42 protein-coding genes (1 of these 42 cut by a window edge) are annotated in these 57671 nt (G+C 49.4%); 18 read left to right on the top strand and 24 right to left on the bottom strand.

Features of this window, described 5'->3' with window-relative positions; genetic code table 11:
- On the bottom strand, nt 1-239 hold the 5' end (the start) of the coding sequence (pbpC, locus tag GWG06_RS23010) for a penicillin-binding protein 1C (protein WP_160716275.1). It extends 2167 nt beyond the left edge of the window; 239 of the gene's 2406 nt are visible here — the first part of the coding sequence; it begins with the start codon at nt 237-239; the stop codon falls past the left edge of the window.
- Between the two features lie 126 nt (nt 240-365).
- Here pbpC and GWG06_RS23015 point away from each other — a divergent pair, with 126 nt between their 5' ends.
- On the top strand, nt 366-1193 hold the full coding sequence (locus GWG06_RS23015; RefSeq protein WP_160716277.1) for a hypothetical protein: 828 nt from the start codon (nt 366-368) through the stop codon (nt 1191-1193).
- 133 nt (nt 1194-1326) lie between these two features.
- Here GWG06_RS23015 and GWG06_RS23020 read toward each other — a convergent pair whose 3' ends face one another.
- Nucleotides 1327-6900 (bottom strand): alpha-2-macroglobulin family protein, encoded by a 5574-nt coding sequence (locus GWG06_RS23020; RefSeq protein WP_160716279.1) that lies wholly within the window; start codon nt 6898-6900, stop codon nt 1327-1329.
- Between the two features lie 169 nt (nt 6901-7069).
- A complete protein-coding gene (locus GWG06_RS23025) occupies nt 7070-8560 on the bottom strand; it encodes an ATP-binding cassette domain-containing protein (RefSeq protein WP_160716281.1) in 1491 nt (496 codons plus the stop codon).
- Between the two features lie 93 nt (nt 8561-8653).
- Between GWG06_RS23025 and GWG06_RS23030 the strand changes: the two genes are divergently transcribed.
- A complete protein-coding gene (locus tag GWG06_RS23030) occupies nt 8654-9097 on the top strand; it encodes a GNAT family N-acetyltransferase (RefSeq protein WP_160716283.1) in 444 nt (147 codons plus the stop codon).
- A 117-nt stretch (nt 9098-9214) separates the two neighbouring features.
- On the opposite strand, the gene GWG06_RS23035 is transcribed toward GWG06_RS23030, so the two are convergent.
- The 5 genes from GWG06_RS23035 to GWG06_RS23055 all read right to left on the bottom strand — a co-directional run bounded on the left by GWG06_RS23035 (nt 9215) and on the right by GWG06_RS23055 (nt 16181).
- Entirely contained in the window at nt 9215-10033 is an 819-nt protein-coding gene (locus tag GWG06_RS23035) for a DUF6048 family protein (RefSeq protein WP_160716285.1), read from the bottom strand.
- Nucleotides 9999-10490 carry a DUF6452 family protein gene (locus GWG06_RS23040; protein WP_127041143.1) on the bottom strand — a complete coding sequence of 164 codons (492 nt, stop codon included), beginning with the start codon at nt 10488-10490 and terminating at the stop codon, nt 9999-10001. Before GWG06_RS23040 ends, GWG06_RS23035 begins: the two co-directional genes overlap by 35 nt.
- Nucleotides 10491-10515: 25 nt before the next feature.
- Nucleotides 10516-13386 carry an excinuclease ABC subunit UvrA gene (uvrA, locus tag GWG06_RS23045; RefSeq protein ID WP_160716287.1) on the bottom strand — a complete coding sequence of 957 codons (2871 nt, stop codon included), beginning with the start codon at nt 13384-13386 and terminating at the stop codon, nt 10516-10518.
- A gap of 233 nt (nt 13387-13619) precedes the next feature.
- The gene (gene fabF / locus GWG06_RS23050; protein WP_160716289.1) at nt 13620-14879 is read right to left on the bottom strand and encodes a beta-ketoacyl-ACP synthase II; all 1260 of its coding nucleotides are present in this window, start codon (nt 14877-14879) and stop codon (nt 13620-13622) included.
- Between the two features lie 231 nt (nt 14880-15110).
- Nucleotides 15111-16181 (bottom strand): fatty acid desaturase family protein, encoded by a 1071-nt coding sequence (locus GWG06_RS23055; RefSeq protein WP_127037984.1) that lies wholly within the window; start codon nt 16179-16181, stop codon nt 15111-15113.
- A gap of 261 nt (nt 16182-16442) precedes the next feature.
- Between GWG06_RS23055 and GWG06_RS23060 the strand changes: the two genes are divergently transcribed.
- The 3 genes from GWG06_RS23060 to GWG06_RS23070 all read left to right on the top strand — a co-directional run bounded on the left by GWG06_RS23060 (nt 16443) and on the right by GWG06_RS23070 (nt 22383).
- Nucleotides 16443-17462, top strand: coding sequence for a LacI family DNA-binding transcriptional regulator (locus tag GWG06_RS23060; protein WP_127037982.1), 1020 nt, complete (start codon nt 16443-16445; stop codon nt 17460-17462).
- Between the two features lie 254 nt (nt 17463-17716).
- Complete coding sequence (locus GWG06_RS23065; protein ID WP_160716291.1) at nt 17717-20005, top strand: GH92 family glycosyl hydrolase; 2289 nt, start codon at nt 17717-17719, stop codon at nt 20003-20005.
- Between the two features lie 89 nt (nt 20006-20094).
- On the top strand, nt 20095-22383 hold the full coding sequence (locus GWG06_RS23070) for a GH92 family glycosyl hydrolase (protein WP_160716293.1): 2289 nt from the start codon (nt 20095-20097) through the stop codon (nt 22381-22383).
- Nucleotides 22384-22551: 168 nt separating this feature from the next.
- Here GWG06_RS23070 and GWG06_RS23075 read toward each other — a convergent pair whose 3' ends face one another.
- The 7 genes from GWG06_RS23075 to GWG06_RS30715 form a co-directional block, all read right to left on the bottom strand.
- Entirely contained in the window at nt 22552-25956 is a 3405-nt protein-coding gene (locus GWG06_RS23075) for a ThuA domain-containing protein (RefSeq protein WP_160716295.1), read from the bottom strand.
- Nucleotides 25957-25966: 10 nt separating this feature from the next.
- Complete coding sequence (locus tag GWG06_RS23080; protein ID WP_160716297.1) at nt 25967-26701, bottom strand: ThuA domain-containing protein; 735 nt, start codon at nt 26699-26701, stop codon at nt 25967-25969.
- 144 nt (nt 26702-26845) lie between these two features.
- Nucleotides 26846-27568: a 3-keto-disaccharide hydrolase gene (locus tag GWG06_RS23085; protein WP_160716299.1), complete on the bottom strand. Its 723-nt coding sequence runs from the start codon at nt 27566-27568 to the stop codon at nt 26846-26848.
- 25 nt (nt 27569-27593) lie between these two features.
- Nucleotides 27594-27998: a c-type cytochrome gene (locus GWG06_RS23090; RefSeq protein ID WP_127037968.1), complete on the bottom strand. Its 405-nt coding sequence runs from the start codon at nt 27996-27998 to the stop codon at nt 27594-27596.
- Between the two features lie 183 nt (nt 27999-28181).
- Complete coding sequence (locus tag GWG06_RS23095; protein WP_127037966.1) at nt 28182-29237, bottom strand: sugar phosphate isomerase/epimerase family protein; 1056 nt, start codon at nt 29235-29237, stop codon at nt 28182-28184.
- 13 nt (nt 29238-29250) lie between these two features.
- On the bottom strand, nt 29251-30414 hold the full coding sequence (locus tag GWG06_RS23100; protein ID WP_127037964.1) for a Gfo/Idh/MocA family protein: 1164 nt from the start codon (nt 30412-30414) through the stop codon (nt 29251-29253).
- A 215-nt stretch (nt 30415-30629) separates the two neighbouring features.
- Entirely contained in the window at nt 30630-30752 is a 123-nt protein-coding gene (locus GWG06_RS30715; protein ID WP_262888718.1) for a hypothetical protein, read from the bottom strand.
- A gap of 175 nt (nt 30753-30927) precedes the next feature.
- On the opposite strand from GWG06_RS30715, the gene GWG06_RS23105 reads away from it, so the two are divergent.
- From GWG06_RS23105 to GWG06_RS23155, 11 genes are all read left to right on the top strand, one after another.
- Nucleotides 30928-31521 carry an RNA polymerase sigma-70 factor gene (locus GWG06_RS23105; RefSeq protein ID WP_160716301.1) on the top strand — a complete coding sequence of 198 codons (594 nt, stop codon included), beginning with the start codon at nt 30928-30930 and terminating at the stop codon, nt 31519-31521.
- Between the two features lie 77 nt (nt 31522-31598).
- Nucleotides 31599-32579 carry a FecR family protein gene (locus GWG06_RS23110; RefSeq protein ID WP_160716303.1) on the top strand — a complete coding sequence of 327 codons (981 nt, stop codon included), beginning with the start codon at nt 31599-31601 and terminating at the stop codon, nt 32577-32579.
- Between the two features lie 90 nt (nt 32580-32669).
- Nucleotides 32670-36074, top strand: a complete 3405-nt coding sequence (locus GWG06_RS23115) for a SusC/RagA family TonB-linked outer membrane protein (protein WP_160716305.1) — start codon at nt 32670-32672, stop codon at nt 36072-36074.
- Between the two features lie 19 nt (nt 36075-36093).
- Nucleotides 36094-37506, top strand: coding sequence for a RagB/SusD family nutrient uptake outer membrane protein (locus tag GWG06_RS23120; RefSeq protein WP_127037956.1), 1413 nt, complete (start codon nt 36094-36096; stop codon nt 37504-37506).
- Nucleotides 37507-37529: 23 nt separating this feature from the next.
- Nucleotides 37530-38288, top strand: a complete 759-nt coding sequence (locus GWG06_RS23125; protein ID WP_127037954.1) for a DUF4843 domain-containing protein — start codon at nt 37530-37532, stop codon at nt 38286-38288.
- Between the two features lie 22 nt (nt 38289-38310).
- The gene (locus GWG06_RS23130) at nt 38311-39828 is read left to right on the top strand and encodes a PKD-like family lipoprotein (RefSeq protein WP_127037952.1); all 1518 of its coding nucleotides are present in this window, start codon (nt 38311-38313) and stop codon (nt 39826-39828) included.
- Nucleotides 39829-40173: 345 nt separating this feature from the next.
- A complete protein-coding gene (gene secA / locus GWG06_RS23135; RefSeq protein WP_127037950.1) occupies nt 40174-43488 on the top strand; it encodes a preprotein translocase subunit SecA in 3315 nt (1104 codons plus the stop codon).
- A 183-nt stretch (nt 43489-43671) separates the two neighbouring features.
- Complete coding sequence (locus GWG06_RS23140) at nt 43672-44028, top strand: four helix bundle protein (RefSeq protein WP_127037948.1); 357 nt, start codon at nt 43672-43674, stop codon at nt 44026-44028.
- 86 nt (nt 44029-44114) lie between these two features.
- Entirely contained in the window at nt 44115-44816 is a 702-nt protein-coding gene (gene deoC, locus GWG06_RS23145) for a deoxyribose-phosphate aldolase (RefSeq protein WP_160716307.1), read from the top strand.
- A gap of 20 nt (nt 44817-44836) precedes the next feature.
- Complete coding sequence (locus GWG06_RS23150) at nt 44837-45277, top strand: SPOR domain-containing protein (protein ID WP_127037944.1); 441 nt, start codon at nt 44837-44839, stop codon at nt 45275-45277.
- Nucleotides 45261-46445, top strand: coding sequence for a M20 metallopeptidase family protein (locus GWG06_RS23155; RefSeq protein ID WP_127037942.1), 1185 nt, complete (start codon nt 45261-45263; stop codon nt 46443-46445). The genes GWG06_RS23150 and GWG06_RS23155 overlap by 17 nt, the downstream gene beginning before the upstream one ends.
- Nucleotides 46446-46571: 126 nt before the next feature.
- On the opposite strand, the gene GWG06_RS23160 is transcribed toward GWG06_RS23155, so the two are convergent.
- The 5 genes from GWG06_RS23160 to GWG06_RS23180 all read right to left on the bottom strand — a co-directional run bounded on the left by GWG06_RS23160 (nt 46572) and on the right by GWG06_RS23180 (nt 50858).
- Nucleotides 46572-47240 (bottom strand): hypothetical protein, encoded by a 669-nt coding sequence (locus tag GWG06_RS23160; protein WP_127037940.1) that lies wholly within the window; start codon nt 47238-47240, stop codon nt 46572-46574.
- Between the two features lies 1 nt (nt 47241).
- Nucleotides 47242-47613 (bottom strand): GntR family transcriptional regulator, encoded by a 372-nt coding sequence (locus tag GWG06_RS23165; protein WP_160716309.1) that lies wholly within the window; start codon nt 47611-47613, stop codon nt 47242-47244.
- An 11-nt stretch (nt 47614-47624) separates the two neighbouring features.
- Nucleotides 47625-48425: a hypothetical protein gene (locus tag GWG06_RS23170; RefSeq protein ID WP_127037936.1), complete on the bottom strand. Its 801-nt coding sequence runs from the start codon at nt 48423-48425 to the stop codon at nt 47625-47627.
- A gap of 7 nt (nt 48426-48432) precedes the next feature.
- On the bottom strand, nt 48433-49266 hold the full coding sequence (locus GWG06_RS23175) for an ABC transporter ATP-binding protein (protein ID WP_127037934.1): 834 nt from the start codon (nt 49264-49266) through the stop codon (nt 48433-48435).
- Nucleotides 49267-49580: 314 nt separating this feature from the next.
- Nucleotides 49581-50858 carry a serine hydroxymethyltransferase gene (locus GWG06_RS23180; RefSeq protein WP_127044567.1) on the bottom strand — a complete coding sequence of 426 codons (1278 nt, stop codon included), beginning with the start codon at nt 50856-50858 and terminating at the stop codon, nt 49581-49583.
- Nucleotides 50859-51028: 170 nt separating this feature from the next.
- Between GWG06_RS23180 and GWG06_RS23185 the strand changes: the two genes are divergently transcribed.
- Together GWG06_RS23185 and GWG06_RS23190 are read left to right on the top strand one after the other, a co-directional pair.
- Complete coding sequence (locus GWG06_RS23185) at nt 51029-52021, top strand: sugar phosphate nucleotidyltransferase (protein WP_160716311.1); 993 nt, start codon at nt 51029-51031, stop codon at nt 52019-52021.
- Between the two features lie 157 nt (nt 52022-52178).
- A complete protein-coding gene (locus GWG06_RS23190) occupies nt 52179-53114 on the top strand; it encodes an NAD(P)H-dependent flavin oxidoreductase (protein WP_160716313.1) in 936 nt (311 codons plus the stop codon).
- Between the two features lie 123 nt (nt 53115-53237).
- Here GWG06_RS23190 and GWG06_RS23195 read toward each other — a convergent pair whose 3' ends face one another.
- From GWG06_RS23195 to GWG06_RS23210, 4 genes are all read right to left on the bottom strand, one after another.
- Nucleotides 53238-54542 carry an ABC transporter permease gene (locus GWG06_RS23195; RefSeq protein ID WP_160716315.1) on the bottom strand — a complete coding sequence of 435 codons (1305 nt, stop codon included), beginning with the start codon at nt 54540-54542 and terminating at the stop codon, nt 53238-53240.
- A gap of 14 nt (nt 54543-54556) precedes the next feature.
- Entirely contained in the window at nt 54557-55495 is a 939-nt protein-coding gene (locus GWG06_RS23200; RefSeq protein WP_160716317.1) for an ABC transporter ATP-binding protein, read from the bottom strand.
- 55 nt (nt 55496-55550) lie between these two features.
- A complete protein-coding gene (locus GWG06_RS23205) occupies nt 55551-57113 on the bottom strand; it encodes an NAD(P)/FAD-dependent oxidoreductase (RefSeq protein WP_160716319.1) in 1563 nt (520 codons plus the stop codon).
- A gap of 154 nt (nt 57114-57267) precedes the next feature.
- On the bottom strand, nt 57268-57654 hold the full coding sequence (locus GWG06_RS23210; RefSeq protein WP_160716321.1) for a DUF3127 domain-containing protein: 387 nt from the start codon (nt 57652-57654) through the stop codon (nt 57268-57270).
- Nucleotides 57655-57671: the final 17 nt, after the last annotated feature.

The following is a 57671-nucleotide window of genomic DNA, read 5'->3' on the forward strand; positions in this document are numbered from 1 at the left end:
CATTGCCTGAACTTTTCAGGTACATGTTCATTATAAGGGAAACGCCACTGGCCATCGGACGCTATGCTGGCATTCAGCAGATCGCCGCCTGCATCTTCCAGTACAAAGGAAGTAGGGCTGGTAAATAACTGCCGGGGCAAACAAAAATAATAGGCAGTCAGCACAATCACAGCAGCTGTTAACCACCATTTTTTCCTGATGCACCACTGACGGATTTTCTGTCGGTCAATTCTAAACATATCGTGTAAAGCTCTGCAATTTATGTCAATACAAAAATAGCAATGATTAAGGTATGCTATTTGCATAAGACAGATTATTCTTATACTAATTTACCGTCTCCCGTAAAAACAAAAAACAATCATCAGATGAAAAAGCTCATCCCTTCTGCGTTGGCTGTACTGGTTAGCTGCCTGTACTTTGTTATGCCCGCTGCTGCGCAGCAAAAAACAGCTCCTGCCCGTGAAGATATTGTAGTAATGCAAAATGGTGAAGAAAAACATGGAAAGATTACTGAAGTGGATACCGACATTGTAAAGTTTATGCACAGCGGAGAAACATTGCTGTATACGTTGAAAAAATCGGATATCAGCAAGATCACTTTCGCCAGTGGCAGAATTGAAATGATCTCACATCCGCCGAAGGAAAGTGCTGCAGATCAGCCGCCTTATCCTGTCATGACTCCCAACCTGGTAGCCATCCTGCCTTTCAAGTACCGTCAGGTAAACGGTTATCCTGAGCCTGTCGCCGAAACAAAAGAGAAGCTGCAGGATGATACCTACGCGTATCTGAGCAAACGTGCCGCCACCTACAGGTTCCAGGACCCGCAAACCACCAATGCACTGCTGTTTCGCAGAGGGATCGATGAAAACACTATCAGGGGCTATACCTATGCAGAACTATGCAGCGTCCTTGGCGTGGAATACATCATACACGGTTCCCTCTCCCGCAGCTCCCGCGAAACGGTAGACACCTACGAAGGCAAAGAAATCAGGAAAGAAGACAACAAACTGAATCAGACCAAAGTAGCCAATACTACCGTTGACAAACAATACAACAACGAAGTCAGCATCATGATCTACAACTCCCGCAACGACCGGATATATAGTAATCAGCGCACGGCTTTAATGATGGAAGAGAATTCATATTGGTATGCGTTGGCGTTTATGCTGAAACGCTGCCCATTGTACAGATAATATAATTACGAATTACGAATTGCGAATTACGAATGTAAAAGCGAAGAGCTAAACGTAGATTAAAGGTGATATACAATAGTTATCTCTTTTAATCTACGTTTAGCTCTTCGCTTTTACATTCGTAATTCGCAATTTACCTCGTTACTTCTACCCATTTCCCCGGCAGGAACGCATGTATTGTATTGTCATACATGGCTTCGCAGGAGGTAGCGGGCAGGTAGTAGCGGCCCAGGTAAGAGGCGTTAAGTAATACGGTGTAGACGCGTGTTTTGTTTTCTTCGATATTGAAATAGGTGTACACCCTGTCATCGCGTATATCCTTATAGGTGGCAGGCGATGAGCGGAAGGAGCTGTCGTTGTCCATCAGGCGGGTGTTCAGTATTTCCCATCCGGAAGGGAATATCTGGGACAGCGCCATCTGTTCGTAATAACCGCGTTTACCAGGGTTTTTGATGGTAACGGTGGCCATGAAATCGCTGCCCTGACGCAGGGTAGAGATATCCAGCGGATGTCCTTCACGGGTGCTGTATTGTACCTGCATACTGAGTATGTCAGGGTTGTTGGTAGCTACCGGTTCCTGGCCGGCATCCGGCTGGCCGCGCAGGATCAGGCGCGCATACAGGACGTTCTGGCCATTGTTCTGCAGCGTGATGTTACCCTGAGCACTGTTGAAGGTAACAGGGATCTGCGTGACAAAGGATTGTCCGTTAACAGTGCCTTTTGCGCCGTTGAGTGTATAGCTGACATTGATTTTACTGTTGCCTTTGTTGGCGCCGCAGAATTTGGCTACTGCCAGCAGGGCGTAGGCGGTGGTTTGTGTGCTGTACCACTGGTTATCCTGTGAAAGCTGTGCGGCAATCTGTTTTACCAGTTCATTGGCGCGGTTGCGTTGCCCCAGCATGGTCAACGTTTCCAGGATCATAGCTTTATCGCGCAGGTCGGAGCCGAAGGTGCCGCCCAGCTGCGTATAGGGTTTCACCTCAGTAGGGAGGCTTTGTACCAGTGCATTGGCAACCTCTGGTTGTCCGGCAAGCCTGTAAGCTGCTGCCAGCCTCCATTTGGCAGGAGTGGAAATATATTTGAATTCCTTCAGCCTGTTCATGGCGCCCAGCTCCGGTACTTTGGCGAGTGCCAGCAGGTATACGCGGTATGCCTGAATGAGGTCGCCGCCATAGAAGTTCTGTGTATTCGGTGACCAGGTGGCAGCTTTGTTGCGCTGGTATTTTTTCCACTGATCCAGCAGGCCGGCAGGGAGCGTATAGCCCTTGGCCTGAGCTTCCAGGAGGAAGTGACCGGCATAGTTGGTGCCCCATTCGTCTGCATCTGCCATCCCCGGCCAGTAGCTCATACCACCGTCGGAGGTCTGGAAACCTTTCAGCCTGTTGATACCTGCTTTTATGTTACGGTCTATTTCTGCCAGCTGGCTTTCTTTCAGATCCATCAGCTGGTTCAGTGCAAGCTGCGGGAATACGCCGGAGGTAGTTTGCTCGATACAGCCGTGCGGGTACTCTATGAGGAACTGCAGGCGCTTGCCGAGGTTGAGCGACGGTATAGTGGATATTTCCAGCACGCCGGAGTTGGTGCCCGACATACCTACAGGGCTGTAGGCTGTACTCCAGTTCCTGCCGCTTTCCAGCGTATAGTCGATGACGTTGGTTATCACCGGATTCGGGTTACGTACGTCCAGTTCTACATTTTCTTCTGCGCGCTCACTGCCGCTGGTGGCTACAGCCTTGATTTTGCCTATGCCTGTCTGCGGTCTTACTTTCACATCGAAGTATACGATCTGTTCTCCCGGCTGATTGAAGGTAACCGTTTTGGTTTGCTCGCCTACTACTTCCAGCAGGGCATTGGTGCTGAGGGTAACGTTGGCGGAGCGGATGTTGGGTTCCAGTCCGAATACCGTTACAGGCAGCTGGATGGTTTCTGACGGACCAAGTACCCGCGGAGCGCTGGTAAGCAGCATGAGCGGTTTTTTCACGGCCACCGCTTTTTCAGCGAAACCGTATGCACCGTCCTGGCCCGCTACCACCATAGCTTTAACAGAGCCTATATAGGGTGGCAGTTTGAATTTATGCGTTTGTTTCTGACCGCTCTTCAGGTAGAAAGGTCCCATATATTTCACTACCGGCTTGAAGCGGTTGGCTTTTGCTGCGCCGGCATTTTTATTCAGCCCTTCGTCGCCGCCAATGCTGAGGATACGTTCCATATCTGCACCCCATGCGCCGATCACGAAATCGAAGAGATCCCAGGTTTTAACGCCCAGGGCCTCCCTTGCATAGAAGGAGCTGTGCGGGTCCGGTGTTTTGAACCGGGTAAGATCGAGCAGCCCCTCATCTACGATGGCGATGGTATATGTCATGGATTTGCCGTTGCTTTCGCTCACGGTGATGGTAGCGTCGGATTCCGGTTTCAGCTTGTCAGGCATACTGATGACCGGTTTCAGGATGGTGCCCGGATCTTCTATTGAAACAGGAATGGTACCATACATCCTGATAGGCAGGTCATTGACAGTCTGGGCATGTGGTTGCAGCAGGGTAACGTTGACGTATATATTAGGCGTCATATTTTTTTCTGCCTTGAAACGGAAGGTGGTCTGCCCCTGCTGGGTATTTACCCAGAATGTTTTCAGCACCTTGCTGCCGGATTCAATGCTGATTAATCCACGTCCGCCTGCGCTACTGGGGATAGTCAGATTGATATCATCACCGGTTTTATACTTTTGTTTGTCAGCAGTAAATACCAGCATAGATGCTTCGGCGGGATTTTCTTTCTGCATTCTTTCTGCCCATCCCGGCCAGTCAATATATACGGATTTGCCGCTGGTATGGCCGCTTTGCAAGTCTTTTACCCTTACCAGGTAACGGCCCCAGTCCGGTGAGTTGACGCGCAGCTCCCATTTACCGCGGCCGTTGTGCAGGGTAATGGTTTCTTTGCTCAGCAGCTGGTTGTAGTTGTCCTGTGTGAAATTGGAGAACTCGTTGGATTCGCTTTCATCCCACCACCATCTCCATCTCACCTTGTAGAGTTCTACCTGTACTTCGCGGCTGCCGCCAATGAGGTTACCTTTATCATCTACATCCACAATGTCTATGCTGTGCGGCTTGTCTGTCAGCAGCATACCGGTGGTGCGGTCGCCTTCGGGCATGCGTAAACCGGCATAGGAGGTGAACGGATTATACGGCATGGAGAAGTGATCGATACTGAAATCACCTCCCGGCTCGAATACTTTTACTTCGAAGTTGGCTTTCAGCTGGCCGGGGGCAATCTTACCGAGCTGCATGTCTGCACTGACAGTAGCGGTGCCGGCATCGCTCAGCGCACCTTCGAAGATGGTTTTATTCTCTGCCTCAAAATGGGTGACAGGGTCATCGAAGGTATAGCCCTCGAAATTTTTGAAGCTGGTAGTTTGTTCTTTGAGAGATACATCCACTTTGGCTTTCAGGTGCTGGGCAGTGGCGCCAAACAGCCACATGGCTGACAGCGAGCCCTGGGAGCCGGTTTTGGATAAGGCCGTGGCGGATCCGAAGTCCATTTTTATTTTCAGCCTGTTAGGCTTCACGGTTTCCACGCGGATGTTTTTGGTAAAGGTGGCGCCGCCGACTTTTACCTTGGCGAGCCAGTTACCGGTTGGATCATCGGGTTGCGTGGAGGTAGAGAAGCTATAGAAGCCATTCAGGCCTTCATGCTGATTGAGGCGTTTATACAATTGTCCTTTAGGGTTGTATAACTCCAGGGATACGGGGTGATCTTTCGGCAGTTTATCATCCTTATCTTCCAGGATAAATGTCAGGTAGATGGAATCGCCCGGCCGCCATACGCCGCGCTCGCCATAGAGGAAGCCTTTGATACCGCTCTGTACTTCTTCGCCTTTTACGTCGAAGCGGCTGAGGGGCAGGGAGCTGCCATCGTCGAGTTTGAGGTAGCCTCTTTCATCGCCTTTTTTGGCGATGAGCAGGTAAGGTTTGCGTTTCAGTTCAAAAGAGGCAAGGCCGTCGCCGTCGCTCTTTGTTTTATAGATCACCTGGTTCTGATAGTCGAGCAGTTCCAGCTCCACGCCTGTCAATGGTTTGGTATCGCGGATATCCGTTACCACCACCAGCATGCTGTTATCATTACCTCTTTTGGCAATAAGGCCTATGTTGGAAGAAACAATGTTCCGGGAAGCCCATTTGTCTTTATTGTAGTAAGAATTGGAGCAGGCATCGTTACGGCGCTCCCAGTCGTACCCGTACGGATAATAGCTATCGTAGCGTACCCAGAAGGCATCATCATCATCTATCTTCTCCCCGTAATAGTTTTCTTCAGATTCTTCTCCCTGTGAGCTTTCTCCTTCTTTCTTCTCTTCTGTACACTGGGTAAGCGCATATGATTTACGGAAGCCGATGGTTACGCGGTAAATAGCGCCCGGCTCTGTACGCAGCAGTTTGTCGAGGTCGAGGAAGAAGCGGTTTTTCTTATGGAGATTAACAGATTTATCACTATCCAGGCGGATCACTTTTTCTACTACGGGTCTGCCTACACGACGCAGCTCCTGGTCGCCGTTCAGGTTGTTGTTCTGCAGGTATTGCGGTACGTTGTTCTCATAAATTTTGATGATGCTTACATCTACGGCATTCAGGTTAACTGCTTCAAACGGCATCACCAGCTTATTGCTTTCGGGCAGAATAACGCCCTTGCCGGGGATTTCCACGGAGGGCAGTGTATTTTCAAAATTGACATTGGCGCTGAAAGTCTTGCCCAGTCTTTGATCGGTGATATTGATAACACCTTCGTTGATGATGGCGTTATAGCTGCCTTCCAGTCTAACGGGGGAGTATACACGTACTTCACTGCCGTCGATGGTATATCTCAGGTCACTCTGCCCGCTGATGCCGACCAGGCCTTCAAGGGTCTGGGCTACGCTGATGGGATCAGAGAACTGTACGAGCAGGTGTTGTTCCGGTTCAGACATGGCTTTTACCTCGAGCACCTTGAAATCTCCTCTGGCCGGAACTTCTACGGTTTTCTTTCCTTCGTTATCCACTTTCAGCGGAGATCCTGACCAGGTCAGTTCCATATTGCGGGCAATGTTTCCGCGTTCGATGCCGGCGATGGTAAAGCGGGAGGTACGTTCGGCGGCATTATGCTGCCAGGTGACCGGCAGTTTTTTACCGGCATATTGTGCGCTGAGGAGCTTTTCTACTACCTGCGGGTCTTCCACATCGGCAGTGAAAACGGCGCCGGTATACGTCATCTTATCAAGAGACGAGTTGGTGCTGGCTTTCAGTCCGGCGAAGTCCAGGGAGAACGAAGGTTTGATGATTTTAAAATCAAAATCGAAGGTTTTGAGATCTTTCGGCACTTCCATCACCTTACCGAGTTTAAAGGTAGCCTGGTAGGTTTTTCCGGGCTGCAGGTTTTCATCCGGCCGGAATTCGATGGTGGTGGCATCTATCCAATAGGACTTGCCCTTGATAGACGGGGAAAACTCGAAGACTTCCTTGTCGAGCACTTCGTTCTGGGTATGGGTGACGTTTACCTGCCCCGCGAGATGCACGCGGATAGGACTCTGTTTGGAGATGACACCCGCTGTGTAAGCCTCGATATACTTGGCAAAAGCGGGGTTCATTTCTTTTTTGGTAGTCCTGCAGCCACTGATCTGTGTCAGCGCAGCCAGGGAAACAATGAATACTGCTACAGCTAAAAGCCGTTTGAATAGGTGCATCAGGAATGGATTATGGTGATTAACTGATTAGATGCGAAGATAGTCCATTTAGTTATTTGGTTATTTGAGATTTGGTTATTTAAAATGCAGCGGAGACATGAGCGAATACTTTCGCAATAATCTCCGCTGCATTTTAAATAACCAAATCTCAAATAACCAAATAACTACATTATATGGTTTTTCCTCCGCTCAGCCGCAGGAACTTATCTACGCATTCCGGGAGTTCTTCTTCGTAGTGGGTGACGTAGATGAGGGTAACGGGCATATGGTGGCAGAGTTGTTCAATTACTTTTTTGAAGTGGCGTTTTTGCTGATCGTCCAGCCCCTGGCAGGGTTCGTCGAAAATGAGGAGTGGCGGGTGTTTTACCAGGGCGCGGGCCAGGAGGGAAAGTCGCTGGGCGCTTTCGGGTACTTGTTTGAAGGGGGTGGCAGCATATGCTCCGATGTCCAGGATATCCAGCCAGGTGCGGGCTGTTGCCTGTTGTTCCGGTGTGGCCGGGCGGGTGCTGCCGATGATATCGGAGAAGCCGGAGCATACTACCTGGAGGCAGTTGTCGCGGGAGCTGAAGTACTGGTGGAGTTCAGGAGAAACGAAGCCGATCTTCTTTTTGATGTCCCAGATACTTTCTCCGGAGCCACGGCGGCGGTCGAACAGCCATAGCTTGTTGGCGTATGCCTGCGGGTTGTCGCCGTTGATGAGACTGAGCAGCGTTGATTTACCGGCGCCGTTGTGGCCCAGCAGTGCCCATTTTTCATTGGTTTTTACGGTCCAGTTAATATCGTCGAGGATGGTATTTTCTCCGTATTTCACCCGGATGTTTTCCATGCGTACGATGTGCTCAAATGTTGTTTCCGTATGATTTTTTACCATTTCTGCGATCCTGTCTGCCTGTGGCAGGGGCAGTATATCTTCTTCAACGGCTGGCAGGGGGAGCTGTACAAATTCACTGCGTGTATACCTGCCCGTTATCTCTCCGTTTTCGAGGGTGAGTACGTGGGTGATATGTTCCGGGATTTCATGCGGTGTAGTTGCCAGCAGTACTGTGGTGCCGTTGCTGATGATTTCATTGATCATCGCGGTAAAGTCCTTGCGGGTCTGTACATCCAGGCCGATGTACGGATTGTCGAGCAGCAGCAGCTGTGGTTGCTGCAGCAGGGCGCGGGCAATCATGATACGGCGGGTTTCCCCGTTTGACAGCTTGATGAGGCGCTTTCCCAGGAGCGGCGCTACCTTCAGCGGCAGCAGCAGTGCCGGCACTTCGGCGATGCCGAGGTATTCGCTGACAACCGGCGAGTTGTCGGCATCCGCACTGTTAAACCGTTGCTGATAGTAGAAGTCGGTGGTGGTATTGGAGAGGTTCCGGAAAGTATGATGATGACCTACCAGCTGCACCAGGTTGCGATAGGTAAAGTACGGATCGGTAATGGTATGCTGTTGTTTCCATGCATCATAAAAATGATGTCTGACGGTCCCATTGATGATATTAAACTTACCAAGAATGGTATGGAACAGGGCGGTCTTACCTGACCCGCTGGGACCTGTCACGGCCCATTGTTCATTTTTATTGACTTCCCAGCTGAGGGAATTGAAGAGTGTTTTGTCGAGATACCTTACGGTAACATGTTCCAGCGAGAGAAAGGGTGTCTTTACTTCTTCCATGGTTTACTTGGTTGGGCTAAAGATTCATTGTCGCCTATAAAAATAATAGTATTATCGGATGGTTCAAGTATTTTTATAGCAAATCATCGTTTTATGAATTGGGATTTCAAGACTTTCGGAGAGCTGACGATCAATGAGCTGTATGATATATTGCGACTACGGAGCGAAGTATTTGTGGTAGAGCAGAACTGTGCCTATCAGGACCTGGATGATTATGACCAGCAGGCATACCACCTGATGGGAAGGGATGCCAACGGGCAGCTGCTGGCCTATACCCGTATTTTTGCTCCCGGCATCAAATACGAAGAATCTTCCATCGGCCGCGTGGTCACTTCACCGAAGGCACGCGGTACCGGCGCCGGCCGTCAGCTCATGGAAAAATCCTTGTCAACACTCGAAAATACCTTCGGAAAGATAGCCGTAAGAATAGGTGCGCAGCAATACCTGGAGCGGTTCTATGCCTCGCTGGGCTTTGTAAGCACAAGTGAACCTTATCTGGAGGATGGGATATGGCATGTGGAAATGGTAAGGAAATAATTACGAATTACGAATTGCGAATTACGAATGAGGAGCGAAGACATAAGCAAAGAAGTAAATTCTTTATCCGCTTACATCTTCGCTCCTCATTCGTAATTCGCAATTCGTAATTCGCAATTATCTTTTCGGTATTTTCTTCTCCTTTTCCTTCTTCTCCTTCACATGTACTTTTATCTTATACAGCGGGAAAACATACGATACGGTGTATTGCATGTCGAAGATGGATTTTTTAGAGCCGCTGCCAAAGCCGGGCATGACGAGCGGGGTGAATTCATCGGTTTTGATGTTGTTGAGGAGGATACGTTCGCGCAGGCTCCAGCCGAGGAAGAAGTTTTTGAGTACTTCAGCTTTCAGGCCCAGTACCAGTTCTACCCAGTGGGCGTTGACATTGGTTTTGGGAACGCTGCCGGTGAGGTTGCCGCCCCAGTAGGGGCTGGTAATTTTATAGGAGGGCACTTCATAGGTAAGGTGTGAGAAACCGTACCGTATACCGCCGTAGAACATATTTTTTTCGGAGGGGTATAGTCTTTTCATGAAGTTGTAATCGACGCCCAGTGTGATAAAGACGCCGCTGCCCTTATAGGTGTAGTTGTCGTCGCTGTAGGGCGTGTTGGTATAGCCGGCTTCTACTGCGCCATACAGGTCGCTTTTGAGGCGCACGTCGGCTACGGCGGTGAATTCCTTGCGGTAGGGATAATAGATGGCCGTAATGATGCGGCTGAGATCCACTCCCACGCGGATACCGCCGGGGAGGAAGTAGGTGCTGTCCTTGGCTTTCACCGCGGCCGTTGCCGTTGTGTCAATTCCCTTTTTGCGGAGGGTATCAGCAGCCGGTTTATGGAGAGTATCTTTTATCACGGCCGGCTTGTTTTGTGCCTGTACTGTGATGCCCGTCAGTATACTACTCAGCAAAGAAAAAAGTAAGATGCGTATCATTACTGTTTATTACTGATTTTGAATTGAATGCAATTGAATCGATCCGGTGTTTGGTGGCCAGCATCGTATCCAGGAAGAAGTAGGTGCCGAATCCGCATCCGGGGGAAATAAAATGTTTACTACGTGTATACCTGAACGTTAGGGTGTCAGGAACTGCGGTAGAATCCACCTGGAGGAAGAAAATGCTGCTGTCAGCCACGGGCGACAGTGGCAGGAATACGCTGCTGAGCGGCGCCTTTTTAAAGATGCTGTCCCGGTTTTTTCCCTGGTCAATAGCGAAGAGCGTTACCTTGGGCAGGACGGTATCCCTGATTCTGTTGAAATTATCCGGCTTTTTTTTGAAAGCGATGCGCAACTCAGTCCGCAAAGTCTGATCGCAGATTTTCGTTTCATTCTCGCAGGCAACGATGCCGGCGAGTAATAAACAGGGGAGTAATATCTGGTATATAGTTTTCATTCTTGTTAAAAACGTTGGCAAGATATTAAATTCCCAGCTCCTTTTTGAGGAAGCGGGCAGTATGGCTGTCTTTACAGGTGCTTACCTGCTCCGGTGTACCGGTGCAGAGGATGGTACCGCCGCCTGCACCGCCTTCGGGGCCGAGGTCTACGATATAATCCGCCATTTTGATCACATCCAGGTTATGTTCTATGACCAGTACCGTATTGCCGCGGTCGACCAGTTTGTCCAGTACTTTCATGAGCAGCTGTATATCCTGGAAATGCAGGCCGGTAGTAGGTTCATCCAGTATGTAAATGGTTTTGCCGGTATCTTTTTTAGACAGTTCCGTTGCCAGTTTAACACGCTGTGCCTCGCCACCGGAGAGGGTTACGGCCGATTGTCCGAGGGTGATGTAACCCAGGCCCACATCCTGCAGGGTTTTGATTTTGCGGTATATCCACGGTACCGGCTGGAAAAATTCTACGGCTTCATCTACAGTCATATCGAGTACGTCGGAGATGGATTTGCCTTTATAGCGGATTTCCAGTGTTTCGCGGTTGTAGCGGCGGCCGTTACATTTTTCGCAATGTACATATACGTCCGGGAGGAAGTTCATTTCGATGACACGCATGCCACCGCCTTCACAAACATCGCAGCGGCCTGTTTTCACATTGAAGGAGAAGCGGCCGGCGTTGTAGCCCCTGATTTTAGCTTCGGGCACCTGTGCAAACAGGGTGCGTATATCCGTGAAGAAGCCGCAGTAGGTAGCCGGATTGCTGCGTGGAGTGCGGCCTATGGGCGACTGGTCAATTTCAATCACCTTGTCGATATGCTCCAGCCCTTTGACGCTTTTATAAGGCATGGGGGCCTGCTTGGAATCGTAGGCGTGCTGAGAAAGAATCGGGTACAGCGTTTCATTGATGAGCGTGGATTTACCGCTGCCGGAAACGCCCGTAACGCAGATGAAAGTGCCCAGGGGCAGTTTCACGCTTACATTCTTCAGGTTGTTGCCGGTAGCGCCTTTCAGCTCCAGGAAGTTGCCGTTGCCCTTGCGGCGCTGCTCCGGTATGTCCATCGCGCGTTTACCGTTGAGGTAGCCCGCTGTGGGGGTGTTCAGTTTTAATATTTGTGCAGGCGTGCCCTGTGCAATGATCTGGCCGCCGTGGATACCGGCGCCGGGACCAATATCTACCAGGTGGTCCGCATGCAGCATAATGTCTTTATCGTGTTCCACTACGATCACGGTATTACCCATTTCACGCAGGTTGCGGAGCGCGTCTATCAGCTGCATGTTATCGCGCTGATGCAGGCCAATACTGGGCTCATCCAGGATATAGGTGATGCCCATGAGCTGGGAGCCTATCTGTGTGGCGAGGCGTATACGCTGTGATTCGCCACCGCTGAGCGTTCTGGTAGCCCTGTTGAGGGTGAGGTAGTTCAATCCTACGTTGAGCAGAAATCCCAGGCGTTCCCTGATTTCTTTCAGGATATCTTTGGCGATGACGTTCTGCTTGTTCTCCAGCCTGGATTCGATGGAGCGGAACCACTCAGACAGCTTGTCCAGGTCCATATTTCCCAGCTCGGAAATATTTTTATCGTCTACCTTAAAAAATAAACTTTCCTTCTTCAGTCTGGTGCCATTACATTCCGGGCAGGTGCTGAGTTCCATGAAGCTCTCGGCCCAGGAGCGCACATGATCGGAAGCGGTATCGTTGAAATAGCGGCGTACCATGTTCACCACCCCTTCGTATTCGGTGGAGTACTGGTCGGTGGCGCCACCTTCCCCGTAGGAGAGGTCCATTTCCAGCTTGCCGTTTTCATCGCCGAAGAGAAGCACGTTGAGCGCTTTCTGCGGGATGGCGGAGATAGGCCCGGTGAGGGAGAACTTATATTTTTTGGCGAGCTGCTGCACCTGTTTGTAGGTGAAGGTATCGCGGGCTTCTCCCAATGGTTTTAAGCCGCCTTCATCAATGGTGGCGTTGTAGTCGGGGATGATCGCGTCCATACTGATCTGATGGATGGAGCCCAGACCTTTACACCGCGGGCATGCGCCGTAGGGGGAGTTAAAGGAGAAGGTGTTGGGAGATGGTTCCTCGTAGGAGAGGCCGGTGTCCTCGCACATCAGTTGTTTGCTGTACTGGCTTACCTTACCGGTGTCATGATCCATGACGAAGAGGAGGCCTTTACCCATGGTGAGGGCTTTCTGTACGCTCTGGCTGATGCGGGTACGGGCATCGTCCTGAACCTGGATACGGTCTATGACCAGCTCAATATCATGGATCTTGTAGCGGTCTACCTGCATTCTTTCCTTCAGGTCCATTATTTCCCCGTCCACCCGTACTTTGACATATCCCTGTTTGCGTACCTGTTCAAAGAGTTCGCGGTAGTGACCTTTACGGCCGCGTACCAGGGGGGCGAGAATAACGAGTTTCTTTTTGCTGTAATTTTTGAAGAGATGTTCCAGTATTTCTTCTTCAGAAAAGCGCGTCATGCGCTTGTTGGTATTGTAGGAATACGCCTGTCCGATGCGGGCATACAGCAAACGCAGAAAATCATAGATCTCTGTGATGGTGCCTACCGTAGAGCGGGGATTCTTATTGGTGGTTTTCTGTTCGATGGAGATAACCGGTGAGAGGCCGGTAATTTTATCCACATCGGGTCTTTCCATATCACCTATAAACTGACGGGCATACGCGGAGAAGCTCTCCATATAGCGCCGTTGTCCTTCTGCATAAATAGTATCAAACGCCAGGGAAGATTTTCCGCTGCCACTGATACCGGTGATCACCACCAGTTTGTTTTTGGGCAGCTGTAAATCCAGGTTTTTCAGGTTATGCTCCCGTGCGCCAAATACTGCTATCTGGTCATCTGATGTTACTTCCGGAACAAGAACGGGTTCTTTTTTCTTCGCCATGGCACTAAGCTACGGAAGAATTACGAATTACGAATTGCGAATTACGAATGAAAAGCGGAGAACTAAGCGGAGGCGTCATTTGAGATTTTTTTATTTGAGATTTTGTTTCAATACAAATGCCCTCCGGATTTCCGGAGGGCATCATTTTTTATATTAATATTCTCAGATTACTGATTCGCTTTGTTCTCCGCGCATCATTCGTAATTCGCAATTCGTAATTCGTAATTGCTAAGCTATTTGTATTTTTTGAATACAACAATCGCATTGTGTCCGCCGAAGCCGAAAGTATTACTCATGGCTACGTTTACGGTGCGTTGCTGTGCCTGGCCCAGTGTCAGGTTCAGGTTGGTCGGGATACCTTCACCCAGCACGGTGGTGTTGATGGTAGGCGGCACGATGTCTTCCTGGGTAGCTTTGATGCAGGCGATGGCTTCGATAGCGCCGGCTGCACCGAGCAGGTGACCTGTCATGGATTTGGTGGCGCTGATATTCAGTTTGGTCACGTGATCGCCGAAGGCGGCCACGATAGCTTTCAGTTCACTGAGGTCGCCTACGGGAGTGGAAGTGGTGTGGGAGTTGATATAGTCCACATCGTTCACGGTGATGCCGGCATCTTCCAGGGCCTGTTCCATACCGAGTCTGGCGCCCATTCCTTCCGGATGGGTGGCAGTGAGGTGGTAGGCATCGCAGGTCATGGCGCCGCCGATCATTTCGCCGTAAATGGTAGCGCCTCTGGCGATAGCGTGTTCATACTCTTCCAGTACGATGGCGCCTGCGCCTTCACCCATTACAAAGCCGTCGCGCTCTGTATCAAACGGGCGGGAAGCATGTTCAGGATCTTCATTGCGGGTAGACAGCGCCTTGAGGGCGTTGAATCCGGCAATACCGGCGCGGGTTACAGGGGCTTCGGAACCGCCTGTTACAATCACGTTGGCTTTACCCAGACGGATATAGTTAAATGCGTCTACCAGTGCGCTGGTGGAAGAAGCGCAGGCAGAAACTGTACAGAAGTTGATACCCATGAAGCCGTATTTCATCGCTATCTGACCGGCAGCAATATCGCAGATCAGTTTAGGGATGAAGAACGGGTTGAATTTAGGTACAAAATTAGCGGCCGCAAATTCTACGATCTGTTCCTCGAACGTGAGCATACCTCCGTTACCGGAAGCCCAGATTACGCCTACTTTGGTTTTGTCGATACCTTCCTTTTCCAGACCGGCATCCAGCACAGCTTCCTGGGCAGCAGCCATTGCGTACTGCGTGAAGTTGTCCATTTTGCGGGCCTCTTTCTTCTCCATGTACTTTTCTACATCAAAATCTTTGACTTCACAGGCAAATTTTGTTTTGAACTCTGTGGTGTCAAATTTGGTGATGGGACCAGCGCCACTGACGCCAGCCTTCATATTGTTCCAAAAAGTATTTACATCATTCCCGATAGGTGTTAGTGCTCCCAAGCCGGTAACCACAACCCTTTTCAGTGTAACAGTACGCATATTTTTTACTTTAATAAAAAAAGTTAGAGCGCAAATTTAGTTACTTATTGTTATAGATAAGCATATTCATTAAGATAATATATTATAACTTTTGCTGTTTGCCGGGAGATGTAATGCTGTAGCGGATTTGGGGCGGGTAAGAAAGATAGGTCGACGGGATTTAACAGTATTTAACGTTGGCTTTCAGCTTTATGCCTTGCAGGAAGCTGAAAGCCAACGGCTAAACGAAGTTTATGCAGCCACCACGGCTGATTCAGGAACAAGCGCTATTCTGAGCGTACGTTTTTTAAGGAAAGAGATCACCTCTGCGTCGGACTGGAAGCGGTCGCCTATATTCACAAAATGCTTCGCCAGTAAATCGTAGCGCTTGCCCATCAGGTAGGCCCATACATGCAGAAAGTGAATACCGTCGAATACGACTGCTTCGTTCACAATATATTGGTCCAGCGTGCTGGTAAAGTATACCGGGTGTTCGGTCCAGTGCATGCTGGGTTTCAGGTGATGGCTGATATGATAGCCGTCGTTCCAGCATTTATGATTGTATTTGGTATTGATACAGGTAATACTGTTGCGGTAAGGATTATCCGGATCGCCGGGGCAGATAAATGCATGCTGCGCCCAGTTACCTACCATCATGATAATGCGGGAGATGATAAAAGGCAGAATAAATACCACAAAGGTGGCCGGGAAGTTAATAAAGGATAAACCCACGCAGGCTGCAATAAATATCAGTTCGCCCCTGACCAGTTTCACCATCAGCTTGTTTCTTTTCTTACGGATATGATACCTGGCAGTATCAAATACACCGAACGTAACAAAGCTGTACAGATAATGCAGGAAACCGCGGAGAGAATCGCGCTGGTAAGGCATGGTGCAGCTGTCATCGTCCGGCATATTGTTTTCCGGGTGATGCATCCCGATGTGATGCGAATAGTAGGACTCCGGCGTTTGTCCGAACAGCGGGCCTATCACCCAGGGGAGATAATTGTTAAGCAGCTGATATTTTTTCTCGAAGAAGGCGCGGTGGCTGGTGCAGTGGAGCATCAGGCCGAAAGGCCCCTTGAAGGTAATATTGTTAAAAAACTGATAGGCAACTGCAGCTACCCACCATACCCAGTTACTGACGCCCGGCCAGTACATGAGTATAGCCAGCGGCCATAGCGTAAAAGTAATTTTCAATGTCAGGTAAACAAAAGGAAGATCGCGTTCATCCCGGATCATCTTTTTAAACAGCCTGTCGAAAACAGACTCCTTTGCCGGCCTGACGTACACAGGATCTGTGAGTTGGGAAAGTTGCTTCATATGCTAGTGTAAAAGTTGGGCTACAGCTACCAGTTGTGAGTTGGCTTATGTACCTGGTTCTAGTTTAATAACGCATGCAGCTGGATAAAATTATTCCGACATGACTGCTTCACCGTAAGATAACCCAAATTATCGGCAGTTTGTATGATTTAACGGTTATTTTGTAATTTCCCGCGTCATGCATTAGTCCGGGAGGCCGGCTTATTATGAAAGTAACAACGGCGATGCACGTAATAAAACCAATCAAATTAATAGAATCCGATGAGAAGACTAACCCTCAAAGATGTTGCTAAAATGGCCGGTGTTGCGCCTTCCACAGTATCTTTTGTATTGAATGGAAAGGCAAAGCAGATGCGTATACGCGATGAAGTTGCCCAGAAAATAATGCAGGTGGCAGAGAAATCAGGTTACGAGCCGCACCGCGTAGCGGTGAATCTGCGCACGGGGCAGTCGAAAACGCTGGGCCTGATCGTGGAAAGCATCTCCGGCAGCTTCTTTGCGAGTCTTGCCAAAACAATTGAAACCGAAGCAGAGCTGATGGGCTACAATGTAGTATACTGCAGTACGGAAAACAACGCCCAGAAAGGCGGAGAGCTCATCCGGATGCTGGGCCGCCAGATGGTAGACGGTTACCTGATTACACCAGCGCCGGGAATGGAAAAGGAAATTCAGCAGCTGGTACAGCACCATAAGCCTGTAGTGCTGATGGACAGCTACTTTCCGGCCATCAAAACACCATATGTGCTGATCGATAATTTCGGAGGCGTGGAACAGGGCATGGAACACCTGATCGGCAAAGGGTTTACTAAAATAGCGTTCGTTACCGTTGATGTAAAGCTGATCCAGCTGCAGGAACGCCTCCGCGGATATATGACTACCATGAAGAAACATGGCATCCCGGTAAAAAAGAAACATATGCTGCACCTGAAGTATAATAAGGTCCGCGAAGAGTCCCTGAAGGAAATGCAGGAGTTTATTGAGGAAAACCCGGAAGTAGACGCTATCTTCTTTGCTACCAACTACCTGGGTATCCTGGGGCTGGAAGCTATAGCCGGACTGGGTTTGCGGATGCCGGACGACTTATCTGTCATCTGTTTCGACGATCATGATATCTTCCGCCTCTATCCGCCGGGAATTTCCGTTATTGAACAACCGATAGAAGGCATTGCCCGCACCGCCATTGCCATGCTGATGCAGCAGCTGGGGAAACGTACCGCCCCCATGCCCAAAAACAGCGGGGTAGAACTGCCCGGCAGGTTCATTCTCCGCGGGTCTGCCTGACAGGTCTTAAATAAATTGCAAAAATCGCCGCTTTAGTTGCAAATGATCCGAAAATATTTATACTTTTAATACCAGCCGGAGATTTTAACAAGAAAAGGATTCTGTGAATCTTTTTTTTCTGAAGATATGCTAAATCGATTTTTCATGACAGGAAACTTAACACCGCAGATGCATTTTCCCCGTTCCTGAAAGGTTATTTTTGCCTTTTTCATCTTCTCCGCACCGGAAAGAAACTTTTATAATTACGCTACATCATGAAAAAAACCGGATTACTGGCAGCTGCCATCTGTTGTATGCTCAGCGCACAGAGCCAGACCGTAAACAAGGTAACTGAACCTGCAGAATGGGTGAACACCCTCATGGGAACAGATTCAAAAGTGAGTTTGTCCAACGGTAACACCTATCCTGCCATCGCCCTGCCATGGGGTATGAACTTCTGGATGCCGCAGACCAACGTCATGGGCAACGGTTGGGCATATCAATATGCTGCAGACAAAATCAGGGGCTTCAAACAAACGCACCAACCCTCCCCCTGGATCAACGACTACGGCCAGTTTGCCATCATGCCGGTAACAGGATCCGTAAAATTTACCCAGGATGCCCGCGCCAGCTGGTTCTCCCATAAAACAGAAGTAGCGCGCCCCTACTACTACAGCGTCTATCTCGCAGATGCAGATGTAACCACAGAAATCACACCTACGGAAAGGGCTGCCCAGCTGAGGTTTACCTATCCCGGCACCGACAGCGCCTATATCGTGGTGGATGCCTTCGACAAAGGTTCCTATATTAAAATATTACCGGAGCAGCAGAAAATAGTTGGCTATACTACCAAAAACAGCGGCGGCGTTCCGGCGAACTTCAAAAATTATTTCGTCATCTACTTTGATAAACCTTTCAGCGTAGCTTCCACCTGGCACGACTCCACCCTTACAAAAGGACAGCTGGAGCTGCAGGCAGACCATACCGGCGCCATCGTGGGCTTTAAAACCAGACGAGGCGAAAAGGTGACGCTGAAAACCGCATCTTCCTTCATCTCTCCTGAACAGGCTGAATTAAACCTGCAGCGCGAAATAGGGAAAGATAACTTTGATGCCACCTGCAAAAAAGCAAAGGATACCTGGAATAAGGAACTGGGCAGGCTGGCGGTTGAAGGCGGATCCTCTGCACAGGTGAGCACCTTCTACTCCTCACTGTACCGCGTAATGCTCTTCCCGCGCAAGTTCTATGAGATCAATGCAAAGAATGAAATTGTACATTACAGTCCTTACAACGGACAGGTGCTGCCAGGCTATATGTTTACCGACAACGGTTTCTGGGATACCTTCCGCGCAGTGCATCCTTTCTTCACGCTCATGTATCCTTCTCTCAGCGCACATATCATGGAAGGGCTGGCTAACGCATACAAGGAAAGCGGCTGGCTGCCTGAGTGGGCAAGCCCCGGTCACCGCGACTGCATGATCGGTTCCAACTCCGCTTCCCTCATCGCGGACGCCTACATAAAAGGTATACGCGGATACGATATCAACACCCTGTATGAAGCCATCATTAAAAATACAGAACACGAAGGTCCGCTGACATCCGTGGGCAGAGCCGGTGTGAAGTATTACAACCAGCTGGGCTATGTGCCCTATGATGTGGACGTAAACGAGAATGCAGCCCGCACGCTGGAATACGCCTACGACGATTTCACCATCTGGCAGCTGGCAAAGGCCCTGAATAAGCCTGCGGCAGAAATAGCACGTTTCGAAAAACGTTCGCAGAACTACCGTAATATCTTCGATCCGGAAACAAAACTCATGCGCGGAAAAAATAAAGACGGCAGATTCCAGGCACCTTTCAATCCTTTCAAATGGGGCGATGCCTTCACGGAAGGAAACAGCTGGCACTACACCTGGTCCGTATTCCATGATGTACAGGGCCTTGCTTCCCTTATGGGTGGCCGAGAACAATTTGCCGCCATGCTGGATTCCGTTTTCAAAATGCCGCCGGTATACGATGAAAGCTACTACGGCACTGTTATCCATGAGATCCGCGAAATGCAGATCATGAACATGGGACAATATGCACACGGCAACCAGCCCATTCAGCACATGATTTATCTGTATAACTACGCAGGCCAGCCGTGGAAAACGCAGTACTGGATCCGTCAGGTGATGGAACGCCTCTACAAGGCTATGCCGGATGGCTACTGCGGTGATGAAGATAACGGCCAGACTTCCGCCTGGTACGTGTTCTCCTCCATGGGCTTCTATCCTGTATGCCCCGGTACACCTGAATATGTGTTCGGTACCCCGCTCTTCTCCAAAATTACCATGACACTGGAAGATGGTAAGAAAATGGAAATTGAAGCACCCGGTAACAGCGATAAAAACCTGTATGTTCAAAGCACGGCATTAAACGGGCAAGCATATACGAAAAACTGGATCAGTCACCAGGACCTCCAAAAGGGCGGTAAGCTGACATTCAGAATGGGCGCCGCTCCTGAAAAAACAAAAGGCACGCAGCCCGCAGCTTTTCCTTACTCTTATTCCACAAAGAAATAAGAGCAAAAATTTTCATTGTTCACTGTATATATTTCATCCCGATTCTTCGGGATGTCCCTTTTTTCATTCCCGTTGTTAAACTGATTTCAATGATACGCAGGATTCTGTTTTTATCCTTACTGGGCGGCACTTCGCTGCTGACGTACGCACAGGAAAATGTACTGCAGTACGTAAAGCCCATTACCGGCACCCGGAAAATGGGACATACCTATCCCGGCGCTACCGTCCCCTTCGGCATGGTGCAGCTTAGTCCGGATACCGATACCATTCCCTATGAAATGAATGGCAGATACAATAAGGATGTGTATAAGTATTGCGCAGGTTATCAGTATGAAGATAAAACCATCACCGGTTTCAGTCATACGCATTTCAGCGGTACCGGCCACTCCGATCTGGGCGATTTTCTCATTATGCCTGCAGTGGGTGAACTGCAGCTGAATCCCGGTACTGCAGACCATCCGGAAAGTGGCTACCGCAGCCGTTTTTCGCACAGCACCGAAATAGCGGAGCCTAATTACTATAAAGTGAAGCTGGAAGATGATAACATCATCGCGGAGCTGACAACAAGTACCCGCGTGGGTTTTCATCAGTATACCTTTCCCGCTTCTTCCCGCTCCCATATCATCCTGGATATGATGGCAGGCATCTACAACTATGAGAATAAAAACGTCTGGACTTTCATCAGGGTAGAAAATGATACGCTGGTAACAGGTTTCCGGCAGACTAACGGTTGGGCACGTACGAGAATAGAGTATTTCGCCATGGCCTTTTCCAAACCATTTAAGGCCTACGGTCATCAGAACTACGCGAAAGATGTATACAAAGGGTTCTGGCGTAAATTTGATCAGACAAAGGATTTCCCGGAGATGGCCGGAAAACAGATCCGCGCCTGGTTCGATTTTAATACCACCGAAGGTGAACAGGTAAAGATAAAATTTGCCCTATCACCCGTCAGCACCCAGGGCGCGCTGAAGAACCTGCGCGCAGAGATCCCCGGCTGGGACTTTGAAGCTGTAAAGCGTGCGGGGCAAGCGCAATGGACCGCTGAACTCAATAAAATACAGATCACTTCCGGGAGCCACGAAGAGAAGGAAAATTTCTATACCGCCATGTATCACGCCTTCATCAATCCTACGGTTTACATGGATACAGACGGCGCCTACCGGGGACTGGATATGAACATACATACCGCAAACGGCTATACGAACTATACGACTTTCTCCCTGTGGGATACCTACCGGGCGCTGCATCCCCTTTTCAATGTGATACAGCCCAAACGTAATGCAGACATGATACAATCCATGCTGCACCACTATGAACAGAGCGTGCAGCATATGCTGCCTGTCTGGTCGCACTACGCCAACGAAAACTGGTGTATGACCGGTTACCACAGCGTTTCCGTCATTGCCGACGCCATCATGAAAGGCAACGCGCCTTTTGATGTGAACAAAGCCCTCGACGCCTGTGTAGCTACTGCCCGCCACCGTACCTATGACGGCCTCGGCTATTATATGGATATGGGCTATGTGCCGGAAGATAAAAACGGCGCCTCCGTATCCAAAACACTGGAATACGCCTATGATGACTGGTGCATCGCACAGGTGGCGCAAAAACTAGGCAGAACAGACCTCTACAACGAATTCATCCGTCGTGCCGCCAACTACAAAAATGTATACGACCGCAGCACCGGATTTATGCGTCCCCGTCTGAGCGACGGTAGCTTCAAAGTCAGCTTTGACCCCCTGCAAACGCACGACCAGGGATTCATTGAAGGAAACGCCTGGAATTACAGCCTGTATGTTCCTCACCATCCGGACTCCATGATAGCCATGATGGGTGGCAAAAAACAATTTACGCAACACCTGGATTCCCTGTTCACCATGGAACTGCCGGATAAATATTTTGCAGAAACAGAAGACATCACCCGAGACGGTATCATCGGCAACTACGTGCATGGTAATGAGCCCTCCCACCATGTGGCCTACCTCTATAACTGGACCGGCCACCCATGGAAAACACAGGAGCGCATCCGCATGATCCTGAAGAAAATGTATCACCCCGGCCCTGACGGTTTAGGCGGCAACGATGATTGCGGGCAGATGAGCGCCTGGTACATCTTCAGCTCGCTGGGCTTCTACCCTGTCTGCCCCGGCAGCAACCAGTATGCACTTGGCAGTCCCGCCATAGATAAAGCCACGCTACAGCTGGAAAACGGCCGCACCTTCACCATAGAAGCCAGAAACCAGGGCGATAAAAATGTATACGTTCAGAAAGTAGTCCTGAATGGTACTCCGCTAAACAGATGGTATATAACGCATGAGGAGATAATGAATGGAGGGAAGGTGGAGTTTTATATGTCTGCAAAGCGAGGGAAATAAATAATTGCGAATTACGAATTGCGAATTACGAATGTAGAAGCGAAGATAAAAGCGAAGAACCCGTTTTGGTATTATTCCAAACGGGTTCTTCGCTTTTATCTTCGTATTTATCTTCGCTTCTACATTCGTAATTCGCAATTCGTAATTCGCAATTATTTATTCCATGCTTTATTTCAGCTGAAACGCCAATATCCCCAACGGTACTTTCGCATTTGCATCTGTTGCTTTTATTTTAAAATACAAATGATGTGGTTTGCCGTCGGTGATGGCGCCAAAGGTGATAGTGGCCTTGTTAGGGGCTTTGGGTATGGCGCCGGGGCCAATGGTAACTGCGCCGAGGCGGGTACCGTTGGCGTTGTCGGTGAATGCTTCTACGATATAGCCTTGCTGTGGTGTTTCCTGCACCATGTAGATAATGTCTATGCCGGTTACGGCGGTGAGGTCCAGGTTGTTGAAAGTGGCCCATCCTTCTGCGGTGGCGGGGATGAGGAATTTCATGTTATCCATCTGGAAGACGGAAACGCCGTCGGCTTTGCTGTAGTTGGCTGCTGCCAGTTTAGGGTTGAGCAGTTGAGCGGTAGCAGTGCCGGTGATAGGTTTGATGCCGGGGCCGCCCTTATCGGTGTAGCTGGCCAGAATTTGCAGCACGCCGTTATCTTTCAGCTCCTGGTTCATGGTAGGGCTGATGCTGCCTTTAACGGGCAGGGAGGTAACTTTGGGGGTATTGCCGCCGAGGGAATAGATGTATTCCACCAGCTGGCGCGCTTCCCCGACGGATATGCCGGGATGTGCAGCCATGGCTGTTTCGCCCCATACGCCACCACCGCCGCTGATAATTTTTTTCGCGAGCATCTCAGGGGCAGCCGGATCGTTTTTATACTTTTCGGCTACCTGTTTAAAGGAGGGTCCGATAGATTTTTCATCTGTTTTATGACAGGTTTTACAGTCGGAAACATCCATGATGTTTTTACCGGCGATAGCGCCGGTGATGACCTGGTGCCCCTGCGGTGCGCTGGCTTTGTCGCGGCCTTCGATGTAATCTGCTTTTACGAATATGTTGGCAGCATCCAGTTTGCCGGAGGCGCTGGAACCATCTTCCCTGTCGTTGATGAATATGTTGTAGCGTACCTGCTGACCGGGGAAGTAGAACATTTTATTGCCTTCGATATTGATTTTTACTTCAGGTGTTTCGTTGCCGGCGTACAGGGTGATTTCGCGGCTTTTCGTTTTCAGTCCTTTGCCGTCAGATACCTCCACGTATACGGTGTATTCGCCGGCGGTGGTGTAGCTGTAATCAACGGAAGGTGCTGTTGTTTCCTTTTTGTTGCCGTTACCGAAATACCAGAGATAGGTGAGTTGGTCGCCATCCGGGTCGGCGGCGCCGTCGGCTGTGAGTTTCACTTTAAACGGCAGTGCGCCGGTGAGGCGGTTCACCTGTATGTCTGCAACTGGCGCGCGGTTGCCACCGTTGTAATCGATGCGGGCGAGGCCGGCGTCGGCGTTTTTGCTGAACCATCCGTTACCGTATTCGAGTACGTATAACCGGCCGTCGGGGCCCATTTCCATGTCTATCGGTGCATTCAGCTTAGTATGCGGCATAAACTTTTCCATTTTGGAAAAGTTGCCGTTGGTGTCCATGGTAACGGCCATGATCCATCCGCGTATCCAGTCATAGATAAAGAGTTTGCCGTTATAGTAGTCCGGGAAACGTGTTTCTTTCGGATAGAATTCGCTGTAGTAAACGGGGCCTGCTTCTGCGTTACGTCCGCCGCTGCCGACTATCGGGAACTCGTCAGATTTACCGTAAGGATACCAGATGAAGGCGGGAACTGCGGGTGGCAGTTCTTTGAGGCCGGTATTGTTACGGGAGTTGTTGATGGGTTTCAGCGGATCGTAGGCGGGGCCAGTTTCCCCGGTTTCGTAGTTGTATGGGTGATATGCTTTGTTGTTGGCGATGAACATCGGATAGCCGTAGTTACCGGGCTTTTTAGCCTGGTTTACTTCATCGTAGCCGCGGGGGCCGCGGTTCGGGTCATCGTTGCTGGCGTCGGGGCCTACTTCTCCCCAGTACAGGTAATTTGTTTTTCTGTCTACGGAAATACGATATGGGTTGCGGGTACCCATGACGTAAATTTCCGGGCGTGTGTTGGGCGTCCCTTTCGGGAACAGGTTACCTTCAGGGATGGTATAGGAGCCGTCGGGTTCTACTTTAATACGCAGGATTTTTCCGCGCAGATCGTTGGTATTGGCGGAAGAGCGGCGTCCGTCGTATTGTTGGTGACCGGGCCGGTCGTCCGTAGGGCCGTAACCGTTACTCACATATTGCTGTCCGGCTTCATCGAATGGCGTGGTATTATCGCCGGTGGAGAGGTAGAGCAGTTTATCCGGGCCGAAGGTGATGGAGCCGCCGGTATGGCAGCAGATATCACGCTGGGAATAGAACTGCAGGATAACTTTTTCGGAAGACATATCCAGTTTGTTGTTTTCAAACTTAAACCGGGAGAGGCGGTTTACGGAAGTATCTGCCGGGGAGTACATGAGGTAGAGGTAGTGGTTGTCTTTGAAGTCGGGGTCTGCGGCGAGGCCGAGGAATCCTTCTTCAGCATTCACATTGGGTACTTCTGTTTTGAAGTAGACCTTCAGGAATCCAACCTGGGTAAGCGTTTTGTCAGCCTGTTTATAGAGCAGCAGTTCGCCGCGGCGCTGAGCCACGAGTATGTCCAGGTTAGGGAGTATGGTCATTTCCGTTGGTTCAAAGAACTGGCCGGAGGTGAGCATCTGTTTGGTAAAGCGGTTTTCGTCGGTTGTGCGGAGTGTTTTGGCGGCGCTGTAGTCCAGCACCTGATTTTTACCGATCGCGTATTGGATACCGCCGAGGATATGTTTCAGGAAGAGGCTGTCGGAGTAGCATTCTTCCGTGTGTCCGAGTGCGGTGTAGAAGGCGCGTCCGCCGTCGTAGTCATGGTACCAGCTCACGGGATGGTCGTTGCCCATGGCGCCGCCCTGGTATGATTGTTCATCTACTTTCATCAGCACGGTGGTGGTGGTATCACGTTGTTTGAAGTTGTACCATTCGTCGGTATGTTCAAACTGGTCCGGGAGTCCGGCGGTGGCGGGGAATGATTTGCTGACTACTTTTACGGTTGCCTTGTGGGTACCAGGCGGGTGGCTGAGGAAGTAGGCGCCTGCGAGGTGGTTGTACCATCCCCAGTCATATTCTGTATCGGTAGCGGCGTGGATGCCCACGTAGCCGCCACCTGCCTGTATATATCTTTCGAAGTCAGCTTCCTGTTCATTGTTCAGTACATCGCCGGTAGTGTTCAGGAATATCACGGCAGCGTATTGCTGCAGGGAATCTTCATTGAATCTTTCTGCATTCTCGGTAGTATCTACGAGGAAGCCGTTTTCCCTGCCCAGATGCTGTACTGCGTTGATACCGGCGGCGATAGAAGCATGGCGGAAGGCGGCTGTTTTGGTAAATACCAGCACCTTCGGTTGTCCGGGGCGTGTTTTCTGACAGCCTGCAATGCTGGCCAGCGCCAGTACTGCAAAGAGTTTGAGTATATGTTTCATAGCGGGATATTTACTTGATTTTAGCGATGCCCATCGTGTATTGAATACCGCCGAGCAGGTGTTTCAGGTACACCGGATCAGCGTAGGATTCTCTGGTGTGGCCCATTTCTGTATAGAATGAGCGGCCGCCTTCGAAGTTATGGTACCAGCACATGGGATGGTTGTCGCCGTTCTTTCCGCCTTCATAGGTGCTTTCATCTATTTTGATGAGCACATGTACATCAGGATTCAGGTCTTTGAAGTTGTACCATTCGTCCTTGCGTATCCATTCATCCGGCAGGTCTTTGGTGGCGGGATGGTTATGGTCTGTCACGCGCAACGTAGCTTGCTGCTGGTGCGGATGACTGAGAAACCAGGCGCCGGCGAGCCTGTTATACCAGGGCCAGTCGTACTCCGTATCTGTAGCCGCATGGATGCCCATCCATCCGCCGCCCTGGTGAATATAGTTTTCAAATGCCTGCTGTTGCTCATTGTTCAGCACATCGCCGGTAGTACAGCTGAAAACTACTGCTGCATATTTTTTCAGATTAGCGGTTGTAAATACGGATGCATCTTCCGTGGTATCAACTTCGAATCCATTCGCTTTTCCCAGCTGCATAATCGCTGCTTTCGCCAGCGGAATACAGTCATGACGGAATCCGGTTGTTTTGGAAAATACCAGTATCTTTTTAGCCTTATGCTTATGCACAGCCAGCACGGAAGTGGTGAGGAGCAGTGCGGTAATAAAAGCGGTGATTGTTTTCATGGTGGAAAATGATGAGAAAGAATTACGAATTACGAATTGCGAATTACGAATGAAGAGCGAAGATGAAAGCGGAAAAAGAATTTACATCTCCGCTTTCATCTTCGTTCTTCATTCGTAATTCGCAATTCGTAATTCGTAATTAAATTAAAGTAATTTGATCTTAACATTCCTGTACCACACCGCATCTCCATGATCCTGCAGTGCAATGCGGCCTTTGGAATATTTACCGAATCCCTGCCAGTCTTTGAATTTGCTGCTGGCAACGAGGGTGTCCCATTCGGGTGTCCCGATGGTGGTTTCAACTGTTTTTACGCCGTTGAGCCAGAGGGTAAGGTGACCATCTTTTTTGATGATGCGGGCGGTATTCCATTCGCCAACGGGTTTAACGGCTTTCTGCGCTGATTTTTTCAGGTCGTAGAGGTCGCCGGCGTTGTGTTTGGTAATTTTTCCGTCCGGGTGTTTATCATCATCGAGGACCTGCATTTCAGGGCCGGTCAGATAGGTAGCTTTAAAGGAAGGATCTTCGTGAACGCTGAAGATGATACCGCTGTTACCGCCGGAAGATATTTTCCAGTCGATGCTTAGTTCATAATTTTCATATTCATCGTTGGTCACGAGGTCGCCGCCGGGGGCGCCGTTCTTTTTGGCCTGCTGGTCCAGTTCCAGCGCGCCGTTAGCCACTCTCCAGGCGGGGCTGGCAGCGTCTTTGAGATAGGTATGCCATCCGTTGGTGGTTTTACCATCGAACAGGAGCTGCCATCCTTCTTTTTTCTCTTTGGCAGAGAGGCTGTTGGCTTTCTGGGCTTTCACTGCAGTAGCGCTGGTGACAGCGCCGAGCAGCAAAGCTCCCATGATTACTTTTTTCATTTACTGCTGGTTGTGAGATGAGGAATTATTTACCGGATAATGATAAGATATAGCTTACCATTTCTTTTGCATCTTCCTGGGAGATGTTCGGGTGCGGGAGCATGGCTACGTCGCCCCAGTTGCCGGAACCGCCTTTGATTACCTTCTGCGCCAGTTTATCGATGTTTTCCGGAGTGTTCGGGTATTTACCGGCGATGTCTTTCAGGGAAGGTCCTACCACTTTCATTTCTTCCTTGTGGCAGGTTTTACAATCGCTTTCGGCCATCAGCGTTTCGCCTTTGCTGGCAGGTTTGCCGGCATTGGGTGATACCATTGAGTTATCTGCAGCTGCACTTTCCTGGCTGCTTTGCTTCGTCTCCGTTTTGTTCTCTCCACCACCGCAGGCTGCAAAAAATAATGCTCCTGCCATAACCAGATACCATTTTTTCATTTTGTTATTTTTTTATTTTGTTATTTCCTTATTTTCTTGTGTTTTATTGATTTGAGCATAGGGAGAGTGGAACAAAAGGCGATCCAAATCTCAAATAATCAAATAATCACATTCTCAACTGCCTGCAACGTAAGCATGGAACAAAAGGTGATCCAAATCTCAAATAATCAAATAATCACATGATTAAATGCCTAGTATGCGTTTGTTGAAAGCTTCGTCGGTAGCGGCTCCTGCGAAGTCGTCGAAGGCTTTTTCGGTGACTCTGATGATATGATCTTTAATGAAGGGGGCGCCTTCCCTTGCGCCGTCTTCGGGATGTTTCATGCAGCATTCCCATTCCATGACGGCCCATCCGGCGAAGTCATATTGGGTGAGTTTACTGAAAACGGATTTGAAGTCTACCTGTCCGTCGCCGAGGGAGCGGAATCTGCCGGGGCGGTCTATCCATGCCTGGTATCCGCCGTATACGCCGGAGCGGCCGGTAGGGTTGAATTCCGCGTCTTTTACGTGGAAGGCCTTTATCCTTTCGTGGTAGATATCGATATACTGGAGATAGTCCAGGCATTGCAGTACGAAGTGGCTGGGATCGTAGAGCAGGCAGGCGCGGGAGTGGTTGCCTGCGGCTTCGAGGAAGCGTTCGTAGCTGGCGCCGTCGTGCAGATCTTCGCCGGGATGTATTTCGTAGCAGAGGTCTATGCCATTGGCGTCGAATTCGTTGAGGATGGGAGTCCAGCGACGGGCCAGTTCAGCGAATCCGGCTTCCACCAGACCTGCGGGGCGTTGCGGCCATGGATACATGGCAGGGGCCCAGAGCAGCGCGCCGCTGAAGGTGGCGCAGGCGTTGAGTCCGAGGTTACGGCTCGCGCGTGCAGCATATTTCAGCTGGCTGACGGCCCACTCCGTACGTGCGTTCAGGTTATTGCGGTATTGTTCCGGTGCAAAGCCGTCGAACATTTCGCTGAAGGCCGGGTTAACGGCTACCAGCTGTCCTTGCAGGTGGGTGCTCAGTTCGGTGATTTCCAGTCCGGCTGCATTCACAATACCTTTGATTTCGTCTGCATAGGTCTGGCTTTCCGCCGCCTGTTGCAGGTTAATCAGGCGGGTTTCCCAGGAGGGAATCTGTACGCCTTTGAAGCCGAGGGATGCGGCCCATTCACAGATGGATTTCAGACTGTTGAAAGGCGCTTCATCTCCCATGAACTGCGCCAGAAATATACCAGGCCCTTTTATAGTTTTCATATAGTCGTTCTTGTTAGATCTCGAAATTCGTCCATTTTACATCACTTTGCGAAGAGCGCACCACATTATCGATGAAGGCCATGCCACGTACGCCTTCAACGACACCGGGGAAGTCCAGTGACTCCGGTGAAGGTTGAACGCCGTCGATTTTAGCGGATAATGTCTGTGCGAAGTTGCGGTACAGGTTACCGAATGCTTCCAGGTAACCTTCCGGATGGCCGCCCGGGGTGCGGGTGTTGTGGGTCATGTAGGAAGACTGGAATGTGTAGCCGGAGCCTGCGCGGTAAATTTCGGTGGGTTTATCCAGCCATTTTACCAGCAGGGTGTTGGGTTCGTGCTGTGCCCATTCCAGGCCGCCTTTTTCACCGTATATTCTGATCTTCAAAGCATTTTCTTCTCCGGCAGCCACCTGTGAGGCCATGAGTACGCCGGCAGCGCCGTTGTCGAAACGGAGCAGTACTGCGCCGTCGTCGTCCAGTGCGCGGCCTGGTACGAGGATGTTGAGGTCGGCGCAGAGTTTTTCAATTTTTGCGCCGCTGATGTATTCGGCCAGGTTGGCGGCATGTGTGCCGATGTCGCCCATCGCGCCGGCTTTACCGGATTTGGTAGGGTCTGTTCTCCAGGCTGCCTGCGCATTGCCTTCTCTTTCACTCAGTTTGCTGAGCCAGCCCTGCGGATATTCCACCCATACCTTGCGGATTTTTCCCAGCGCGCCGTCTTTCACCATCTGGCGTGCCTGTTTTACCATGGGGTAACCGGTGTAGGTATGTGTGAGCAGTAAGGTAAGTCCGGTAGCTTCCACTTTCGCCTGCAGCTGTTTGGCTTCTTCCAGGGAGAAGGTGATCGGCTTTTCGATGACAACGTTGAAACCCAGGTCCAGGGCCATCATGGCAGGTTCAAAGTGAGCGAAGTTAGGAGTCACGATAGTCACGAAGTCCAGGCGTTTATCAGCCGGCATGGCAGCTTCCTGCTGCAGCATCGTTTTGAAATCGGTGTAGGTGCGCGCCGGGTCCAGGAACAGCATCTTTCCGGATTCAATAGCCACTTCATTATTGATGCTGAGTGCACCGGCCACGAGTTCAATAAGCCCGTCCATATTGGCGGCGATACGGTGGATAGCTCCAATGAAGGCGTCTTTTCCGCCTCCGATCATTCCCATTCTTAACTTGCGGTTCATCTTGCTGGTAGTTATTTAAGTTCTCAATATTTTAAATCGCAACTGCTGAATAATTGTCTCCCCGGTAAAACCTGTGCTGCTGCCTGTTCCCGGAGGAATGGAATACAGCCGGATGAAGGTAAGGGGGAGTGAAAACAGATTTGAATGTATGCCTCAACACCTGAAAAAAGGCAAGATAGCAGCAACAGACAATATTTCTGTACCGCCCATAATATTTATCCGGGGCAGTACCTGTGAATGGCCGCCATGTCAGCGCTGACATCCCGTATCAGTCTTGTAGTGATGAACGCCGGACAACTGAAATGAAGCAGCTGTGCCGGCTGATTAGCTATTGTCATAACGTGGAAGTTTATAAATTAAAGATTATGCTGTAATAGCCACTAAATTTATAAAAAGTATTTGCATAATTTCAATTTTTACGGGTAAAACATCATTTTTTTTGAAAATTTCCTTTTCGCGCTGTAATGGGCTATCTTAGCCGGCATATGAACCATAATAAAGCTACATGATTTTATGATCGGGGGCTTGTACAGTGACGAGGTGTTACGTGGCCTGCAGGCCAGGGACCGTGCGGTTTTTGCACGGGTGTACGAGCATTTTTATCCCGTACTTTTCGCTACGGCCTGTAAATACCTGAAAGACAGGGCACAGGCGGAAGAGGTTATCCAGGATGTTTTTCTGAAGCTCTGGGAGAAGGATTTCCGGCTGGAACATGCGGCCGCGCTGAAAAGTTATCTTTTCCGCGCTGTCATCAATCAGTCGCTGAACAGCCTGCAACGCAACCGGAGGACGGAAGACCATCATTCCGCGCTGCAATATTTACAGGAAGAAAGTTATCTCTGTACGTTTATAGAAGAGCAGGAACTGCGCGAACGTATCCACTATGCTGTAGAGAAACTGCCGGAACAATGCCGGCGTATTTTTAAACTGAGCCGGTATGAAGGCTTTAAGAACAATGAAATAGCCCATCAGCTCGACTTATCCGTTAAAACGGTGGAAAATCAGATGACCATTGCACTGAAGCAGCTGCGCGCTGCCCTGCTGGATCATCCGGAAAAACCTATATCTGCCGGCAGCCGGCTACGGTTGCTGGTCTGGCTGGCATAAAAAATATTTTCCGGCGCTTTGGGGGTAAACCTTTGTCGATTTGTCTCAGCAAATGAGCGTTTCCTTTTTTTCGTAAGATGAAAAAACCAACCGACCATTTTTCTTTCATGCTGATGTGCCTGCAGTCTCCGCAGGACGAAACGTTACAGGCACAACTGAAGGAAAGGCTTACTGCAGATGCGGAAGCGCGCCAACTATACGGGGAGCTGAAAAGGCTGTGGGAGCTGGCTCCGGGAGCTGCTTATTTTGAAGAAGCAGATGCTCCCGCCGCCACGCAGCGGTTTCTTGATCAGCTGGCCCTGTTGCCTGCTGCCACGCCTGTCGTAACTATGCCTTCATACCGCCGCCGGCGCTATATTGCCGCCGCTGCCGCAGTGCTGCTGCTGGCGGCAGGCGCCGCCTGGTGGAATATGCAGCACCGGGAAGTACAATGGCTCAGCAAAGCCACCGGCCCCCAGGCCGATTCCCTGCTGCTGCCGGATGGTTCTGCCATCTATCTCAACAAAAATTCGGTTGTTCTATATCCTGCCACCTTCAACATCAACAGGCAGGTACATTTGCAGGCCGGTGAAGCATTTTTCAGCATTGCCGCCGATCCTGTTCATCCCTTTACCGTGGAGAGCGGCCTGGCGCAGATTCATGTGCTGGGCACCTCCTTCAACGTAAAAAATGCCGCAGGAAATGTACACGTCTTTGTACAAAGCGGCAGCATCGCCGTAGCCGGAGAACATGAGCAGGGCAGCCTGCGCCTCCGCGCCGGCCAGGCAGCTACCATCCCTGCGAACGGTGGCGCTGCCATGGCAGACAGCAGCGCATCGCCCAACCAGATGGCCTGGCGTACACACGACCTGCTGTTCGAAGACGCCTCACTGCAGGAAGTATGCGCAGCGCTGTCAGCATATTATCAGACCAATATCATCGCAGGAACACCAACGAATCAACAGCGCAGATTTAACGCACATTTTAACAATATGAAGCTGGACGATGTACTGCAGACATTATCCGCATTATACGATTACAAATTTGAAAAGAGGAACGACACTATTTATGTAAAGTAAGACAACTGAACACTGTAGGCTTTATAGGACCACCACCAACAGACTATTGCCAACCAAAATTGATTAGCCTAATGCTAAACCGCTTTATCCATGACTAAAAATTACGTACAGTTTATTTATCAACGCTGGCGCAATGTATCGGGCACACTCCTGCTGGCAGCCCTGATAGCTGCCGCCAGCCCGGCACAGGCACAGGATGACTCATTCGCGCTCAACAGAAAAGTAACTGTTTCAGCTACCAATCAGCCAATTGCCGTAGTATTGTCAGCAATCGAGAAACAAACCAACCTGAACTTCGTTTACGACGGCAGCCAGATCAGCAGGTCCCAGTCAGTTACCGTACGCGCCAACGGCGCTGCACTGCGGGAAGTACTGCATGACATCTTTCAGGATGATGTAAAATATACCGTGGTCGGCAACCAGGTAATTGTAAAGAATAAATCGCCGAAACCCGCTGCCACAGCACCGGTGAAAACGACGCAACAGGCAGAAATTATTACCGTTACGGGCATCGTTGGTCTGAAAGACAGCAAAGGTCAGGTACAGCACATCCCCGGCGTTACCGTCAGGGTAAAAGGGAAAAGCACTGGTACCCATACCGATGCCGCAGGAAGATTTACCCTTTCCGCCGATGAGAATGCCGTACTGCTGATTAGTTATGTCGGCTACAAATCTGTGGAAATACCGGTATCAAATCGTACAACCATTAACGTTATACTGGAAGAAGATGCTTCCAAAATAAAGGAGGTAGTGGTAACAGGTATCTATGAAAGAACCAGGGAGAGCTTTACGGGATCTGCATCTACCTATACCGCCAGGGAACTGAAACAGGTGGGCAACCAGAACGTAATCCAGAGCCTGCGCTCCCTGGACCCCGCCTTCACCGTATTCGAAAATAACCTGATGGGCTCCAACCCCAACGTGATGCCTAACCTGGAGATACGTGGCAAAACCAGCGTCATAGGGCTGAAAGAGCAATACGGCACCGATCCTAACCAGCCACTCTTCATCCTCGACGGGTTTGAAACCAGCCTGCGTACCATCATAGACCTGGACATCAACCGTGTGGAAAGTGTAACCATCCTCAAAGATGCCGCTTCTACCGCTATCTATGGCTCCAAAGCGGCCAATGGCGTCATTGTTATCGAAACAAAGAAGCCGAAGCCCGGAGAACTGCGGGTATATTATACCAGCGATAACAGCGTTACAGCACCCGACCTGCATGATTACAACCTGATGAATGCTACTGAAAAACTGGAGTTTGAAAGAATTACCGGCAGATTCAGTGTAGGGCCTGGCTTTGAAAATGACCAGCACTCTCAGAAAGTACTGGATGCACTTTACAGTGAAAAGCTGGCATCTGTACTGAGCGGTGTGAATACCTACTGGCTCAGCGAGCCCGTACGCACCGGCTTTTCCACCGGTCATTCCCTTTACATAGAAGGAGGTGATAGCCAGATGCGTTACAGCGCCGGCGCCAATTACAAAAAAATCAACGGAGTAATGAAAGGCTCCGGACGCGACATCGGCGGGGCCAATGTTAAACTCTTCTACCGGAAAAATAAATTCAGCTTCAGTAATAATCTCTCCATCGGATTCTTTACAGGGAAAGAATCTCCCTATGGCTCTTTTGCAGAATTTGCCCTGGCAAATCCATATTACAGGAAAAGAAACGACGACGGTACTGTCCCTATGTTCCTGGATATAGCTTCCAAGCCCAGCGGCCGTTCCAATGATACCGCCTATAATCCGCTGTGGAATGCTTCGCTGAACAACTTCGACGTTTCCCGCAACTTCAATGTCATCAACAACTTCATGGCCGAATGGGATATTACGAGAGATGTCAGGCTGCGCGGCCGTTTGGGTATTACCAAAGAAGACCTGACACAGGAAATCTTCAAGGATGCCCGTCACACCATGTTCAGTAATAAATCTGTTTTTGAAAGAGGACAGTTTACCAACAGACGTACCGCTTCTTTCAACTACGACGGTGAACTGACTGCCACTTACGGTAAACTGATACGCGACCGCCATCAGCTGAATGCCGTAGCCGGCTGGAGATTCCAGCAGAACCGGATGACAGGCGACGGCTATAGTGTAACAGGTCTGCCGCCGGGAATTTCTTCTCCGGCATTTGCCGCCGGTTATCCGCAGGACGGAAAATCAACCTCCACGGAATCCACCACCCGCAGCACCAGCTTTTATTTCAATGCCGGCTATATGCTGGATAACCGTTATATGGCTGACGTGAACTTCCGGATGGATGGTTCTTCCATCTTCGGCGCCAACAACCTGTTTACTACCTCCTGGTCCGTAGGTCTTTCCTGGAACCTGCATAAGGAAGCCATGCTGCAGGATGTCAGCTGGATCAACTTCCTGAAAATACGTGGCTCCGTGGGTACGCCGGGTAATCAGAACTTCTCTACCTATCAGTCTTTCACCACCTATATCTACAACGTTAAAACCATTAATGATTTCGGCCTGGGCGCGGTGATAGACGGATTCGGAAATCCCGACCTGCTGTGGCAGAAAACACTGGATAAGAACATCGGTGCTGATATCATCCTCTTCAACAACCGCCTGAAAATTAATGCAGACGTATATAATCGCGTAACAGACCCGCTGGTGGCGCGTATCAGCGTACCGGTATCTGTTGGTACCGACGCCTACTTCACTAACCTGGGCAAACAGGTCGGCAACGGTTACAACTTCATGGTAAGCGTGTTCCCTGTCAGCAAGCCGGCAGAGCGCATTAACTGGGCTATCAACTTCTCCGCAAAGCATGAGAATGCCCATTATGCAAACATGAACAACAAACTGGAGTCCATGAACAAGGAAAACCGCTCCCGCAACCTGGAACGCTATTACGATGGCGGCAGCCCTACCGCTTTATGGGCTGTGCGTTCTGCAGGTATTGATCCCGGCACCGGCAATGAGGTGCTGATTAAAAAAGATGGTACACTCACCTTCAACTACGATGCGAGAGATGAAGTAGTAGTGGGCGACCAACGCCCTAAACTGGAAGGAATCATGGGTACTACCGTGAACTACAAGGGCCTGTCACTGGGTATTTACCTGCGTTACCGCACCGGCGCCGACGTATTCAATGAAGCCCTGTATAAAAAAGTGGAGAACATCAATTCAACGGATATTAAGTTCAACCAGGACAGGCGCGCACTGTACGACCGCTGGCGCAATCCCGGTGATATTGCCCGTTTCCGCACTATTTCCATGACTGAAAATACCAATGCTATCAGGGCGAATGTACCGCCTATGACATCCCGTTTCGTAGAAAAGGAAAATACGCTGGCCGGCGAATCAATCAATATCGGATATGAATTCGGCCGGGAAGCCGTTAAGCACTGGCGGATGTCCTATCTGCGCCTGAATGCCTATATGAACGATATTTTCCGCATTTCTTCCATCAGGCGTGAACGTGGTATTGAATATCCTTTTGCCAATACAGTTTCCTTTTCTGTCAGCGTAGGTTTTTAATGATAAAATGTAAGTAACCATGAAAAAACATATATACATAGTCGTTATACTGTCACTGCTTGCAGGCGCTACTTCCTGTAAAAAATGGCTGGATGTAAAACCCCGTGATAAAGTAGTGGAGGATGACCTGTTCAGCAGCGAAGCCGGCTTTCTCACGGCATTGAACGGCGTATACCTGAATATGTGTGACAGTACCTCCTATGGCATGGAAATGACCATGCGGTTTACGGAAGTACTGGGACAGCGTTATAAAATTGCCAGCGATCATTACCTGTATCAGGTGAATAATTACCAGTATAAGGAACCGGCAGTACAGCAGCGGATTTCCTCCGTATGGCGCAGCGCCTATGCCAACGTAGCCAACCTCAATGTATTAATTGATAAAGCGAATGCCAGGCGTAATGTTTTATCCGTGAATCATTATAACTGGATAAAAGGAGAAGCCATGGCGCTGCGGGCATTCCTGCAGTTTGATATACTCCGTCTTTTCGGGCCTGTGTACAGCAAGGATTCCAGCCTGCGCTGCATTCCTTACTATACCACTTTCAGTACACAGTACAATCCTTTACTGAAAGGCAGCGAGGCGATGGTGAAAATACTGAACGACCTGGATAGCGCTGCCATCCTGCTGAAGGATGAACCGGTAGTAACAGGTAACACAGATGGCACCGGCTGGGGCAGCCGCCGGTTACGTATGAATTACTATGCGGTAAAAGCGCTTACCGCCAGGGCGTGCCTGTATCGCGGCGATAAAGCCAGCGCGCTGCAGCAGGCTAAAGAAGTAATCCGGCAGGCAGATGTTTTATTCCCCTTTGTGAAACTGAATGCTATTGTGGGAGAAGTAAAGAACCCTGACAGGGTATTTTCTACAGAATTGATTTTCGCGTTAAGGGACCTGCGTCTGAACAGTACCTACAGGCGTCTGTTTGATCCTGCATTGCCGGAGATAACCATATTATATACTGCCCAGAGCCGGCTCACTACCGAGTTTGAAAGCAATACCAACGATTACCGCTATGGTAATATGTGGATGCAGCCCGGCTCCAACCAGAAATCCTACCGTTGCTTTTATAAGTACGCAGATGTGGAAGAGTTTTCGAAGCCTTTCCGCAACCTGATCCCGCTTATCAGGGTGAGTGAAATGTATTTCATTGCGGCGGAATGCGAACCGGATCCGGCTGCCGCACTGGCCTACCTGAATATGGTACGTAAAAACCGTGGTATCAGCGATGCTCCGCCAACGGCTGCTATGAATACAGAGCTGCAGAAAGATTACAGGCGCGAATTCTATGGCGAAGGGCAGATGTTCTTCTGGTATAAGCGCAATGCTACCGGCAGTGTTCCCGCCGGCTCCGGCTCCGGAAATGTGGCGATGACCGCCAGCCAGTACGTAGTGCCTTTGCCGGACAGTGAAACACAGTACAGAGATTGATCAATCAACTAAAATCATTTCTTATGAACAGAATATTATACTGCATAATGCTATTGCTGCTGATGCAGGCGTGTAAGAAATCAGAGATTCCTTTTTATTCAGGAAGCAGTGATATATACTTCTCCGTTATAAATCAGCAGTCGAGGCTGAGTATAGATACTACTGCCATTACCTTCTCCTATAATCCCGAACGGAATGATTCGGTGATACTGCTGCCTGTGCGTATCCTGGGACCTGTATCACCGCAGGAAAGAGCTTTCCGGTGTGTGGTAATAGATACCGCGAAGGCTGCCGCCAAAGCCGGTGTGCATTATGACCTGCCTGCTGCTTTTGTCATCCCTGCCAATGCTGTCAGCACTACTATCCGGATGGTATTGCATAAAACAGCGGATATGCAGCAACAAAACTTCTCGGTAAGGCTGCAGCTGGAAGCCAATGAGCATTTTACCACCAATCTGAAGTATGCGGTAATCGATAGGGTGAACGACAGAAAAGTATTTCTGCAGCAGCATGTGGTTGTCATCAATGATATGCTCAGCAAGCCGCCTGACTGGCTGGATGATTATTACGGCGTATTTACCGCTAAAAAGTTACGGCTGATGTGCAGTATTCTTGAATTGCCGCTGAATAAGTTTGCGGGCCCTGTTAATAGTATTGAAATCAGCTACACCCGGTTTTATGCCAATACGCTGAAGCTGTATCTGAAAGACATGGAGCTGGCCGGTACGCCCGTAATGGAAGAGGATGGCTCTCCCATGAAACTTGGAAAATATATGCAGTAACAGGTCAAAAATTCAAACCGTCATGAAAAGAAATCATCTGAAACTATTGATGGCAGCGTTTTTTGTCTGCCTGCTCCATACCTCCTGCTATAAAGATCTGGGTAACTATGATTACCATGAAATCAACAGCATGGACAGTGTTACGAATATTAAGGGGGAGTACCTGATGCTGTTTAAAGATACGCTGCGTATTAATCCTAAGTTGTTTCCGACAATGGATAAAGACGTAAAGAAACGGTATTCCTTCCGCTGGGAAGCGCTGGTAGACGGCGTTACCAGGATTCCGGGCGACAGCTCCCTGTACCTGGTGGGAACGGGCCGCAACCTGGAATACCCGGTGGCATTGCGTCCTGCGGCATATGATATGTTTTACCGCGTAAAGGATGAAGAAACAGGCGTGGAGTGGTTATACCGGTTTAAGCTGAAGGTGCAGTCCGCCGTATATACCGGCTGGCTGGTATTATGTAATGTCAACGGCATGTCCAGGCTGGATATGATCTCTGTACTCGGAGACAGCAGCCGTGTTATCAACGACGTGCTGTCGTTTACCAATGCCGGTATACCGCCGCAGCCCTCGCCACGCCAGATTGTATTTGCCTACAGATCCAACGGTGATCAGATTTACCTGAATTCCGCTGCCGGTATTAACCGGCTGGATGGAGAAGGGCTTGGATGGAAGAGCACCTACAATATCCGTTACGAGATGCTGGTACCTGTTCCTGTGGAATATAAACCGGATTATTTTTATAATACCCCTAAATATCCGGGTATTGATTACCTGATAGAGGGCGACAGGGTGTATTTTCAGAATATTATGTACGGCATGAAGGGTTTTGGCGTAAGAATCAACCGGGTGGACGAAGAGAAGGATTTCTTTCAGCCGGCGCCTTTTATTGCCGGAGGAAATGATGCTGCCAACCTGTATGTGCTGTATGACAAAACCCAGCGGCGTTTTGTAACACATAATGCCCTCGCCAATAACTGCAGCAGCCTGGCCGATGGTACGCTGTTCAGCTATAAGACTGGCCGGGAGCTGGTATTCATGAGCAATACCAATTATAACGGCGGTGATATTTTTGCTATTATGAAAGATAATGCCGGTAAATACTACACTTACTGTTTCCGGGTTACCCGCAACGGAGTGGCGCAAAGCTATTATACCGAAATGACGGACGCCACGGATATTGGCCAGGCTGCCACATTTGCGGTGAGCAACCAGCTGGGATATATCTTCTATGCCGCTGGCGGGAAGCTGTACGAGTATGATGTGTTTACAAAGAAATCCTTTGTCATGGCTGATTTGGGTGATAAAAAGGTGTCTGTGCTGAAAACCTTTGACTTTGGTTTCGGCCGGTTCAAAGAACCTTATATCACTATTGGCCGGCAGCTGATTGTAGGTGCATATGATCCTTCACAGCCCGATGATGTGAACGGTACGCTGTACCGCTATAATATTCCTGCGCGTAATGAGCCGCTGGTGCTTGACAAATCCTTTACAGGACTGGGCAAGCCGGCAGATATTGCTTACCGCGAAAGATAAAGCCCGGATACCCTTTGCAGCCGCCGGCCAATGTTTTCACCATGAAAGCAGGAAGCCGGCGGTTGTCTGCTATTTAGCCGCAGACCCCAAAAGCTATTTATTATTCCACGGAATTATTACTAATTTTACCCTCCTTGATAAAGCGGCTACAACAAACTGACAGCTTGACAGTTCTGCTTTCCGAGCATAATATTTGAGTAACTTGTGTTCCCGTCTATCCAACTAGCTAAGCCCGCAGCCTTCGTGCCACAGGCTGGTAAGCCGGAATAACCAACTGACACAGATTCAGCAGGGATGGGATACGTTACAGAAATTGAAATCGTAATTCGAAATTAAACATTCAACATGTTAGGTTTTTTAACAAAACTTTTTGGGGGGAATAAGTCCGACAGGGATATTAAATCCATTGCTCCATTGGTGCAGCAGATTAATGAGGAATATGAGAAACTGAAATCCCTGCCTATCGATGACCTGCGTTACAAAACACAGGATTTCCGCCAGCGTATCAGCGCTCACCTTGCCACTATTGACAAGGAAATAACAGAGAAGAAAGAAGCTGCGGAATCAGTTGAGAATATTGAAGAGAAAGAAAATATATACCAGGAAATAGATACACTGAAGAAAGACCGTGACAAACAACTGGAAGTAGTGCTGAAAACATTACTGCCAGAGGCTTTTGCGGTAGTGAAGGAAGCGGCCCGCCGTTTTGCCACCAATCCTGTCATTACGGCCACTGCTACCGATCTGGATCGTCAGCTGGCGGTGAGAAAGGATTATGTGACCATCTCCGGCGACCAGGCCTCCTGGAATAACAGCTGGAAAGCAGCTGGCAGTGAGGTTACCTGGAACATGGTGCATTACGACGTACAGCTGATCGGTGGTGCGGTACTGCATCAGGGTAAGATCTCAGAAATGGCTACCGGTGAGGGTAAAACCCTGGTATCCACCCTGCCTGCGTACCTGAACGCACTGGCTGGCGAAGGCGTACACATCGTAACCGTGAATGATTACCTGGCCCGCCGTGACTCCGAATGGAACGGCCCTCTCTTCGAATTCCTGGGTATCACCGTTGACTGTATCGATAAACACCAGCCTAATACGCCTGAACGCCGGAATGCTTATCTGGCGGACATCACCTACGGTACCAACAACGAATTCGGTTTCGACTACCTCCGTGATAACATGGTACACAGCCCGGATGAAATGGTACAACGTAAACACCACTACGCCATGGTGGATGAGGTGGATAGTGTACTCATTGACGATGCCCGTACCCCGCTCATCATCTCCGGACCTATCCCGCGCGGTGAAGAACAGGAATACCACGCCCTGAAACCGCGTATCCAGTATCTCGTGGATATGCAGAAGAAAGTTGCCAACCAGTATCTCCTGGAAGCTAAAAAACTCATTGCTGAAGGTAAGGACGACGCCAAAACAGGCGGTCTGGCGCTGATGCGCGCCTGGAGAGGTCTGCCGAAAAGCAGCGCCCTGATCAAATACCTCAGCGAACCCGGTATAAAAGTATTATTACAGAAAGCAGAAAACTACTACCTGGCAGATCAGCAACGCGAGATGCCTAAAGTAGACGAAGGCCTGTACTTCGCTATCGAAGAGAAACACAACAGCGTAGACCTCACCGAGAAAGGTATCGGTATGATTACCGGCGCCGGCGAAGATCCGAACTTCTTCGTTATGCCGGATGTAGGCTCCGAACTGGCTGAAATTGAAAAACTGTCAGTTTCCCCGGAAGAAAAACTGCAGCGCAAAGAAGTCATGCTGCAGGATTATGCCCTGAAGTCAGACCGTATCCACTCCGTACAGCAATTACTGAAAGCCTACACCTTATTCGATAAGGATGTGGAATACGTAGTAATGGACGGTAAAGTGAAAATCGTAGATGAGCAGACAGGCCGTATCCTGGATGGCCGCCGCTATTCCGACGGTTTACACCAGGCGATCGAAGCCAAGGAAAATGTGAAAGTGGAAGCCGCTACCCAGACATTTGCCACCATCACCCTGCAGAACTACTTCCGTATGTATCACAAACTGGCCGGTATGACCGGTACAGCCTCTACGGAAGCAGGCGAGTTCTGGGAAATCTATAAGCTGGACGTGGTAACCATCCCAACCAACCTGCCTATCTCCCGTATCGACTCAGAAGATCTGGTATACAAAACCAAAAGAGATAAATACAAAGCCGTTATCGAAGAAATCAAAACCCTGCAGGCAAAAGGACGCCCGGTACTGGTAGGTACTACCTCCGTGGAAGTGTCCGAATTGCTGAGCAAGATGCTGACCTTCGAAAAGGTGCCGCATAACGTATTGAACGCAAAACAGCACGCCCGTGAAGCACAGATCGTTGCTGAAGCCGGTTTACCCGGAGCAGTAACCATCGCTACCAACATGGCGGGCCGTGGTACGGATATCAAACTCGGACCTGGCGTGAAAGATGCCGGCGGTCTGGCTATCATCGGTACCGAAAGACACGAAAGCCGCCGTGTAGACAGGCAGCTGCGTGGTCGTGCCGGTCGTCAGGGCGATCCCGGAACTTCCCAGTTCTTCGTTTCCCTGGAAGATGACCTGATGCGTATGTTCGGCTCCGAGCGTATCGCCGGCCTCATGGACCGCATGGGCTATAAAGAAGGAGAAGTGATCCAGCACAGCATGATCACCCGCTCCATCGAAAGAGCACAGAAAAAAGTAGAAGAAAACAACTTCGGCATCCGTAAACGCCTGCTCGAATACGATGACGTAATGAACAAACAGCGCGCTGTTATCTACGCTAAACGTAACCACGCCCTGTTCGGCGAACGCCTCGCCATCGATACAGATAACGCCTTCTACGATGTGGCGCAGAATATGGTTGTTACCCACAAGGAAAGCAGCGACTACGAAGCATTCAAAATGGATGCTATCATCAACTTCTCCATCGATACAGATATCACCAGAGAAGAACTGATGCGTACAGATGCCACTACCCTGACATCCAAACTGTATCACGAAGCTACCGCCAACTACCAGCGTAAAACAGAAGATATCACCACCAACACCTTACCGGTGATTGAGCGTATCTACAACGAACAAGGCCACCAGATCGAAAATATCTCTATCCCATTCACCGATGGTAAAAAAGGTATCAACGTACTGGCCAACCTGAAAAAAGTAGTGGATACCAAAGGCCACGAAACCATGAGCGCGCTGGAACGCAGCATCACCCTGGCCCTCATCGACGAAGCCTGGAAAGAACACCTGCGTGCCATGGACGAACTGAAACAATCCGTACAAGGCGCCGTTTACGAACAAAAAGATCCATTACTGATCTATAAACTGGAAGCATACAAACTGTTCGAACAGATGAACGGCGAAACCAGCCGCGACATCGTCTCCTTCCTCAGCAAATGCGGTATCCCCGTAAGCCAGGAAAGAGAAAACGAACAAATCCGCGAAGGCCATGAGGAAAAAACCGACATGAGCGGCATGCGCGCTTCCCACGAAGATATCACCGAACAAAGCGGCAACGGCCACGATACAGACGCTCACTACGAAATACCTGAAGAAAGACAGGAACCCGTACGCGTAGGACCTAAAGTGGGAAGGAATGATTTGTGCCCTTGCGGAAGCGGGAAGAAGTTTAAGAACTGCCATGGGAAAGATTTGTAGGCAGGAATTGCGAATTACGAATTGCGAATTACGAATGTTGAGCGGAGATATCAGTGGAGATTGAAATGTAGAAGCGCTTGATGTTTGATGTATATTAACGGATCACGAAAACAGTATCTTATTTACTGAATTTGTGATCCGTTTTTTTTATTTTTTATTGTTTGACCCTAAAACATTGTTTGTATGAAACCGAATGTTATCCTTGAGAAAAGCTTTGCCTTTAGTGTGAGAATTGTGAAGCTGATAACTCACCTTGACAATAGGAATGCCTCAAAAACGCTTACCAGGCAGTTATTGCGGAGCGGAACATCTATTGGAGCAAATACTGAAGAAGCCGTTGGCGCCTCTACTACAAGGGATTTCAAGTATAAAATTGATATTTCCTACCGCGAGGCCCGTGAAACTATATACTGGCTGAAGTTATTGAAAGAAACCCAGCAGCTGGAATCCGGATTGGCACAATCATTCATCAGCGATTGCCAGGAATTGATAAAAATACTCGGTGCAATCCAGAAAACCCTGAAAAGCAGGTCTGCCTGATATTTTCCGCTCATATCTTCGCTCAAATCTCCGCTCAGCATTCGTAATTCGCAATTCGTAATTTGTAATTGTTTATTTTTGGCATTATGAACATAGTCCTTATCAATAAATACATCGACCACACCATACTAAAACCCACCACCACCCTGGATGACATAAAAGCCTTATGCATGCAGTGTGTAGAATATAATTTCGCAGCGGCCTGCGTGCCTCCCTTGTATGTGAAGCTGGCTAAACAGTTCCTGGGGAGTACAGATACAAAGGTGGCTACCGTTATAGGTTTCCCATTCGGGTATTCGGCTATTGAGGCGAAGGTGGCGGAAACGGTGCTGGCTATTGTGGATGGGGCGGATGAGCTGGATGTGGTGATTAATATTTCGGCGGTGAAGAATAAGGATTGGGAATACCTGGAGAAGGAAATTGCCAACCTGATGTATATTATACGGGAGAAGAAGAAGGTGGTGAAGATCATTATTGAAAGCGGGGTGCTGACAGATGAGGAGATCATCGGGTGTTGTGAGCTGTATAGCAGGTATGGCGTGGATTTCATGAAAACGTCTACCGGGTATGCGGAGAAGGGGGCTACCGTGGAAGCGGTGAAGCTGATGCGGGCTAATCTGCCGGAGAATATTCAGATTAAAGCTTCGGGAGGTATTCGTACCTTTGCTTTTGCGAAAGAGCTGATAGCAGCAGGAGCTACGCGTATAGGCGCCAGTGCCAGTGTGAATATCGTGAAGGAGAGCGCGGACGGCCAGGCCGGTGGCGTAGCACAGAGCAGCGATTATTAATTTTTAATTATACAGTATTCATGCAGAAATTATTCATCCTGGCATGCTGCCTGTTGGTAAGCAGCTGGGCTATGGGCCAGGAAGTGGCGCAGATGTCCGGCGGGTCTGTAAAGGTGATCCGGGACAGCCGGCTTGATGTGCTGATTAAAAAACAGATTTATATCAACACGCTCGCTATCCGTAACCAGAACGGTTTCCGGGTACAGGTGATCTCTACCAACAAGCGAGGCGATGCCAACGAAGCGAAAGCCCGGGTAATGCAGCTGTACGGCGATTACCGTACCTACCTGGATTATCAGGCGCCCTATTTTAAAGTGCGCGTAGGCGATTTCAAATCCCGTGAAGAAGCCAGCGAATTGCGGGATAAATTATCAAACCTGTTCTCTGGTGGCGTATTTGTAGTGCCAGCCATTATTAATGTGTCACCGGATAAAGAGCTATCGAATGAAGAACCGTATTAAAGAGCTGGCGAAGGCCTATGCACCCGACTTTATCAAAATAAGACGTCATATCCACGCAAATCCTGAATTATCTTTCCAGGAGTATAATACATCCGCTTTCATCCAGGAGCAGCTGACTGCCTTCGGGGTGCCTTTTACTGCAGGTATTGCAGGTACCGGCGTTATTGCGCTGATTGAAGGCCGGAATCCTTCCTCCCGCACCATTGCGCTGAGGGCCGATATAGACGCATTACCCATTACAGAAGCCAACGATGTGCCTTACAAGTCCACCAACAGCGGCGTTATGCATGCCTGCGGCCATGATGTACACACCACCTGTGTACTCGGCGCAGCTAAAATCCTGCATGAGCTGAAAGATGAGCTGGAAGGTACTATCAAGATATTATTTCAGCCGGGAGAAGAAAAACATCCCGGCGGCGCCAGTATCATGATTGAAGAGGGCGCACTCGATAATCCGCGTCCGGACGCTATTCTGGGCATGCACGTACAACCCACGATGGAGGCCGGCAAGCTGGGCTTCCGCGCGGGTAAGTATATGGCCAGCGCTGATGAAATATATATTACGGTAAAAGGTAAAGGTGGCCACGCTGCGCTGCCGCAGCTCACCGTAGATACCATCCTGGTAGCATCCCAGCTGGTGGTGAGCCTTCAGCAGATCATCTCCCGTAATAACAACCCGTTCTCTCCCTCTGTATTGTCTATCTGCGCTTTTAACGGCGGGTTCACCACCAATGTGATTCCTTCTGAAGTAAAGCTGATGGGCACTTTCAGGGCTATGGACGAAACCTGGCGCTTCCGCGCGCATGAGCTGATCCGTAAGCAGGCCGTTGGCATTGCAGAAGCAATGGGTGCGGAAATTGAGATCGACATCCTGGTAGGCTACCCTACCCTGTATAATAATGAAGAAGTGACGGCACACGCCCGCAGTTATGCCGAAGATTACCTGGGTAAACAACAGGTGGAAGATACGGAAATCCGTATGGGGGCCGAAGATTTCGCCTTCTACTCACAGATAGTGCCTGCCTGCTTTTTCCGGTTAGGTACCGGCAATGTAGCCAGGGGCATTACTTCTGGCGTACATACGCCCACTTTTGATGTAGACGAGGCCGCTATCGAAGTAGGTATGGGCGCTATGGCCTATCTTGCCACACAGTTCGTCAGACAATAAACGTACTGCATATAAAAGAGAACGTCCTGATGAAAATCAGGACGTTTTTTTATTTCTGATAAACTTTTAGTGATGACAGGTCGGTTTTGATAAATTAACCCGTGTTGGTTTTGCTAGAAACAATAGTTATTTAATAGTCTGAATATGTTCTACAGCGGACCCCGACAACTCCATCTGCCGCAGCTTGTCCACATTGATCTGCCCTTTGTTGAAAGTAGCGCTGAACCATAATCCGCTGTTTCTGCCCAGCTGTATATTCATACTGTCTATAGTATTATCGTCATTCACATGCAGGTCGCTGTGAACTCCTGCTGTGAGTGTGAGTGTTTTTAGTTTGTTGCCGTTAAACGATATCTCCGTTGAATCGGTACTGGTGACCTGCAGGCTGTTCAGTTCCAGGTCGCTGAAAAATACTTTGCAGTCCTTATTATGTACCGCTTCCAGGGAAGGGCAATTGATCGTATAGGCGTTATTGTTGGGGAAGGTAATGAATAACGTGTCGCCCGTCTGGCGGAACTGCGCCGCATCGGTGCTGTCAACCAGTATCTGGTATTCTTTCCCCGGATTGATGTAAATGTAATTGGCTTTTGACAACCCGTTGTGCTGCGCATTGGTAAGCATCAGTACTTTAAAGGGTTGCAGCTGCTTAGTTACAGGGGCTGGGCTTTTATTGATCCTGAAGTTGACATTGGTAATGCCTTTGCTGTAATTGACACGCAGCACAATATCTGTAACCAACATCAATAACACGAGCACGCTGCTGAAGCCGATGATTAATTTTTTACTCGTTTTCATGTTATTTGAAGTTTGATTTTTTGAATTTTTCGTAATAAGGTTTCAGTTCATCCAGATCTATATCCAGCAGGTATATGCTGCGAAACAGACTAGGCAGTTCATTGGTGATGAAGGTTTCTTTTTTGAACTGTTTTATTTTTTTAACAGCATCGCCGCTGATGAAGTAGCCGATGCCTCTTTTATTGTAAATGATTTCCTGTTGCTGCAGCAGTTCGCAGGTACGCATCACGGTATTGGGGTTTACTTCCAGTGATACGGCCAGTTCCCTTACTGAAGGAATACGTTCTTCCGGCTGCCATTTCCGCAACAGTACCTGCTCGCAGATATAATCTGCTATCTGCAGGTAAATGGCTTGTGAATCTTTGAATTCCATCTTTTTAAATTTTAGATTTCTTTATCCTTTAAGCGGAAATAGGCAATAGTCCAGAATATGGGCGTGAGCAGATATTTGGCGATGAAGATATAGGTATCAATCATGCCCTGAGAAATCATATATACGCCACCGTTACCGCCTTTTTCTACGGCTACCAGTACAAAGGGAAGGTGTGCCGGCTTTTGAATCCAGTTGTTGCCGAATAAGAGGTAGAGAAACAGGACGTTGATGACTCCCAGCGCTACAGGAACCAGACAGGCGGTCAGCAATGTTTTGATGAACGATGCCTTATTGAAGCTGATAGCGCCTAACAGGAATATGGCGTGCAGGAAAATATAGACATAGTAGAGATAGATATGTCCTTTATCTGCATTGAAAAAATCCCAGTCCCGGACAATATGTTTATCATATCTGTGCATCATGCCCCAGTCGATGATATGAAAGGAAGTATATGCACAAAGATGATATACCGCCAGAAAGCCCACGCTGGTAAACAGGAATGCTGTAATGAACTTTTCAAAGGAAGATGCCGGCAGCATGAAGAAGCTGACACTTTTTTCCTTGCTGCTGAAATCACTGAAGGACATGCTGGTAAACAGCAGACCTATGAAGTACATCCCGATATAATAGAAAGGGATGATATCAGACTGTGAATAAACAGTATGGTTGGAGTAAATAGTGATGACAGAAAAGATGGACATACCGCCGAACATGGCCAGGATGCCCAGCACGTAAGTCCGCATGGATACGGAGAGGTGCAGGGCCATGTATTTACCGAGCCGGCTGAAATCCAGTATGTTATTGGTTTGCATAGTGCGCTTAATTAAATAGTTCCTGAATAGGTTGACGGTTGGAAAGAACGGCATTGAACAGCAGCTCCATATCTATTTTGCTGTGTTCCATGTTTTCATTTTTCAGAATCACGGAGTGGCCGCGGAGGGAGCTGTCTTTATACAGTACCTGCTGCCTGTCATCCAGCTGATGTAACAGTTTGAAGCTCAGTTTATCCGTTACCGTGTCAACACTCTGGTTGAAGATGATTTTGTGTTCATCAATGATGACGATGCTATCTATCAGGTTATCGAGATCCCTCACCTGGTGGGTAGAGATGACGATACATTTTTCTTCGCTGACAGCGGCTGCAATGACTTTGCGGAACTGGCTCTTGGAGGGTATATCCAGGCCGTTGGTAGGCTCGTCCATAATCAGCACTTTGGTATTGGCTGCCAGGGCGAAGCTGATGATCACTTTTTTCTTCTGTCCGTATGACATATTCGCCAGCTGCTGGTCGTAGGGAATATCAAATTCTTTCAGGTAGCTGTGGAAGGCGGATTCATCGAAGTTGGGATAGAAGGGGGCATAATTTTTCACATAGGTACGGATGCTCACTTTAGGCAGGTAAAATTCTTCCGGTACCAGGAATATTTCCTGCAGGAATGCCGGTTCTCTTTTGAAGGAGTGGCGTCCCATAACCAGGCATTTACCTCCGTCGGGGAACAACAATCCGGCTATCTGCTTGAGCAGGGTGGATTTGCCGGCGCCGTTTTTACCCAGCAACCCGTAGATATGCCCTGCGCTGAGTGACAGGTTCAGGTCCTCGAACAGGGGCTTACGTTTCCGGTAGCTGAATTTCAGGGATGTAATAGTAATCATATCGTGTGTTTTAGTGTACTACTCTACTAGTACACTGTAAATGTAGGAGGTTTTTTGGATTCAGCAAAAAAAATTACGAATTACGAATTACGAATGAGGAGCGGAGACATAAGCGGAGAGGAATGTTAATGTATCATGTATAATATAAAGCAGCAGCCGTTTGGAAATTTCCAAACGGCTGCTGCTTTATATTAATTGAGATATATTCAATCTCCGCTTATGTCTCCGCTCCTCATTCGTAATTCGTAATTCGCAATTCGTAATTCGTAATCCGTAATCCGTAATTCCCTCAGGAAAATCCTGAACAGAGAGCCTTACAACTCCGGGTACAACGGGAACTGCTGCATAAATGTGTTCACTTCGCCTTTAATTTTACCGATCAGTGCTTCGTTGTCGGCGTCCAGCAGCAGCTGGTCGATCCAGTCAACGATCTGGCCCATATGACCTTCTTTGAGGCCGCGGGTGGTGATAGCGGGTACGCCTATACGGATACCGGAAGTGATGAAGGCGGATTTATCGTCGAAAGGCACCATGTTTTTGTTGGCGGTGATTTCGGCTTTTACCAGTGTTTGTTCGGCTTTTTTACCGGAGATATTTTTGTTGCGCAGGTCGATCAGCATCAGGTGGTTATCGGTACCGCCGCTGATGATCTGGTAGCCTCTGTCCACGAAGCTTTTAGCCATTGCCTGGGAGTTTTTCAGCATCTGCTGGGCGTACTGGCCGTAGTCGTCGGACAGGATTTCGAAGAAGGAAACGGCTTTGGCAGCGATCACGTGTTCCAGCGGTCCGCCCTGGATGCCGGGGAACACAGCTGTATCGATGAGGGAGCTCATCATACGGATTTCGCCTTTAGGCGTTTTCAGTCCGAACGGATTTTCGAAATCCTTGCCCATCATAATCATACCACCGCGGGGACCGCGCAGTGTTTTATGGGTAGTAGTCGTTACAAAATGGCAATGAGCGAACGGAGAGTTCAGTAAGCCTTTGGCGATCAGGCCTGCCGGGTGGGCAATATCGGCCAGTACAAAAGCGCCTACCTGGTCAGCGATCTCGCGGATGCGCTTGTAGTCCCAGTCGCGGCTATAGGCAGAAGCACCGCACACGATCAGCTTTGGCTTTTCGCGGTTGGCAATTTCTTCCATTTTATCGTATTCTACCAGGCCGGTTTCTTTGTTAACACCATAGAAGTGTGGCTGGTAGAGCTTTCCGGAGTAGTTTACGGAAGAACCGTGAGTTAAGTGGCCGCCCATGCTGAGGTCCAGTCCCAGGATTTTATCGCCTGGTTGGAGAATAGCCAGCATCACCGCTGCATTGGCCTGTGCACCGGAATGTGGTTGTACGTTGGCGTATTCAGCACCAAATATCTGCTTTGCCCTGTCAATAGCCAACTGCTCGCTCTGATCCACGATTTCGCAGCCTGCGTAGTATCGCTTGCCAGGGTATCCTTCTGCATATTTATTCGTCATCACATTACCCATAGCCTGCATTACCTGTAAGCTGGTAAAGTTCTCTGATGCAATCAGTTCTATGCCATGGCGCTGACGGTCCAGTTCCTGGCGTATGATATCAAATATTTGCTGGTCTCTTTGCATGATGCCTGAAAATTTTGGTGCAAAAATAGAATAAAGCCGGATTAAATGCAATTAATAGCTGTATCAGCTGTTGATAAGTTAATATATGATTACTCCCTGCTAAAAGCTGAGTGCTATTCATAATTTATTGTATTTTCGCGCTTCGAGGCTCATCCTAACTACAACGTACAATGAAGGCAATAATACCCGTGGCTGGCGCAGGCACCAAACTCCGGCCACATACATATACACAGCCCAAAGCTCTGATACCTTTAGCCGGCAGGACCATTCTCAGTATCATTGTGGATCAGCTGGTAGAAGCAGGCATCACTGAATTCGTTTTTGTGGTGGGATATCTGGGTGAAAAGATTCAGCACTACGTAGAAAAAAAATATCCGCAGCTTACCTGTCACTTTGTGCAGCAGAATAGCCGTGAAGGTACCGGTCATGCTATATTGCTTACACGCGATGTAGTAGGCGGAGATGAAGTACTGATCGTACTCGGGGATACCATCTGCGAATGCGATTTCAAGGAAGTCATCAACTCCCCCTACTCCGTGCTCGGCCTCAAGAAGGTAGACGATCCGCGTAACTTCGGCGTAGCGGAACTGGACGAACATGGGCGTATCACCCGCGTAGTGGAGAAACCACAGATTCCCAAATCCAACCTCGCACTGGTAGGACTCTATAAAATCAAGGAAACGGCGCAGCTCTATGATTGCCTGCAAACCAACCTGGATAACCACATCCGCTCTCATGACGAATTCCAGCTCACCGATGCGCTGGAATGCATGATTGAACACGGCGTACAATTCAACGCCTTCAAGGTGGCCAACTGGTTCGACTGCGGCAGAAAAGACACCCTGCTCGAAACCAACGCCATCCTCCTTAAAAAATATAAACTGGCCAGCAACCCTGTGCTGCCCTTCGAAAATACCATCATCATCCCTCCGGTAAGTATCGGTGAAGGCTGCAACATCAAAAACGCCATCATCGGCCCCAACGTAGCCGTAGGCGATAACACCGTCATTTCCTACTCCATCGTAAAAGACTCCATCATCGGATCTTTCAGTAACCTCTACGAAGTTGTACTGAAATCATCTCTCATCGGCAGCGACGCAAATATCCGCGGACTGAGCCAAAGCCTGAATATCGGGGATAATACGGAGATAGATCTCGGATAAATAATTACGAATTACGAATTGCGAATTACGAATGTAAGCGCGAAGATTAAAGCGAAGATTAAGGCAGATTAACTATTGTATATCTGCCTTAATCTTCGCTTTAATCTTCGCGCTTACATTCGTAATTCGTAATTTGTAATTCGTAATTTAAAATCCAATGCGGCGTATAACAGAACTCTTCCACATCCAATATCCTATCATCCAGGCTGGCATGATATGGGCCAGCGGCTGGCGTTTAGCCAGTGCTGTGAGTAATGCCGGCGGTCTTGGGCTCATAGGTGCAGGCAGTATGTATCCTGATGTATTACGGGAACATCTGCGGAAATGTAAACAGGCAACAGACAAACCTTTCGGCGTAAATGTACCGTTGTTGTATCCGGATATAGATCAGCTGATAAATATTATACTGGAAGAAGGAGTGAAGATTGTATTTACTTCTGCCGGGAATCCGAAAACATGGACGCCGGTGCTCAAGGAGGCAGGTGTAACGGTGGTGCATGTGGTATCCAGCTCCGGATTTGCCGTGAAAAGCGAGGCTGCCGGCGTAGACGCTGTGGTGGCCGAAGGCTTCGAGGCCGGCGGACATAACGGACGCGAGGAAACTACTACTATGGTACTGATTCCTGCTGTCTGCGAACAGGTGAAAATTCCTGTCATCGCTGCCGGCGGCATAGGCTCCGGAAAGGCTATGGCCGCGGCTTTCGCACTGGGAGCCTCCGGTGTACAGATAGGCAGCCGCTTCGTGGCCACGCCGGAAGCCTCTTCCCATATGAATTTCAAACAGGCTATCCTCAACGCCCGCGAAGGCGATACCATGCTCAGTCTTAAAAAACTGACCCCCGTACGTCTCATTAAAAACCACTTCTACGAAGCCATCAAAACCGCTGAAGATAACGGCGCCGATATCAGTGAACTTAAAACCCTGCTGGGCCGCGCCCGTGCCAAAGCCGGCATGTTCGAAGGCAATCTCGATGAAGGCGAACTGGAAATAGGCCAGGTAAGCGCCCTGATTCATGACATAAAACCCGCCGCCGAAGTAGTAAAAGAGATCTGGTCCGAATTTGAAGCAGTAAGAAAAGCCCTTGGGATGTAGTTATTTGATTATTTGAGATTTGATTATTTAAAATGCAGCGGAGATCTGAGCAAATATTTTGCGCTCAGATCTCCGCTGCATTTTAAATAACCAAATCTCAAATAATCAAATAATAAAATGGGCCTACTGTTTTTTCACCACCCATTTTATGGCTTCTTTGAGGGTGATTTTTTTGCCGTACATGAGGATGCCGGTGCGGTATATTTTTCCGGCAGCCCAGGTGGTAAGGAGGAAGCCGCCGATCAGGCATATGAAGGAAAGGCCCAGCTGCCAGTAAGGAACGGCGCCGGGAACGCCGTAAGGCAGGCGTGCCATCATCACCATCGGAGAGGTGAAAGGGATGATGCTGCCCCATACGGCGAGCGGGCTGCCGGGGTCCTGTACTGCTTTCATCATAATGATTATACCGATGATGATGGGAACGGTGATCGGAAAGCTCAGCTGTTGCACATCTGATGCATCTTCGTTTGCCAGGCTGCCTACGGCGGCATATAAGGCGGAGTAAAACAGGTAGCCGCCCAGGAAATAAAATACAAAGCAGGAAAGCAGGAGGCCCCAGTTGATGCTGCCCATCACCTCACTCACCCGTTGAAACGCTTCCATGGCCTGTTCATTGTTACCTTGCATGTTAGTCTGACTGGCAGCCTGTACTGCTTCCGGCGATATAAAGAGCGGAATCAGGGAATAGATGGCCGTAATGAGTACGCCCCATATGAGGAACTGCAGGAGTCCTACCGCCGCGATGCCGATGATTTTGCCCATCATCAGCTGGAAAGGTTTAACGCTGGAGATCATGACCTCTGCAATACGGTTTACTTTTTCTTCCATCACGCCTCTCATGACGGAAGTGCCGAACAGGAGCAGGATGATATAGATAATAAATCCGCTGGCATAGCCTACGCCGTAGGCCACCCAGGAGCTGCCCTTCTTCTCTTCGTCGCCGGTTTTGAACTCAACGGAAACGGTGGAGCTGATGGCGTCCAGCTTTGTTTTATCGATGCCCTGCAGTTCCATACGCCTTCTTTCGATGATATTGTTGATATCGGCGTTGATAGCGCTTTCCATGGAGATGCTGGCCTGTCCTTTACTGAAGAACTCAAAGCCGGAGGGCCGGTTGATATCGATGTCGGGGATATAGAGTACACCTGCATAGCCAGCACTTTGATAATGCAGTTTAAGGCTGTCGAGATGAGCATCCGGCAGATATTTAAAGAACAACCCTTTTTTATCCGGGAATTTGTTGTTGAACAGTCCGCTTTTATCGATGACGGCGATACGTTTGGTTTCGCTTGACCCGGTTGCGAACAGGATAGGTAAAATAATCATGGCTGCAAAGGCCAGTGGCACGAGCAGCGTTACTACGAGAAAGGATTTTTTACGTACGCGGGTAGTGAATTCGCGTTGTATGATAAGCCAGATTTTGTTCATAGCGGCGAGATGAATCAGGCAGGCTGAGGAACCGCGGGGGCGGTATGTTCAGTTTGCTGTACCTGGGTGATGAATACTTCGTTGATGGAAGGCAGTAATTCTTCGAAATAGGTAACGGGGATACCCTGATGGATGAAATGCAGGAGAATGTCGTTGGTGGTGCTGTCTGCATTCATTTTTACGGTGAAGGCTTTTTCATGTACCTGCACAATATTGAAATGATAGGTGGCCATCTGGGCAGCATTGGGCATAACGCCCAGCCCTATACGGAAAAGTCCCTGCTTGAAGTCCTGTTTGATCTGCTTTATGCTGCCGTCGAGGATTTTGCGGCCTTTGTTGACCAGCATGATATGATTGCAGATTTCTTCTACCTGTTCCATCCGGTGGGTGGAGAAGATGATGGTGGTGCCCTGCTGGCTGAGCTGGAAGATTTCCTGTTTGATCAGGTTGGCGTTGATAGGGTCCAGGCCGGAGAAGGGTTCATCCAGTATCAGTAGTTTGGGATCGTGCATGATGGTGGAGATGAACTGCACTTTTTGCTGCATGCCTTTGCTGAGTTCATCTACGCGTTTGTTCCACCAGGAGGAGATTTCAAATTTCTCGAACCAGTATTTGATGCGTTTCAGGGCTTCTTTCTCCGACAGTCCTTTGAGGCGGGCGAGATAGAGTGTTTGTTCGCCTACTTTCATTTTTTTATACAGGCCTCTTTCTTCCGGCATGTAACCGATGTAGTGCACATCGTTTTGCGGGTCGAAGGGGCGGCCGTCGAACCGGATACTGCCTTCATCGGGGTAGAATATGCCGGTAATCATGCGCAGCAGGGTGGTTTTACCGGCGCCGTTCGGACCCAGGAGTCCGAAAATGGCGCCCTGTTGAATATCAAAGCTGATATCATCTACTGCTTTATGCGTGGCATAGTACTTTTTCAGGTGTTTGACTTCAAGTAGATTCATGACGAAAAATTACAGATTAATCATGAATTATAGTGGAATTAATGCCACATGAAAATTACTGATGACTTGCGGCGATCATGTCAGCCACGCGTTCGCCGTCCATCGCTGCGGAGACAATACCGCCGGCGTATCCGGCGCCTTCCCCACAGGGATAAAGACCGGCCACCTGCGGGTGTTCCAGGGTATCGTTATTGCGTGGGATGCGTACGGGGGAAGAGGTACGGGATTCGGTAGCTACCAGTACCGCATTTTCCGTATAGTATCCTTTCATTTTGCGGCCGAAGGCTTTGAAGGCTCCTGCCAGCCGCTGGTGAACGGCTGCGGGCAGCACGTGGCGGAGGTCGGCGCTGTGCAATCCGGGTACATAGGAGCATTCGGGCAGGGAGGAAGAAACCTTTCCTTTTACGAAGTCGGTCATCCTTTGTGCGGGGGCTACGAAGTTGCCGCCACCGGTAATATATGCCTGCTTTTCAACTGCCTGCTGGTAGTACATGGCTGCCAGCGGGCCGTGGTGGGCAAAGGGAGCGAAGTCGGATTCATCAACCGTTACCACCATGCCGGAGTTGGCGAATGGGTTGTTGCGTTTGGAGGGCGACCAGCCGTTGACGACCAGTTCGCCCGGATCGGTGGCAGCCGGGGCGATGATACCGCCGGGGCACATGCAGAAGGAGAATACACCGCGGCCTTCCACCTGTTCCACGAGGCTGTAGCTGGCAGGCGGCAGGTATTCGCCGCGCAGGTCGCAATGATACTGTACGCTGTCTATCAGTTCCTGGGGGTGTTCCACGCGGACGCCGAGCGCAAAGGGCTTGGCTTCGAGGAGAATACCCTGCTGGTGAAGCATGACAAATATATCTCTGGCGGAGTGGCCGGTGGCGAGTATCAGCTGGCTGGCGGTGTAAGTGTTGCCGGCGGCTGTCTGCACCCCGGTGATGGCTCCGTTGCTGATGAGCAGGGAGCTTACTTTTTCTTCGAAGTGTACTTCTCCGCCGCTGGCGATGATCTGTTCGCGCATAGCGGTGATGATATGCGGGAGTTTGTTGGTGCCGATATGCGGGTGGGCGTCGATCATAATTTTTTCATCGGCGCCGAAATACACGAATATGTTGAGGATGCGGTTAATATCGCCGCGCTTGTTTGAGCGGGTATATAGTTTGCCGTCGGAGTAGGTACCGGCGCCGCCTTCGCCGAAGCAGTAGTTGGAGTCTGGGTTGACTACGCCGGTTTTATTGAGGGCCGCGAGGTCGCGGCGACGTGCGCGTACATCCTTGCCGCGTTCCAGCACTACAGGGCGTATACCGGCTTCTATGAGGCGTAATGCCGCGAAGAGGCCTGCCGGGCCGGCTCCGGCAATAATCACCCGGGGGGCATTGGCAGGAAGTTCTTTATACACGGGATGTGCATGTACCCTTTCATGAAAAGGTTCATCTACAAATACCAGCAGGGTGAGCATAAAATACACCTGTTGCCGGGAGCGTGCGTCTATGGATCTTTTGAGCAGATGATAACCTGTGATGCGGGCTGGTTTTACACCGAGAGCTTCCGCTGCGAGTGTGGTAATACGGGCGGGGTGTGCTGCATCGGACGGCAGCACTTTGAGAGATATCTGTTGTTGCATGAGAGAGTTAGGTATTTATCCTAAAAGAATTACGAATTACAAATTACGAATTACGAATGTTAAGCGAAGATTTAAGCGGGTGGAGTAAATTCCTTATACGCTTAAATCTTCGCTTAACATTCGTAATTCGCAATTTGTAATTCGTAATTTAAAATTAAAACGGCAGATCATCGCTGCCATCACCGCCGCCGGCTGGCATTTGCGGAGTATTGTAGTTAGGCATTGCGTCGGCGCCCGGAGCGGGAGCAGCCATAACAGATTCCATACGCCATGCGTCCAGGTTGGTAATGTAGTTCACTTTACCATCTTTTTCCCATCTGGTGCCTTTGATATTGAAATAAACTTTAACGTTTTCTCCTTCATTAAACCTGTCCACGATACCGGTGCGGTCTTGTACCGACTGGAACTTGATGTAGTTGTTGATAACACGGCCGTTGATATCATCGGATTTCTCGATAACGAACTCTCTTGTTTTAAAGGTTTCGCTACGTTGTACTGTGTTGTACTTCACAATTAGCTTTCCGGTAATTTCAAAACTCATAGAAAAATTATTTTAAA

The sequence above is a fragment of the Chitinophaga solisilvae genome (genome assembly GCF_009928525.1).
GTDB lineage: Bacteria > Bacteroidota > Bacteroidia > Chitinophagales > Chitinophagaceae > Chitinophaga > Chitinophaga solisilvae.

Coding starts and splice junctions, on each gene's coding strand:
- GWG06_RS23110 (WP_160716303.1), top strand. CDS start 31,599: ATGAAAAAACCAACCGACCATTTTTCTTTCATGCTGATGTGCCTGCAG.
- GWG06_RS23130 (WP_127037952.1), top strand. CDS start 38,311: ATGAAAAGAAATCATCTGAAACTATTGATGGCAGCGTTTTTTGTCTGC.
- GWG06_RS23075 (WP_160716295.1), bottom strand. CDS start 25,956: ATGAAACATATACTCAAACTCTTTGCAGTACTGGCGCTGGCCAGCATT.
- GWG06_RS23100 (WP_127037964.1), bottom strand. CDS start 30,414: ATGAACCGCAAGTTAAGAATGGGAATGATCGGAGGCGGAAAAGACGCC.
- GWG06_RS23170 (WP_127037936.1), bottom strand. CDS start 48,425: ATGCAAACCAATAACATACTGGATTTCAGCCGGCTCGGTAAATACATG.
- GWG06_RS23055 (WP_127037984.1), bottom strand. CDS start 16,181: ATGAAGCAACTTTCCCAACTCACAGATCCTGTGTACGTCAGGCCGGCA.
- GWG06_RS23175 (WP_127037934.1), bottom strand. CDS start 49,266: ATGATTACTATTACATCCCTGAAATTCAGCTACCGGAAACGTAAGCCC.
- GWG06_RS23210 (WP_160716321.1), bottom strand. CDS start 57,654: ATGAGTTTTGAAATTACCGGAAAGCTAATTGTGAAGTACAACACAGTA.
- GWG06_RS23105 (WP_160716301.1), top strand. CDS start 30,928: ATGATCGGGGGCTTGTACAGTGACGAGGTGTTACGTGGCCTGCAGGCC.
- GWG06_RS23070 (WP_160716293.1), top strand. CDS start 20,095: ATGATACGCAGGATTCTGTTTTTATCCTTACTGGGCGGCACTTCGCTG.
- GWG06_RS23155 (WP_127037942.1), top strand. CDS start 45,261: ATGAAGAACCGTATTAAAGAGCTGGCGAAGGCCTATGCACCCGACTTT.
- GWG06_RS23065 (WP_160716291.1), top strand. CDS start 17,717: ATGAAAAAAACCGGATTACTGGCAGCTGCCATCTGTTGTATGCTCAGC.
- GWG06_RS23205 (WP_160716319.1), bottom strand. CDS start 57,113: ATGCAACAACAGATATCTCTCAAAGTGCTGCCGTCCGATGCAGCACAC.
- uvrA (WP_160716287.1), bottom strand. CDS start 13,386: ATGGCGAAGAAAAAAGAACCCGTTCTTGTTCCGGAAGTAACATCAGAT.
- GWG06_RS23080 (WP_160716297.1), bottom strand. CDS start 26,701: ATGAAAACAATCACCGCTTTTATTACCGCACTGCTCCTCACCACTTCC.
- GWG06_RS23030 (WP_160716283.1), top strand. CDS start 8,654: ATGAATTGGGATTTCAAGACTTTCGGAGAGCTGACGATCAATGAGCTG.
- GWG06_RS23165 (WP_160716309.1), bottom strand. CDS start 47,613: ATGGAATTCAAAGATTCACAAGCCATTTACCTGCAGATAGCAGATTAT.
- GWG06_RS23200 (WP_160716317.1), bottom strand. CDS start 55,495: ATGAATCTACTTGAAGTCAAACACCTGAAAAAGTACTATGCCACGCAT.
- GWG06_RS23090 (WP_127037968.1), bottom strand. CDS start 27,998: ATGAAAAAATGGTATCTGGTTATGGCAGGAGCATTATTTTTTGCAGCC.
- deoC (WP_160716307.1), top strand. CDS start 44,115: ATGAACATAGTCCTTATCAATAAATACATCGACCACACCATACTAAAA.
- GWG06_RS23095 (WP_127037966.1), bottom strand. CDS start 29,237: ATGAAAACTATAAAAGGGCCTGGTATATTTCTGGCGCAGTTCATGGGA.
- GWG06_RS23140 (WP_127037948.1), top strand. CDS start 43,672: ATGAAACCGAATGTTATCCTTGAGAAAAGCTTTGCCTTTAGTGTGAGA.
- GWG06_RS23115 (WP_160716305.1), top strand. CDS start 32,670: ATGACTAAAAATTACGTACAGTTTATTTATCAACGCTGGCGCAATGTA.
- GWG06_RS23060 (WP_127037982.1), top strand. CDS start 16,443: ATGAGAAGACTAACCCTCAAAGATGTTGCTAAAATGGCCGGTGTTGCG.
- GWG06_RS23160 (WP_127037940.1), bottom strand. CDS start 47,240: ATGAAAACGAGTAAAAAATTAATCATCGGCTTCAGCAGCGTGCTCGTG.
- GWG06_RS23020 (WP_160716279.1), bottom strand. CDS start 6,900: ATGCACCTATTCAAACGGCTTTTAGCTGTAGCAGTATTCATTGTTTCC.
- GWG06_RS23025 (WP_160716281.1), bottom strand. CDS start 8,560: ATGGAAGAAGTAAAGACACCCTTTCTCTCGCTGGAACATGTTACCGTA.
- GWG06_RS23120 (WP_127037956.1), top strand. CDS start 36,094: ATGAAAAAACATATATACATAGTCGTTATACTGTCACTGCTTGCAGGC.
- GWG06_RS23085 (WP_160716299.1), bottom strand. CDS start 27,568: ATGAAAAAAGTAATCATGGGAGCTTTGCTGCTCGGCGCTGTCACCAGC.
- GWG06_RS23150 (WP_127037944.1), top strand. CDS start 44,837: ATGCAGAAATTATTCATCCTGGCATGCTGCCTGTTGGTAAGCAGCTGG.
- GWG06_RS23180 (WP_127044567.1), bottom strand. CDS start 50,858: ATGCAAAGAGACCAGCAAATATTTGATATCATACGCCAGGAACTGGAC.
- fabF (WP_160716289.1), bottom strand. CDS start 14,879: ATGCGTACTGTTACACTGAAAAGGGTTGTGGTTACCGGCTTGGGAGCA.
- GWG06_RS23190 (WP_160716313.1), top strand. CDS start 52,179: ATGCGGCGTATAACAGAACTCTTCCACATCCAATATCCTATCATCCAG.
- GWG06_RS23015 (WP_160716277.1), top strand. CDS start 366: ATGAAAAAGCTCATCCCTTCTGCGTTGGCTGTACTGGTTAGCTGCCTG.
- GWG06_RS30715 (WP_262888718.1), bottom strand. CDS start 30,752: ATGACAATAGCTAATCAGCCGGCACAGCTGCTTCATTTCAGTTGTCCG.
- GWG06_RS23040 (WP_127041143.1), bottom strand. CDS start 10,490: ATGAAAACTATATACCAGATATTACTCCCCTGTTTATTACTCGCCGGC.
- GWG06_RS23125 (WP_127037954.1), top strand. CDS start 37,530: ATGAACAGAATATTATACTGCATAATGCTATTGCTGCTGATGCAGGCG.
- GWG06_RS23035 (WP_160716285.1), bottom strand. CDS start 10,033: ATGATACGCATCTTACTTTTTTCTTTGCTGAGTAGTATACTGACGGGC.
- secA (WP_127037950.1), top strand. CDS start 40,174: ATGTTAGGTTTTTTAACAAAACTTTTTGGGGGGAATAAGTCCGACAGG.
- GWG06_RS23185 (WP_160716311.1), top strand. CDS start 51,029: ATGAAGGCAATAATACCCGTGGCTGGCGCAGGCACCAAACTCCGGCCA.
- GWG06_RS23195 (WP_160716315.1), bottom strand. CDS start 54,542: ATGAACAAAATCTGGCTTATCATACAACGCGAATTCACTACCCGCGTA.